57 protein-coding genes and 1 pseudogene (1 of these 58 cut by a window edge) are annotated in these 55,939 nt (G+C 62.2%); 39 read left to right on the top strand and 19 right to left on the bottom strand.

Annotated features, from left to right (window positions below; all coding sequences use genetic code 11):
* Nucleotides 1–575: the 3' portion of a PLP-dependent aminotransferase family protein gene (locus tag PSTU_RS0113115; protein ID WP_019341488.1), read on the top strand. It extends 835 nt beyond the left edge of the window; only the last 575 of its 1,410 coding nucleotides appear in the window; its start codon lies beyond the left edge, outside the window; its stop codon occupies nt 573–575.
* Nucleotides 576–770: 195 nt separating this feature from the next.
* On the top strand, nt 771–1,424 hold the full coding sequence (locus PSTU_RS0113110) for a 7-cyano-7-deazaguanine/7-aminomethyl-7-deazaguanine transporter (protein ID WP_019341487.1): 654 nt from the start codon (nt 771–773) through the stop codon (nt 1,422–1,424).
* A gap of 69 nt (nt 1,425–1,493) precedes the next feature.
* Here the strand turns inward: PSTU_RS0113110 and trkA are convergent, their stop codons facing one another.
* From trkA to def, 4 genes are all read right to left on the bottom strand, one after another.
* Nucleotides 1,494–2,867 carry a Trk system potassium transporter TrkA gene (gene trkA / locus PSTU_RS0113105; protein ID WP_019341486.1) on the bottom strand — a complete coding sequence of 458 codons (1,374 nt, stop codon included), beginning with the start codon at nt 2,865–2,867 and terminating at the stop codon, nt 1,494–1,496.
* 72 nt (nt 2,868–2,939) lie between these two features.
* Nucleotides 2,940–4,262: a 16S rRNA (cytosine(967)-C(5))-methyltransferase RsmB gene (gene rsmB, locus PSTU_RS0113100; protein ID WP_029404770.1), complete on the bottom strand. Its 1,323-nt coding sequence runs from the start codon at nt 4,260–4,262 to the stop codon at nt 2,940–2,942.
* 5 nt (nt 4,263–4,267) lie between these two features.
* A complete protein-coding gene (fmt, locus tag PSTU_RS0113095) occupies nt 4,268–5,197 on the bottom strand; it encodes a methionyl-tRNA formyltransferase (RefSeq protein ID WP_019341484.1) in 930 nt (309 codons plus the stop codon).
* Nucleotides 5,198–5,406: 209 nt separating this feature from the next.
* Nucleotides 5,407–5,913, bottom strand: coding sequence for a peptide deformylase (def, locus tag PSTU_RS0113090; RefSeq protein WP_019341483.1), 507 nt, complete (start codon nt 5,911–5,913; stop codon nt 5,407–5,409).
* A gap of 148 nt (nt 5,914–6,061) precedes the next feature.
* On the opposite strand from def, the gene PSTU_RS0113085 reads away from it, so the two are divergent.
* The 3 genes from PSTU_RS0113085 (at nt 6,062) to PSTU_RS0113075 (ending at nt 8,886) form a co-directional block, all read left to right on the top strand.
* Nucleotides 6,062–7,087, top strand: coding sequence for a LysM peptidoglycan-binding domain-containing protein (locus PSTU_RS0113085; protein ID WP_019341482.1), 1,026 nt, complete (start codon nt 6,062–6,064; stop codon nt 7,085–7,087).
* Nucleotides 7,088–7,173: 86 nt separating this feature from the next.
* On the top strand, nt 7,174–8,265 hold the full coding sequence (dprA, locus tag PSTU_RS0113080) for a DNA-processing protein DprA (RefSeq protein WP_019341481.1): 1,092 nt from the start codon (nt 7,174–7,176) through the stop codon (nt 8,263–8,265).
* A 63-nt stretch (nt 8,266–8,328) separates the two neighbouring features.
* Nucleotides 8,329–8,886, top strand: a complete 558-nt coding sequence (locus PSTU_RS0113075) for an L-threonylcarbamoyladenylate synthase (RefSeq protein WP_019341480.1) — start codon at nt 8,329–8,331, stop codon at nt 8,884–8,886.
* A 36-nt stretch (nt 8,887–8,922) separates the two neighbouring features.
* Here PSTU_RS0113075 and PSTU_RS0113070 read toward each other — a convergent pair whose 3' ends face one another.
* On the bottom strand, nt 8,923–9,900 hold the full coding sequence (locus PSTU_RS0113070) for a quinone oxidoreductase family protein (protein WP_019341479.1): 978 nt from the start codon (nt 9,898–9,900) through the stop codon (nt 8,923–8,925).
* 153 nt (nt 9,901–10,053) lie between these two features.
* On the opposite strand from PSTU_RS0113070, the gene hemF reads away from it, so the two are divergent.
* Nucleotides 10,054–10,971, top strand: a complete 918-nt coding sequence (gene hemF, locus PSTU_RS0113065; protein ID WP_019341478.1) for an oxygen-dependent coproporphyrinogen oxidase — start codon at nt 10,054–10,056, stop codon at nt 10,969–10,971.
* Nucleotides 10,972–11,051: 80 nt separating this feature from the next.
* Nucleotides 11,052–11,870 (top strand): shikimate dehydrogenase, encoded by an 819-nt coding sequence (gene aroE, locus PSTU_RS0113060; RefSeq protein WP_019341477.1) that lies wholly within the window; start codon nt 11,052–11,054, stop codon nt 11,868–11,870.
* 17 nt (nt 11,871–11,887) lie between these two features.
* Here the strand turns inward: aroE and PSTU_RS0113055 are convergent, their stop codons facing one another.
* Together PSTU_RS0113055 and PSTU_RS0113050 are read right to left on the bottom strand one after the other, a co-directional pair.
* Nucleotides 11,888–12,499 carry an NAD(P)-dependent oxidoreductase gene (locus tag PSTU_RS0113055; protein ID WP_019341476.1) on the bottom strand — a complete coding sequence of 204 codons (612 nt, stop codon included), beginning with the start codon at nt 12,497–12,499 and terminating at the stop codon, nt 11,888–11,890.
* Between the two features lie 15 nt (nt 12,500–12,514).
* Nucleotides 12,515–12,826 (bottom strand): glycine zipper domain-containing protein, encoded by a 312-nt coding sequence (locus tag PSTU_RS0113050; RefSeq protein WP_019341475.1) that lies wholly within the window; start codon nt 12,824–12,826, stop codon nt 12,515–12,517.
* A gap of 418 nt (nt 12,827–13,244) precedes the next feature.
* On the opposite strand from PSTU_RS0113050, the gene pbpG reads away from it, so the two are divergent.
* From pbpG to PSTU_RS0112950, 20 genes are all read left to right on the top strand, one after another.
* Nucleotides 13,245–14,189 (top strand): D-alanyl-D-alanine endopeptidase, encoded by a 945-nt coding sequence (gene pbpG, locus PSTU_RS0113045; protein ID WP_029404769.1) that lies wholly within the window; start codon nt 13,245–13,247, stop codon nt 14,187–14,189.
* Nucleotides 14,190–14,326: 137 nt separating this feature from the next.
* Nucleotides 14,327–14,707: a DUF2946 family protein gene (locus PSTU_RS0113040; protein WP_029404768.1), complete on the top strand. Its 381-nt coding sequence runs from the start codon at nt 14,327–14,329 to the stop codon at nt 14,705–14,707.
* Nucleotides 14,708–14,830: 123 nt separating this feature from the next.
* On the top strand, nt 14,831–16,867 hold the full coding sequence (locus PSTU_RS0113035) for a TonB-dependent receptor (protein WP_019341472.1): 2,037 nt from the start codon (nt 14,831–14,833) through the stop codon (nt 16,865–16,867).
* A gap of 1 nt (nt 16,868) precedes the next feature.
* Nucleotides 16,869–18,386, top strand: coding sequence for a PepSY domain-containing protein (locus PSTU_RS0113030; protein WP_019341471.1), 1,518 nt, complete (start codon nt 16,869–16,871; stop codon nt 18,384–18,386).
* A 136-nt stretch (nt 18,387–18,522) separates the two neighbouring features.
* On the top strand, nt 18,523–20,592 hold the full coding sequence (gene treS / locus PSTU_RS0113025) for a maltose alpha-D-glucosyltransferase (RefSeq protein WP_019341470.1): 2,070 nt from the start codon (nt 18,523–18,525) through the stop codon (nt 20,590–20,592).
* Nucleotides 20,593–20,696: 104 nt separating this feature from the next.
* Nucleotides 20,697–21,323 (top strand): DUF4157 domain-containing protein, encoded by a 627-nt coding sequence (locus PSTU_RS0113020; RefSeq protein WP_019341469.1) that lies wholly within the window; start codon nt 20,697–20,699, stop codon nt 21,321–21,323.
* A gap of 243 nt (nt 21,324–21,566) precedes the next feature.
* Nucleotides 21,567–22,565, top strand: a complete 999-nt coding sequence (locus tag PSTU_RS0113015; RefSeq protein WP_019341468.1) for an NAD(P)H-quinone oxidoreductase — start codon at nt 21,567–21,569, stop codon at nt 22,563–22,565.
* Between the two features lie 241 nt (nt 22,566–22,806).
* On the top strand, nt 22,807–24,114 hold the full coding sequence (locus PSTU_RS0113010) for a sensor domain-containing diguanylate cyclase (protein ID WP_019341467.1): 1,308 nt from the start codon (nt 22,807–22,809) through the stop codon (nt 24,112–24,114).
* Nucleotides 24,115–24,513: 399 nt separating this feature from the next.
* Nucleotides 24,514–24,708, top strand: a complete 195-nt coding sequence (locus PSTU_RS0113000; protein ID WP_019341465.1) for a DUF2934 domain-containing protein — start codon at nt 24,514–24,516, stop codon at nt 24,706–24,708.
* A 122-nt stretch (nt 24,709–24,830) separates the two neighbouring features.
* On the top strand, nt 24,831–26,870 hold the full coding sequence (locus PSTU_RS0112995) for an ATP-binding protein (RefSeq protein ID WP_019341464.1): 2,040 nt from the start codon (nt 24,831–24,833) through the stop codon (nt 26,868–26,870).
* Between the two features lie 233 nt (nt 26,871–27,103).
* A complete protein-coding gene (locus PSTU_RS21775; RefSeq protein WP_157999801.1) occupies nt 27,104–27,289 on the top strand; it encodes a hypothetical protein in 186 nt (61 codons plus the stop codon).
* Nucleotides 27,290–27,530: 241 nt separating this feature from the next.
* Entirely contained in the window at nt 27,531–28,091 is a 561-nt protein-coding gene (locus PSTU_RS21710; RefSeq protein ID WP_141566892.1) for a hypothetical protein, read from the top strand.
* Nucleotides 28,092–28,177: 86 nt separating this feature from the next.
* Nucleotides 28,178–28,660: a hypothetical protein gene (locus PSTU_RS0112985; protein WP_019341462.1), complete on the top strand. Its 483-nt coding sequence runs from the start codon at nt 28,178–28,180 to the stop codon at nt 28,658–28,660.
* A gap of 48 nt (nt 28,661–28,708) precedes the next feature.
* A complete protein-coding gene (locus PSTU_RS21370) occupies nt 28,709–28,990 on the top strand; it encodes a cytoplasmic protein (protein WP_237709868.1) in 282 nt (93 codons plus the stop codon).
* 103 nt (nt 28,991–29,093) lie between these two features.
* On the top strand, nt 29,094–29,864 hold the full coding sequence (locus PSTU_RS0112975; protein WP_019341460.1) for a hypothetical protein: 771 nt from the start codon (nt 29,094–29,096) through the stop codon (nt 29,862–29,864).
* Between the two features lie 580 nt (nt 29,865–30,444).
* Nucleotides 30,445–30,987 (top strand): HEPN domain-containing protein, encoded by a 543-nt coding sequence (locus tag PSTU_RS0112970; RefSeq protein WP_019341459.1) that lies wholly within the window; start codon nt 30,445–30,447, stop codon nt 30,985–30,987.
* 97 nt (nt 30,988–31,084) lie between these two features.
* Nucleotides 31,085–31,948 carry a hypothetical protein gene (locus PSTU_RS0112965; protein WP_019341458.1) on the top strand — a complete coding sequence of 288 codons (864 nt, stop codon included), beginning with the start codon at nt 31,085–31,087 and terminating at the stop codon, nt 31,946–31,948.
* 203 nt (nt 31,949–32,151) lie between these two features.
* Nucleotides 32,152–32,535 carry an ACT domain-containing protein gene (locus PSTU_RS0112960; protein ID WP_019341457.1) on the top strand — a complete coding sequence of 128 codons (384 nt, stop codon included), beginning with the start codon at nt 32,152–32,154 and terminating at the stop codon, nt 32,533–32,535.
* Between the two features lie 108 nt (nt 32,536–32,643).
* A complete protein-coding gene (locus PSTU_RS0112955; protein ID WP_080571210.1) occupies nt 32,644–33,210 on the top strand; it encodes a DUF1993 family protein in 567 nt (188 codons plus the stop codon).
* 39 nt (nt 33,211–33,249) lie between these two features.
* Entirely contained in the window at nt 33,250–33,567 is a 318-nt protein-coding gene (locus PSTU_RS0112950; protein ID WP_019341455.1) for an antibiotic biosynthesis monooxygenase family protein, read from the top strand.
* 8 nt (nt 33,568–33,575) lie between these two features.
* Here the strand turns inward: PSTU_RS0112950 and PSTU_RS20795 are convergent.
* From PSTU_RS20795 to PSTU_RS0112935, 3 genes and pseudogenes are all read right to left on the bottom strand, one after another.
* Nucleotides 33,576–34,375 (bottom strand): annotated as a pseudogene (locus PSTU_RS20795) (patatin-like phospholipase family protein).
* A 137-nt stretch (nt 34,376–34,512) separates the two neighbouring features.
* The gene (locus tag PSTU_RS0112940; protein ID WP_019341454.1) at nt 34,513–34,710 is read right to left on the bottom strand and encodes a helix-turn-helix transcriptional regulator; all 198 of its coding nucleotides are present in this window, start codon (nt 34,708–34,710) and stop codon (nt 34,513–34,515) included.
* Nucleotides 34,707–35,081, bottom strand: a complete 375-nt coding sequence (locus tag PSTU_RS0112935) for a hypothetical protein (protein ID WP_019341453.1) — start codon at nt 35,079–35,081, stop codon at nt 34,707–34,709. The genes PSTU_RS0112940 and PSTU_RS0112935 overlap by 4 nt, the downstream gene beginning before the upstream one ends.
* Before the next feature lie 149 nt (nt 35,082–35,230).
* On the opposite strand from PSTU_RS0112935, the gene pnuC reads away from it, so the two are divergent.
* Together pnuC and PSTU_RS0112925 are read left to right on the top strand one after the other, a co-directional pair.
* Nucleotides 35,231–35,794: a nicotinamide riboside transporter PnuC gene (gene pnuC / locus PSTU_RS0112930; RefSeq protein WP_019341452.1), complete on the top strand. Its 564-nt coding sequence runs from the start codon at nt 35,231–35,233 to the stop codon at nt 35,792–35,794.
* On the top strand, nt 35,791–36,315 hold the full coding sequence (locus tag PSTU_RS0112925) for an AAA family ATPase (RefSeq protein WP_019341451.1): 525 nt from the start codon (nt 35,791–35,793) through the stop codon (nt 36,313–36,315). Before pnuC ends, PSTU_RS0112925 begins: the two co-directional genes overlap by 4 nt.
* 131 nt (nt 36,316–36,446) lie before the next feature.
* Here the strand turns inward: PSTU_RS0112925 and PSTU_RS22175 are convergent, their stop codons facing one another.
* On the bottom strand, nt 36,447–38,264 hold the full coding sequence (locus PSTU_RS22175; protein ID WP_019341450.1) for a bifunctional metallophosphatase/5'-nucleotidase: 1,818 nt from the start codon (nt 38,262–38,264) through the stop codon (nt 36,447–36,449).
* 190 nt (nt 38,265–38,454) lie between these two features.
* On the opposite strand from PSTU_RS22175, the gene PSTU_RS0112915 reads away from it, so the two are divergent.
* Complete coding sequence (locus PSTU_RS0112915; RefSeq protein WP_029404767.1) at nt 38,455–38,946, top strand: hypothetical protein; 492 nt, start codon at nt 38,455–38,457, stop codon at nt 38,944–38,946.
* A 104-nt stretch (nt 38,947–39,050) separates the two neighbouring features.
* Here PSTU_RS0112915 and PSTU_RS0112910 read toward each other — a convergent pair whose 3' ends face one another.
* The 7 genes from PSTU_RS0112910 to trpB form a co-directional block, all read right to left on the bottom strand.
* Complete coding sequence (locus tag PSTU_RS0112910; RefSeq protein WP_019341448.1) at nt 39,051–39,842, bottom strand: hypothetical protein; 792 nt, start codon at nt 39,840–39,842, stop codon at nt 39,051–39,053.
* A 476-nt stretch (nt 39,843–40,318) separates the two neighbouring features.
* Nucleotides 40,319–41,161 (bottom strand): glutathione-dependent disulfide-bond oxidoreductase, encoded by an 843-nt coding sequence (gene yghU / locus PSTU_RS0112905; protein WP_019341447.1) that lies wholly within the window; start codon nt 41,159–41,161, stop codon nt 40,319–40,321.
* Nucleotides 41,162–41,356: 195 nt separating this feature from the next.
* Nucleotides 41,357–41,632, bottom strand: a complete 276-nt coding sequence (locus PSTU_RS0112900) for a helix-turn-helix transcriptional regulator (protein ID WP_029404766.1) — start codon at nt 41,630–41,632, stop codon at nt 41,357–41,359.
* A 5-nt stretch (nt 41,633–41,637) separates the two neighbouring features.
* Nucleotides 41,638–42,957, bottom strand: a complete 1,320-nt coding sequence (locus PSTU_RS0112895; protein WP_019341445.1) for a HipA domain-containing protein — start codon at nt 42,955–42,957, stop codon at nt 41,638–41,640.
* A gap of 173 nt (nt 42,958–43,130) precedes the next feature.
* Nucleotides 43,131–43,622 (bottom strand): GNAT family N-acetyltransferase, encoded by a 492-nt coding sequence (locus PSTU_RS0112890; RefSeq protein ID WP_019341444.1) that lies wholly within the window; start codon nt 43,620–43,622, stop codon nt 43,131–43,133.
* Nucleotides 43,623–43,785: 163 nt separating this feature from the next.
* Nucleotides 43,786–44,607, bottom strand: a complete 822-nt coding sequence (gene trpA / locus PSTU_RS0112885; protein WP_019341443.1) for a tryptophan synthase subunit alpha — start codon at nt 44,605–44,607, stop codon at nt 43,786–43,788.
* Nucleotides 44,604–45,815: a tryptophan synthase subunit beta gene (gene trpB / locus PSTU_RS0112880; protein ID WP_019341442.1), complete on the bottom strand. Its 1,212-nt coding sequence runs from the start codon at nt 45,813–45,815 to the stop codon at nt 44,604–44,606. The genes trpA and trpB overlap by 4 nt, the downstream gene beginning before the upstream one ends.
* A 198-nt stretch (nt 45,816–46,013) precedes the next feature.
* Between trpB and PSTU_RS0112875 the strand changes: the two genes are divergently transcribed.
* The 4 genes from PSTU_RS0112875 (at nt 46,014) to PSTU_RS0112855 (ending at nt 48,804) form a co-directional block, all read left to right on the top strand.
* Nucleotides 46,014–46,898: a LysR family transcriptional regulator gene (locus PSTU_RS0112875; protein WP_019341441.1), complete on the top strand. Its 885-nt coding sequence runs from the start codon at nt 46,014–46,016 to the stop codon at nt 46,896–46,898.
* Between the two features lie 317 nt (nt 46,899–47,215).
* On the top strand, nt 47,216–47,545 hold the full coding sequence (locus tag PSTU_RS0112870; protein WP_019341440.1) for a hypothetical protein: 330 nt from the start codon (nt 47,216–47,218) through the stop codon (nt 47,543–47,545).
* Nucleotides 47,546–47,683: 138 nt separating this feature from the next.
* Nucleotides 47,684–48,346 carry a NirD/YgiW/YdeI family stress tolerance protein gene (locus PSTU_RS0112865; protein ID WP_019341439.1) on the top strand — a complete coding sequence of 221 codons (663 nt, stop codon included), beginning with the start codon at nt 47,684–47,686 and terminating at the stop codon, nt 48,344–48,346.
* Between the two features lie 239 nt (nt 48,347–48,585).
* Complete coding sequence (locus PSTU_RS0112855) at nt 48,586–48,804, top strand: hypothetical protein (protein WP_019341437.1); 219 nt, start codon at nt 48,586–48,588, stop codon at nt 48,802–48,804.
* Nucleotides 48,805–48,858: 54 nt separating this feature from the next.
* Here the strand turns inward: PSTU_RS0112855 and galE are convergent, their stop codons facing one another.
* Nucleotides 48,859–49,926 (bottom strand): UDP-glucose 4-epimerase GalE, encoded by a 1,068-nt coding sequence (galE, locus tag PSTU_RS0112850; RefSeq protein WP_019341436.1) that lies wholly within the window; start codon nt 49,924–49,926, stop codon nt 48,859–48,861.
* Between the two features lie 411 nt (nt 49,927–50,337).
* Between galE and PSTU_RS0112845 the strand changes: the two genes are divergently transcribed.
* The 5 genes from PSTU_RS0112845 to PSTU_RS0112825 are packed head-to-tail and all read left to right on the top strand — an operon-like array spanning nt 50,338 to nt 55,933.
* Nucleotides 50,338–51,522, top strand: a complete 1,185-nt coding sequence (locus tag PSTU_RS0112845; protein WP_019341435.1) for a glycosyltransferase family 1 protein — start codon at nt 50,338–50,340, stop codon at nt 51,520–51,522.
* Entirely contained in the window at nt 51,510–52,751 is a 1,242-nt protein-coding gene (gene glf / locus PSTU_RS0112840; RefSeq protein ID WP_019341434.1) for a UDP-galactopyranose mutase, read from the top strand. The genes PSTU_RS0112845 and glf overlap by 13 nt, the downstream gene beginning before the upstream one ends.
* Before the next feature lie 13 nt (nt 52,752–52,764).
* Nucleotides 52,765–53,919 (top strand): beta-glucosidase, encoded by a 1,155-nt coding sequence (locus PSTU_RS0112835; RefSeq protein ID WP_019341433.1) that lies wholly within the window; start codon nt 52,765–52,767, stop codon nt 53,917–53,919.
* Entirely contained in the window at nt 53,916–55,721 is a 1,806-nt protein-coding gene (locus PSTU_RS0112830; protein WP_019341432.1) for an ABC transporter ATP-binding protein, read from the top strand. The genes PSTU_RS0112835 and PSTU_RS0112830 overlap by 4 nt, the downstream gene beginning before the upstream one ends.
* Nucleotides 55,718–55,933, top strand: coding sequence for a KTSC domain-containing protein (locus PSTU_RS0112825; protein ID WP_019341431.1), 216 nt, complete (start codon nt 55,718–55,720; stop codon nt 55,931–55,933). The genes PSTU_RS0112830 and PSTU_RS0112825 overlap by 4 nt, the downstream gene beginning before the upstream one ends.
* The last annotated feature ends 6 nt before the right edge of the window (nt 55,934–55,939 follow it).

Raw genomic sequence — 55,939 nt, 5'->3', positions numbered from 1 at the left:
CCTTGCTCGGTGCCGCTCGAGCAGCGCCGCCACTCAGCCACTATCTGCCGGAACTGTCGTTCTACTGCACCAGCCTGACCAAGTCCGTACTGACGGGCTTGCGCCTCGGCTACTTGGCGATGCCGCGGCGGTTGGCGTTGCGTACCGAGAGCATCTTCAGGGTGAACAGCTGGATGGCAGCGCCGCTGCTCGGTGAGATCGCGACGCGCTGGATCGAGCGAGGCCGTGCCAGCGAATTGGTAGGCCTGCAGCGCGAGCTGATTGCTGGCCGGCAGGCAGCGGTGACCGCCGAGCTGGGTGATTACCTGCGCGGCAGCCACCCGGCTTCGCTCAGCGCCTGGCTAAACGTGCCCGAACACTGGGAACTTGACGCCCTGCAGCACGAATTGCGCGCGTGCGGGATCGCACTGACCCTGCCTGATCCCTTCCTTCCGCCTGGTAGTCAGAGGCCAAGGGCGATGCGTCTGTGCATCGGCGCCGAGTGCAGCGATCAGCGCTTGCGTACGGGCCTGGCGAGCATACGAGACGTCTTTGAACAATACCCGGAGATTCACGCGTTTCGCGGTGCTCGCTAGCCAGTCGGATATCCATCGAAGGCCGTGAAGACGGCTGCGTCGGCTGATTGGCCTCGGCAGAGCGGCCAGCCGTCTAAGGCATTCCGACCGGGCATGCTATCCGCCAGGTTGAAATGCCACTAGAATGCGCGCCGCTCGGGCCATATCGGCACGGCAATGGGTTCCCTAACCCCATCACCTCAAAAAGGAAATGCCATGTTGCAGCTCCCTTCATCGGTCCGCCGAGCCACCCTGGCCGGTTTGATCGCGTTTCACATCCTCATCATCATCGCCAGCAATTATCTGGTGCAGCTGCCGATCACTCTGTTCGGCTGGCACACCACCTGGGGCGCGTTCAGTTTCCCGTTCATCTTTCTCGCCACTGACCTGACCGTGCGCTTGCTCGGCAAGGGCCCGGCGCGCCGGGTCATCGCCCAGGTAATGATCCCGGCGCTGCTCGCCTCCTACGTGGTCTCGGTGCTGTTTCACCAGGGCGTTTTTGGTGGGTTCGCGGCGCTGGGCGAGTTCAACCTGTTCGTGTTCCGCATTGCGGTCGCCAGCTTCCTCGCCTATGCATTCGGCCAGATCGTCGATATCCAGGTGTTCGACCGGCTGCGGCGCATGCGCCAGTGGTGGATCGCGCCGAGTGCGTCCACGATTTTCGGCAACCTGCTGGACACCTTTCTGTTCTTCTCGATCGCCTTCTGGCACAGCGACGATCCCTTCATGGCGGCGAACTGGGTGGAAATCGCCAGCGTCGATTATGTGATCAAACTGATCATCAGCCTGGTGCTGTTCGTGCCGCTATACGGCATGTTGCTGAATGCGATTGTGCGGCTCTTGCCCGGCCAGCGGACGGCGACGGCTTAAGGCATCCCGGCATGCTACCGCTCGGCCTGCGAGTACAGGCCGAGCGGTCAGCGCATCAGCGTTTGCCCGTTAGAAGAAGGTAAGCCCCGCCTGGAACAGGCGTTCCACATCGCGGATATGCTTCTTGTCGACGAGAAACAGAATCACGTGATCGCCTGACTCGATCACCGTGTTGTCATGCGCAATCAACACCTCTTCGTCACGGATCACTGCGCCGATGCTAGTGCCGGGCGGCAAGGCAATCTTGCTAATGGCGCGGCCAACCACCTTGCTCGAACGCGAGTCACCGTGGGCGATCACCTCGATGGCTTCGGCCGCTCCACGGCGCAAGGAATGAGCGCTGACGATATCGCCGCGGCGCACGTGGGTCAGCAAGGTGCCGATCGTGGCCAGCTGCGGACTGATGGCAATGTCGATCTCGCCGCCCTGGACCAGATCGACATAGGCCGGGTTGTTGATGATGCACATCACCTTGCGCGCACCGAGACGCTTGGCCAGCAGCGAGGACATGATGTTGGCCTCGTCATCGTTGGTCAGCGCCAGGAAGACGTCCGCATCGTTGATATTCTCTTCCACCAGCAGGTCGCGATCAGAGGCGCTGCCCTGAAGGATGATGGTGCTGTCCAGCGTGTCGGAAAGGTAGCGGCAGCGCGCCGGGCTCATCTCGATGATCTTCACCTGGTAGCGGCTCTCGATGGCTTCGGCGAGGCGCTCGCCGATGTGCCCGCCGCCCGCGATGACGATGCGTTTGTAGTTATCATCCAGCCGACGCATCTCGCTCATTACTGCGCGGATATGCCCACGGGCGGCGATGAAGAACACCTCATCGTCCGCTTCGATGACCGTATCGCCCTGGGGCAGGATGGCCTGATTGCGCCGGAAGATCGCCGCCACACGCGTGTCGACATTGGGCATGTGTTTGCGGATCTGGCGCAACTCCTGGCCCACCAGCGGCCCGCCATAGTACGCGCGCACTGCGACCAGCTGGGCCTTGCCGCCGGCGAAGTCGATCACCTGCAGCGAGCCGGGGTGTTCGATCAGGCGCTTGATGTAGTTGGTGACCACCTGTTCGGGGCTGATCAATACGTCGACCGGAATCGCTTCGTTGCTGAACAGGCCCGAGCGAGTGAGATACACCGACTCGCGAACCCGGGCGATCTTGGTCGGCGTATGAAACAGCGTGTAGGCGACCTGACAGGCGACCATGTTGGTTTCATCGCTGTTGGTTACCGCGACCAGCATGTCGGCGTCATCGGCACCTGCCTGGCGCAGTACCGTCGGGAATGAGCCGCGACCCACCACGGTGCGAATGTCCAGCCGATCGCCTAGATCGCGCAGGCGATCGGCGTCAGTGTCGACCACCGTGATGTCGTTGGCTTCACTGGCGAGATTTTCGGCAAGCGTACCGCCCACCTGCCCTGCGCCGAGAATGATGATCTTCACGCGATCGCTCCTGAAAGGCGGCTGGTAACCGCCACAGCATGGGGTAGCCGAGACGTTGGCGTCTGGCCCACCTTAGGATTGTCGGCCATTGGGTTGGGCCGCGACTTTTATCAATTTGGCGTAGTAGAAGCCGTCGTGGCCATCGCTCTGGGGCAACAGCTGGCGCCCGTGTGGCTGCTCGAGGCCGAAACCCTTGGGCAGGTCCAGCTCCCGCGCGCCCGATGTGCGTGAGAGGAAGGCTTCGATCACCTCACGGTTTTCGGTTGGCAGCACCGAACAGGTTGCGTAGAGCAGAATCCCGCCGACGGCCAGGGTCGGCCACAGCGCGTCGAGCATTTCGCCCTGCAGCGCGGCCAGTGGCGCGATGTCGTCGGCCTGGCGCGCCAGTTTGATGTCCGGATGTCGGCGGATCACACCGGTGGCTGAGCACGGCGCGTCGAGCAGGATCCGCTGGAAGAGTTGGCCGTCCCACCAGGCGTCGGTGGCTCGCGCGTCGGCTGCCACCAGCTTGGCGTCGAGCTGCAAGCGAGCGAGGTTTTCCCGGACGCGCTGCAAACGTTTCGGCTCCAGATCCAAGGCGATGACCTCAGCCAGCGCAGGTTCGCGTTCGAGGATGTGGCAGGTCTTGCCGCCGGGGGCGCAGCAGGCGTCCAACACCCGTTGACCGGGGGCGAGGTCGAGCAGTCCCGCAGCGAGTTGTGCCGCTTCGTCCTGCACGCTGATGCGCCCGTCGGCAAAACCGGGTAGCTGCGTCACATTGCAGGCTGCAGCCAGCCGAATGCCATCTTCGCTGTGGCTGCAGGGGAGGGCTTCGATGCCGGCTTCCCGCAACTCCGCAAGATAGGCATCGCGCTCGACCTGGCGATGATTGACCCGCAGCATCATCGGCGGATGCAGGTTGTTCGCCGCGCAGATCGCTTCCCAGTGCTCTGGCCAATGGGCCTTGAGCGACTTCTGCAGCCAGCGCGGATGGGCAACACGAATCACCGGGTCGCGTTCCAGTTCGGCGAACAGCGCTTCACCGTCCCGCTGGGCGTTGCGCAGCACCGCGTTGAGCAGGCCTTTTGCCCAAGGCTTTTTCAGCTTCTCCGCGCAGCCAACGGTTTCGCCAATGGCGGCGTGCGGTGGAATGCGGGTGTAGAACAACTGGTACAGGCCGACCAGCAGCAAGGCTTCGACATCGCGGTCGGCGGCCTTGAAGGGCTTCTGCAGCAAGCGCTCGGCAAGGCCTGACAGACGCGGCTGCCAGCGGGCAGTGCCGAACGCCAGTTCCTGGGTCAGGCCGCGATCACGCGCATCCACCTTGGCCAGTACGTCGGGCAGGCTGCTGTTCAGCGAGGCCTTGCCGGACAGCACCACGGCCAGTGCGCGCGCTGCGGCGAGGCGTGGATTCATCGACATTATTCGAACGCCTTGCCGACGGCGAACTGTTCGCGGCGGCTATTGAACAGGTCGCTGACGGCCAGCGCCTTGCCGCCCGGGAGTTGCAGGCGCGTGAGCGTCAGCGAACCCTCGCCACAGGCAACCACCAGGCCGTCCTTGCTTGCTTCGATGATCTGGCCCGGCGCGCCCTGACCTGAGGATAATTGCGAGGCGTGAATTTTCACCGGCGCACCGTCGAGGCTGCTGTGGCAGATCGGCCAGGGATGGAACGCCCGAACCAGGCGCTCAAGCTCAACTGCGGGTCGCTGCCAGTCGAGGCGCGCTTCGTCCTTGTTCAGCTTGTGTGCATAGGTAGCCAGGCTGTCGTCCTGGATTTCGCCTTTCAATGTGCCGGCTTCCAGCGCCGCTGCCGCGTCGATCACGGCACGCGAGCCGAGCTCAGCCAGCCGATCATGTAGGGCGCCGCCGGTATCCTGCGCGGTGATTGGTGTGCGGACCTTGAGCAGCATCGGTCCGGTGTCCAGCCCCGCTTCCATCTGCATGACGGTCACGCCGGATTCGGCATCGCCCGCTTCGATCGCGCGCTGAATCGGCGCGGCGCCCCGCCAACGTGGCAGCAACGAGGCGTGGCTGTTGATACAGCCCAGGCGCGGCATGTCCAGCACGGCCTGCGGCAGGATCAAGCCATACGCGACTACGATCATCAGGTCCGCCTGCAAGCCCGCCAGTTCCGCCTGCGCAGCGGGGTCGCGGAGGGTCTGTGGTTGATAAACCGGAATCTCATGCTGCAGCGCGAGCTGCTTGACGGGGCTGGGCATCAGTTTCTGACCCCGGCCCGCCGGGCGATCCGGCTGCGTATACACCGCCACGACCTGACGCTTGGCGTCGAGCAGGGCTTGTAGATGCTGAGCGGCGAATTCCGGCGTGCCGGCGAAAACGATGCGCATAGAAGGACTCTTCAATGAAAAAGGCTTGCTGCAGGCTGCATGAAAACTACTGCGCTCGGTCATGCTGCGTTAAAAACAGCCTCAAAATGCTCATTTACAACTCGTAAACTGCGCTTTTTCGCCTGTTTTGCGGGGACGCCTAGTCCTTGCCTGACCTTCGCTCGCTACGTTTTCAAGCAGCCTGCGCTGCAAGCCTCTGAGGTGATAGATCAAGCCTGCTGACGGTGAAGCTTTTCCAGCTTCTTCTTGATCCGGTCGCGCTTGAGATTGGATAGATAGTCGACGAACAGCTTTCCGTTGAGGTGATCGCATTCGTGCTGGATACAGACGGCGAGCAACCCTTCGGCGATCAGCTCGTAGGGCTGGCCATCGCGGTCCAGCGCCTTGATCTTGACCTTCTGCGGCCGGTCGACGTTCTCATAGAATCCCGGAACCGACAGGCAACCTTCCTGGTACTGCTCCATCTCGTCGGTGAGAAACTCGAACTCGGGATTGATGAAGACTCGCGGCTCGGTCTTGTCTTCGGACAGGTCCATCACCACCACGCGCTTGTGCACATTGACCTGCGTCGCGGCCAGGCCGATGCCAGGGGCGTCGTACATGGTCTCGAACATATCGTCGATCAGCTGACGTATGCCGTCATCGACCTCCTCCACCGGTTTAGCGATGGTGCGCAGGCGCGGATCGGGAAATTCTAGGATGTTCAGGATTGCCATATGCGTTTGTGATGCACTTATGGAATAAAGTCAAAAGCCGCTGCTAAGATGCCGAGCAGCTTGTAAACGGCTTAACGCCGCTTTCCACAAGGGTTTCTGCGGCGCTAGGGCGCTTTACGTGAAAGCACATCATAAAGGGATTCACCACATGAGGAAATCACTACTCGCCCTGCTGCTGGTGGCGGTTGGCGGCATGGCGCACGCCGCTGTACAGCTCAAGGATGACCATCCGGAGCAGTACACCGTAGTGAAAGGCGACACACTCTGGGACATATCCGGTCGCTTCCTCAGCGAACCCTGGAAGTGGCCGGAACTCTGGCACGCCAACCCGCAAGTCGAAAACCCACACCTGATCTACCCTGGCGACAGCCTTAGCCTGGTGTACATCGACGGCCAACCGCGCATCATGCTCAACCGTGGCGCGTCGCGCGGGACGATCAAGCTCTCCCCCACCGTTCGCACCACGCCCATGGCCGAGGCGATCAGCACCATCCCGCTGGAAGCCATCAACAGCTTTTTGCTGAGCAACCGCATCGTCGACAGCGCCGCCGAATTCGAGGCCGCGCCCTATATCGTTGCCGGCAATGCCGAGCGCGTGATCAGTGGCTCTGGCGACCGCGTCTACGGCCGCGGCGATTTCCAGGACGACATCGCTGTCTACGGCATCTTCCGTCAGGGCAAGACCTATGTGGACCCTGAGACCGAGGAGTTTCTGGGCATCAATGCCGACGACGTAGGCACCGCCGAGCTGCTCGACATGGAGGGCGACATCGCCACCATGATGCTCACGCGTGTCACCCAGGAAGCGCGCATCGGCGACCGCCTGTTCCCCAGCGAAGAGCGTGCAGTGAATTCGACCTTCATGCCGAGTGAGCCGGAAGGCGAAGTCAACGGCGTGATCCTCGACGTGCCGCGTGGCGTGACGCAGATCGGCCAGTTCGATGTGGTGACCCTGAACCGGGGCGCGCGTGACGGACTTAAAGTGGGCAATGTGCTGGCCGTGTACAAGACCGGCGAAACCGTGCGCGACCGGGTTACCGGCGAAAACGTCAAGATTCCGGACGAGCGTTCGGGCCTGCTGATGGTCTTCCGCACCTACGACAAGCTCAGCTACGGCCTGGTCCTGCAGGCGACTCGCTCGCTGTCGGTGATGGATAAGGTCCGCAACCCCTGATACCCCAAGCCCCGCATCGCGGGGCTTGTCATTTCTAGCTGAACAGCACCGCATGGATGCGCTGCGACGAGACAAGGACTGTTCGTATGCCCTCGATTTCCCCTGCCGAACTGGAAGCGCGCCTGCGCCTGCACCTGTTGCCGGAGCTCGGTCCGCGTCGCCTGCACAGATTGCTTACGGCCTTTCCCGATGCGTCTTCTGCGCTCAGTGCGCCTGCCGCGGCATGGCGCTCGCTGGGTTTGCCGGCCAGTTGCGCCGAAGCCAGGCGCAGCCCGGTCATACGTGAGCGAGCCGCAGCCAGCCTCAACTGGCTGGAAGCACCGGGGCATCACCTGCTGATGTGGGATGACCCGGCGTATCCCGGGTTACTGGAGGAGCTGCCGGACGCCCCGCCGTTATTGTTCATCGAGGGTGATCCAAGCCTACTGGAGCGACCGCAGCTGGCCATGGTCGGCAGTCGACGTGCCTCCCGGCCGGGACTGGATAATGCTACGGCCTTTGCGCGCAGCCTGGCACGCGGTGGTTTCGTGATTACCAGCGGGCTGGCGTTGGGTATCGATGGTGCCGCGCATCAGGGTGCACTGGACGTCGGCGGCAAGACCATCGCGGTGCTGGGTACCGGGCTCAAGCAGCTGTATCCGCGTCGCCATCTGGGGTTGGCCGCGAGAATCGTCGAGGGCGGTGGTGCAGTGGTATCCGAACTGCCGCTCGATTGCCCACCGCAGGCCGCCAACTTCCCTCGCCGCAATCGAATCATCAGTGGCTTGTCATTGGGTGTGCTGGTAGTCGAGGCGAGCCCTTCGAGCGGCTCGCTGATCACCGCCCGCCTGGCTGCCGAACAGGGCCGAGAGGTCTACGCAATTCCTGGCTCGATCCACCATCCCGGCGCCCGTGGCTGCCACCAGCTGATCCGCCAGGGCGCGGCGCTGGTGGAAAGTGTCGAGGACGTATTGCAGGCCTTGCGTGGCTGGCAGCAATCGCCGGTCACAGCCGAAGCGCAACGATCCGAGCCAACCCACCCGCTGATCGCCCAGCTGCATGCCGCGCCTATGAGCAGCGAGGCGCTGGCCGACGCCGTCGATCAGCCTCTGTCACACATCCTCGCCGAACTCACCGAGCTGGAAATCGAGGGGCTGGTCGCTTGCGAGAATGGCCGCTGGACCGCCTGCGCGGGTTGAGGGCTGCTGTGCTGCTATTAGCGCTTGGGTACACTTCGCCGATCAGTCTCAGCGGAGGTGGCAATGGTCGGCAATTGGCGAGTGCAACAGGCGGCGCGGGTGGTCAGACGTGGCGGAGTGATCGCTTATCCGACCGAGGCGGTGTGGGGGCTGGGCTGTGATCCCTGGGACAGCGATGCGGTCCACCGACTCCTCGCCTTGAAAGAGCGTCCGGTGGAGAAAGGACTGATCCTGGTTGCCGATTGCATCGAACAGTTCGATTTTCTGCTGGATGATCTGCCTGAACGCTGGCTGGATCGCTTGGTTGGCAGCTGGCCGGGGCCGAACACCTGGCTGGTCCCGCATCGTAATCGTTTGCCGGACTGGATCACCGGCGAGCACCACAGCGTGGCGCTTCGTGTGACCGACCACCCGCTGGTGGCTAGGCTATGCGCCCTGACCGGCCCATTGGTCTCCACATCGGCCAACCCGGCCGGCCGACCTTCGGCGCGCTCGCGTCTACGCGTCGAGCAGTACTTTCCAGGTGAGCTCGACGGCGTACTTGGCGGCAGCCTGGGCGGACGTAAAAACCCCTCCACCATTCGCGATATATGCAACGGCGAAGTCATCCGCGCATCCTGACGCCAGCGGGCGTCAGGGTGCCATACGCCTGTCAGCTCAGGGCAGGAGGATGGTCGAGCCGGTCGTCTTGCCTGCGGCGAGCTGGCGCTGCGCCTCGGCTGCGTCGGCGAGTGGGTAGCGCTGGCCAATCTCGACCTTGATCTTGCCGCTGGCGATCATCTCGAACAGCTCGGCAGCCATGTCTCGCAGGCGCTCGGCCGAGGTGGCGTAGCCGGCCAGAGTCGGGCGCGTGACATACAGCGAGCCCTTCTGGGCCAGTACACCGAGGTTGACCCCCGTCACCGCGCCGGAGGCATTGCCGAAGCTGACCAGCAGGCCACGCGGGGCGACACAATCGAGCGAGACGTCCCAGCTGCTCTTGCCCACCGAGTCGTAGACCACCGGACATTTCTGGCCATCGGTCAGCTCCAGCACACGCTGAACGACGTCTTCCTGCGTGCGGTCGATGGTTGCCCAGGCGCCCAGCGACTTGGCGCGCTCAGCCTTTTCCTTTGAGCCGACCACGCCGATCAGTTTGGCACCGATGGCCTTGGCCCACTGGCAAGCAATCGATCCGACACCGCCCGCCGCCGCATGGAACAGGATGGTTTCTCCGGCTTTCAGCTCGTAGGTTTGGCGCAGCAGGTATTGCGTCGTCAGGCCCTTGAGCATCACCGAGGCCGCCTGTTCGAAGCTCACGCTTTCGGGCAGCTTGACCAGATGCCGCGCCGGCAGCGTGTGGTGTTCGCCGTATGCGCCCAATGGCCCGGTGGCATAAGCCACGCGATCGCCCACGGCGAAATCATCTACGCCCTCACCCAGCGCTTCGACGACACCAGCACCTTCGGTGCCCAGGCCCGACGGCAAGCTCGGCGGCGAGTAAAGCCCACTGCGGAAGTAAGTGTCGATGAAGTTAAGGCCGATCGCATGATTGCGCACGCGAACCTCACCGGCACCTGGTGCCGTGACCGGGACGTCGACCTGTTCGAGGACTTCAGGGCCACCGTGCTGACTGAACTGGATGCGCTGCGACATATCGACTCCTGGCAAAAAACAAAGGAGCCTATCCAACGCTTCCCGGACGCGTCCGTCAATTGGCCCGGTGATATGCTTGCCGGCCTTCTGTTCTAGCGCTGCAGCTTCCGCCCATGCCCGGCGGCGGCGCAGCCCACTTGCCAAGGTGAATTCGTGAACGAGCGTACCGAAGCCGTCAAAGCCTACCTGCTCGATCTGCAGGACCGTATCTGCGCCATCCTCGAAGCCGAGGACGGTGGCGCGCGCTTCGTCGAGGATGCCTGGACGCGCCCTGCAGGCGGCGGTGGCCGGACCCGGGTCATCGAGAACGGCGCGCTGATCGAAAAGGGCGGCGTCAACTTCTCCCACGTACACGGCAGCGGCCTGCCCCCTTCGGCCAGCGCGCACCGTCCGGAACTGGCCGGCCGCGGCTTCGAGGCCCTCGGCGTGTCGTTGGTGATCCATCCAGAGAATCCCTACGTGCCGACTTCCCACGCCAATGTGCGCTTCTTTATCGCCGAGAAGGAAGGCGAAGAGCCGGTCTGGTGGTTCGGCGGTGGATTCGACCTGACGCCCTACTACGGCAATGAAGAGGACTGCGTGCACTGGCACCGCGTGGCCCGGGATGCCTGCGCGCCGTTCGGTGCCGATGTCTACCCGCGCTACAAGGAATGGTGCGACCGCTATTTTCATATCAAGCACCGCAACGAGCCGCGCGGTGTCGGTGGGCTGTTCTTCGATGATCTGAACGACTGGGATTTCGACACCAGCTTTGCCTTCATGCGGGCGGTGGGCGATGCCTACATCGAGGCTTACCTGCCCATCGTCCAGCGCCGCAAGGCGATACCGTTCGGCGAACGCGAGCGCGCCTTCCAGGAGCTGCGCCGCGGGCGCTATGTGGAATACAACTTGGTGTACGACCGCGGCACCCTGTTCGGCCTGCAATCGGGTGGCCGCACCGAGTCGATCCTCATGTCGTTGCCGCCGCTGGTGCGCTGGGGTTACGACAAGCATCCCGAACCCGGCTCGCCGGAGGCGCGCCTGACCGAGTATTTCCTGCAGGATCGAGACTGGCTGGGCGAGCAGCGCTGACACGGCGTTCTCACACGCTGCGTCTGCGTGACGCTCACGCGTGATGGGTGCAGAACATATTGGAAGCGGAGTAATTGTTGATGGACCGCTACGGCGTCTTTGGTAATCCCATCGGGCACAGCAAGTCGCCCCAGATCCACCGGCTGTTTGCCGAACAGACCGGGCAAGTTCTCAGCTATGAACCCTTGCTGGCGCCGCTGGATGACTTTCCTGGCTTTGCCAAAGCCTTTTTCGAGACGGGCCTGGGCGCCAACGTCACCGTGCCGTTCAAGGAACAGGCCTACCGCCTGGCCGACAGGCTAAGCGAGCGCGCCCAGCGGGCCGGCGCGGTGAATACCCTGATAAAGCTCGCAGACGGCAGCTTGCTGGGTGACAACACCGACGGTATCGGTCTGGTCCGCGATCTGCTGGATAACGCCGGCGTCGCCTTGCAAGGCAAGCGAATCCTGCTGTTGGGCGCCGGGGGGGCGGTGCGCGGTGTGCTCGAGCCGCTACTGGCGCAGCGCCCGGCCGCGCTGGTCATTGCCAACCGCACGCTGGCCAAGGCCGAACAGCTGGCGGGCGAATTTGCCGAGCTGGGGCCGGTGAGTGCCAGCGCCTTTGAGCAGCTGCAAGGCCCGTTCGATGTGATCATCAACGGCACGTCGGCGAGCCTCGGCGGTGAATTGCCGCCGTTGGGCGATGACCTGATCGAGCCTGGCCTCACCTTCTGCTACGACATGATGTACGCCGCTCAGGCCACTCCGTTCTGTCAGTGGGCGGCTGAACGAGAGGCGCTCAATCGCGACGGGCTCGGTATGCTGGTCGAGCAGGCGGCAGCGGCCTTTGAGCTCTGGCGAGGGGTGCGACCGGAATCTGCACCGGTGCTGGCGGCGCTACGTCTTCAGCTTGCAGGTTGATCGCCTAGCCAGCGAAGTCAGAGGCGGAAGTGAATCTGCTCGTGCAGGTGCTGCGGTGCCTCCAGCTCATCGACGATCCCCGCCGCGATACGCCGTAACTGCACGCGGCGATCGCCGGGGTCGAGATCGTCGATCACGCTGAAATCCTCGATCGACAGATCATCGCCACCGGCTTCGGCATCCACCAGGGTCCACTTCAACGGATTCGCAGCAATGCGCTGCAGCGCGGCGACGACGCCTGGGTCGTCGCGCTTGGCGGACAGGTCTGCGACCAGCACCAGACGCTCGACGCCGACCTTTGGCAAGCCGGACAGCAGCGCATCCACGGCCTGGTAAAGCTCATGCGGTTGCCCTGCAGCGGCCCCGCCCGAAGCGGTTGCCAGCGCGGGGCTGTCATACAGACAGATCACCGCATCCATCCCGGCCACGCTCTGGGAAACGCTGAGCGCATCGAACAGGTCGCCAGTCTTGGCCCGCAACCCCGGCCGAACGGTCATCGAGTTGAGATCGTCGACCAAGGTCACGGCTTCGTGCTGGCGGGTCAGTAGCTCGCACAGCAGCGCATTGCCGAGGCTCGAATGCGCGCCATACAGGGCAAATTTTAACCGCGGCGTTTCAGCGTTGAGCATGACGGTGTGACCGGCTCAGCGTCGGGTGACGAGATAGCCAATCAGCGCGACCGCGCCGGCAGCCAATGCAACCGTGCTCAGCGGATGTTCCCGTGCGCAGTCCTTGGCCATGCGCCCGGCATCGCGGCCGCGGCGGGACAGGTCATGGCAATGCTCGTCCCAGCGGTTATCGTTCCACAGCGTTTCGGCGCGCGAGCGCAGCGCATTGAAACGACTGCGGGACCCGCGTGATGCGTCGTCCTTGAGGTCATCGAGCGCAGCCATGAGGTTGTGGATTTCGCGCTCGATTTCGTCGCGGGTGGTAGGCGTGCGGCTGAAGCGGGACATAAGTGTTCTCCCTTGAAATGTACGGTTTGGACTCTGCGAAGCGCTGAAGGTGCGTTCGGCCGTGCCCAACCAAAACACCAACTGCTATGAGGGGGACATGCCGATGGCAGCCGGGTTCCGCTGGTCGGTTCGGCTGTGGCGAGAAGCCGCACGGCCGATAACGGTATGGGTGGTGAGCCCGAACCTTGGCGGCAGCGCTGCGCATCTTGTTCTACGCTTTGAGCTGGGTCCGTTGCGTTGCACGGTCCCGGTAACGAAACGAGCGAAACGGCTGGGTAGCTGCGCCTGGCCGATACGCTGGAAGCGCCGAAATATAAGGGCTGGAAGCCATGTGCAGGCTCGCCTTTTCCGTATAATGCGCGCCGCGTCCGTCTGCTTCGGCGCGCCTTTTTTCACTGCCAATTCATCGGTGTTCCTCTTGAAACTTCGTCATTCCCTTCTCGGTCTGCTGCTCGCCTGCACCAGCGTCATGTCGTCCCCCGTTTCCCTCGCCGCACCCAAAGCCCCTGCTCAGCAGGTACTGGCGTCCGGCAGCGCGCTGCTGGTCGACCTGAAGACCAACGAAATCCTCTATTCCAGCAATCCAGACGTGGTCGTGCCGATTGCCTCGGTGACCAAGCTGATGACCGCGATGGTGGCGCTGGACGCCAAGCTGCCGCTCGACCAGCGCCTGTCGGTCACCATCCGCGACGCACGTGAAATGCAGGGCGTCTACTCGCGCGTGCGCATCGGCAGCGAAGTCAGCCGCCGGGAAATGCTGCTGATGACCCTGATGTCGTCGGAGAACCGCGCTGCCGCGAGTCTGGCGCACCACTATCCGGGCGGCTACGGCGCCTTCATCCAGGCCATGAACGCCAAAGCCAAGGCGCTGGGAATGACCCACACACGCTATGTCGAGCCGACCGGCTTGTCCGAGCATAATGTCTCCAGCGCCAATGACCTGGTCAAACTGCTCAAGGCCAGTCAGGCCTACCCGCTGATCGAACAGTTCAGTACCACCCGTGAAAAGACCGTGGCCTTTCACAAGCCCAACTACACCCTGGGCTTCCGCAATACCAACGGCCTGGTGCGCAAGCCTGACTGGAGCATCCAGCTGACCAAGACCGGTTTCACCAACGCCGCCGGCCATTGCCTGGTGATGCGCACGGTGATGAACAAGCGCCCGGTGGCTTTCGTGGTGCTCGACGCCTTCGGCAAGTACACCCACATGGCCGATGCCAACCGCCTGAAGAATTGGATGGAAACCGGCAAGGTCACGCCCGTCGCGCCGGCCGCGCTGGCCTACAAGCAACAGAAGATGGCCGAACGCCGCCTGGCGGGCCAACCGGCCGACGCCGCCAGTACCCTGGCCGGCGGGCGCTGATCGGTGGCCTGCTCGGGCGTGCCGTCTGCGGCACGCCCTTGGCGTTCGGCGCCTGCCGGTTTTTGTTGATCGGGCGCAATCCGCACGGTGATGATGATGCTTATCATCATCACGTCTTCCGCTCCCTCCGGTTCCCCATGACCCGCCGCTGTTTCCCTGCCTGGCTGGCCACCCTTGCTCTGCTGACGCACCTGCTGGCGATGTCCGTCGCGGGCCTGCCGGCGGATGTGCAGCGGGTCGATGGCAACCCGAACCCCACGCATCACGCTGAGGAACACACCGCGCATGCCGATGCGGCGCCGGCGCGCCACGCAGGGCACGAAGGTGTCGGCCATGGCGGCGCGCTGCAATGCTGCTGCGCCGGTTTCAGTGGCCTTGCTGCACTGCCCTTCGACCCGCCACGCCTGCCTGATCGGCTGGTACGCCGGGTCGGCCTGTTGCCTGAACGACCGTTCGCCGTGCCGTTGCCACGGGACCAGTGGCCGGCCCTCAATCCTCGCGCCTCTCCACTCGCCTGACGCCGCCCGGCGTCCCTCCTCCTTGTTTTGCCCCGAACCGTTGCCGCGCCACCGATAGCGCGCGGCACGCCTGCCGACGGCCGCGCGCTGCCCGGCACTGCTCAGCAAAAGGATTCACGCGAGATGTTTCACCTATCTTCACCGCGCCCGTCACTGCCGCCGCTGGTGCTGGCGGCCAGCCTTTTCGTTCATGTACCGATCACCTGTGCCGAGCCCGCCGCATCGGCGCTGTCGCTTGGCACCACCACGGTCACCGCCGGCACGGGCGGATCGCTGCAGACCAGCAGCGTCATCAGCTCGGTCGATCTGCTTGGCGCGGACGTGCTCGAGCAGCAACCCGTGCTCTACAGCTGGGAACTGTTCCGGCGTGCGCCGGGCGTGATGCTGACCGAGTTCGGCCAGGGCACCACGTCCGGCAAGCTGTCGTTTCGTGGCTTCAACGGCGAGGGCGAGGTCAACGCCGTCAAGCTGTTGATCGATGGCATCCCCAGCAACAGCAACGACGGCAACATGCCGTATCTGGACATGCTGTTCCCCCTGGAGATCGACGGTATCGAAGTGGTGCGGGGCACCAATGACCCGCGCTATGGCTTCTACAACATCGCCGGCAACGTGACCGTCCACTCGCGCATCGGTGGTGATTACGGCAAGGCGCGCCTGCGCTACGGCAGCCACGACACGAAGGAGCTGCAGCTGGCCAAGGGCATCGAAGGTGCCAACTGGACGCAGAACTACTTCATCGGCCAGCAGCGCAGCGACGGCTACCGCGAGCATGCCGCAAGTGAGCGCGCCAGTCTGTCCGGCAAGTGGTTCTACACGCCGGATGAAGGAAACTGGCGGCTTGGCGTGATCGCTCGACACTACGAAGCCGAGGCCGACGAGCCGGGTTACCTCTCGCGGGAAGACGCTCGACACGCACCAAGCCAGTCCTACGCGCTGTCGGCCAGTGACCGGGGTGAGCGGCGGATGAACCAGCTCAGCCTGCACCTCGACAGCGAGCTCTCGACCGAGCTGTCATGGGCCTCCAAGGTCTGGCTCAACACCCTGGACGACGACCGCTGGGTGCGTTTCTCGCAATCGGCACCACAGCAGCGCCGCACCACCGAGGAGAAGCACTACGGCGCGCGCACGTCACTGACCTACCGCCCGCAGGTGTCCTGGCTGTACGACCTGGCGCTGGAAGGCGGACTCGACACCGAGCAGCAACGTAATCACAGCGAGCGCTACACCACGGTCGAACGCGCTGCGGTCGCCCAGACGCGCGACCAGCGGTTCGACTACGACAGCTACGGCGCATACGTACAGGCCGTTATCCAGCCGGTCGAGTCGCTGAAGATCATCCCCGGCGTGCGTGTCGATCGCATCCACGGCGACTTCACCGACGAGCTGACTGGCGCCGACTACGCCATCAACGACTACGGCAGCATCGAGCAACCCAAGCTCAGCCTCGTCTATACGCCGGTCGACGCGCTCAGCCTCTACGGCAACTGGGGTCGCACCTTTCAGATCGGCACCGGCGCCGCCGCCTACAAGGTGCCGCCGCGCACCAGCGACCTCGCGCCCTCGATCAACGATGGCTGGGAGACCGGCATCAAGTTCAGCCCGGCGCACTGGCTCGACGGTCGCATTGCCTACTGGGAGCAGGTCGCCTCCGATGAAGTGCGGCGTCGGCTCAACGACCCGAGCGGCGAGTCCGAGAATCTCGGCAAGACCCGACGTTGGGGCTACGACGCCCAGCTCAATCTCTACCCGAGCGATCATCTCAGCCTGTGGTTGAGCCACTCCTGGCAATTCTCCGACATCGAGGCGCCCGACCCGAGCCTGCCGAACAGCAAGGGCAAGGAGATCGATCATGTGCCGCAACGGCTGTATTCGGCGGGCGCGACCTATCAGGCGACTGCGGCGCTGGAGCTGAGCAGCTGGCTCAACGGGCAGACCGACTACTACCTGGAGCGCGAGAACACCCAGGGCACCTACGGCGGTTACCTGTTGCTCAACCTGGGCGCCAGCTACGCGCTCAGCGAGCAGCTGACCCTCGACCTGCAGCTGAAGAACCTGACCGACCGCTACTACGAGTACGTCTGGTACGACGGCGCGCAGAGCTTGCACGCGCCGGGCGACGGTCGTGCGCTGCATGCCGCCGCGACGCTGGAGTTCTGAGATGAAGCGCTACCTCTACCTTTGGCACCGCTGGCTTGGCATCGGCCTTGGCGTCTTCGTCGTGCTCTGGATCCTCAGCGGCATGGTCATGCTGTTCGTCGGCTACCCCAAGCTGACGCCGGCCGAGCACTTGTCCCGCCTGGCACCGCTGGCAGCCGACTGCTGCGTCGGCCCGGCGCAGGCCCTGCGCGCGGGCGATCCGAGTCGCTCCCCGCTGAGCCTGCAACTGACCAGCGCCGGCGGCTCGCCACGCTACCTGCTCGATTACGGCGATGGCCCGCTGCTGGCCATCGATGCCAGCAATGGCCAGCGCATCGAGCGGATCGGCCCGGCCGAGGCACTGGCCAGCGCCTACCGGTTTGCCGATACGCCGGTGCGCTTCATCGATCGCGTCGAGGAGGACGCCTGGACCCGCAACGGTGCGCTGAACCGTGACCGTCCGCTGTACCGCGTGCAGAGCGCCGACGCCGAGGATCGCCTCCTCTACGTCTCCAGCCAGACCGGGCTGGTGGTGCGCGACGCCACCGCGCACGAGCGCGCCTGGAATCGCCTCGGTGCCTGGCTGCACTGGCTCTACCCGCTGCGCGAGCTGATGCCCAAGGCGGCGTGGGCCGTCGCGCTGATCTACGGCGCATTGCTGGCGGCGTTGCTGACCGTGCTGGGCCTGGTGATCGGCCTGATGCGTTGGCGCTTGCGAAGCGTTTACCGCGACGGCTCGCACTCGCCCTACCCGCCAGGCGCCGGTCGCCTGCACCACAGTGGCGGACTGGCGGTGGGCCTGGTACTGCTGGTCTGGCTGGTTAGCGGGGCACTGTCCATGGAGCCCTGGGGACTGTTTCAGAGCCGCTCGGCAGTGGTCGCCAGCGAGCTGCAGGGCGCGTCCCTGCACACGGCCGCCCTGGGTGACGACCTCGCCGCCGACCTCGGGCGGCTGCAGCGCGCCGGTCTCGCGCCGGTCGAGCTGCACTGGCGGATGCTCGCCGGGCAGGTGGTGCTCAGCGGCGTCGATGCTCACGGCGAGAGCCGCGTCCTGGCGGGTGACGGCGATGCGTCAGCACAAGAGATCCTGGCGCCGGCCGTGCTCGAAGCGGCGGTGCGCCGCGCGTGGCCCGGGGAACGCTTGGCATTCGATTGGCTGCAGCACGAGGACTTCCACTACTACCGGCGTGCCGAACCCAGCCTCTACAGCCAGCTGCCGCGCCGCCTGCCGGTGGTCAGGGTGCGCTTCGACGACCCGGCGGCGACCTGGCTTCACATCGACCCCTACAGTGGTGCGGTGATCGAGCAGCTCGACACGCGTCGACGGGCCGTGCGCTGGATGTTCAAGCTGCTGCACAGCTGGGACTGGCCGCCGCTGCTGGGTCACGCGGTCTGGCGCGACGGCCTGCTGCTGGTCTTCAGTGCCGGTGCCTTGCTGATCGCCGGCAGTGGCGTGTGCCTGGGCTGGCGCCGGCTCAGGTGGCAGCGGACGCGCTCGGCAAGCCGGGCCGCCCGGCTGCGCAAGGCTCGAACGGCCTGAGCCGCTGCGTAGCGCCGATCAGCGGCGGGCCGACGGACCGGGATTGTGCCGCATGGGCAATTCGATGCAACGATGCCGGTGCGTTCGACTCAAACGACTACCTTTCCCTTCAGCGCACCGGGAACCTGACGTCGTTATGAGCACACCAGACAACGCCTACATCGAATGGCTGGAAAGCCAGTCCATGCTGCATGCGGCCCGCGAGCGGGCCCGCCATTATTCCGGCCAGGCGCGGCTCTGGCAGCGGCCCTATGCGCAGGCGCGGCCGCGCGATGCCAGTGCCATCTCCTCGGTATGGTTTACCGCCTACCCGGCCGCGATCATCACGCCCGAAGGCGGTTCGGTGCTTCAGGCGCTGGGCGATGATCGTCTCTGGAGTGCGCTGTCCGAGCTTGGCGTACAAGGCATCCACAACGGCCCGATGAAGCGTTCGGGCGGTTTGCGTGGGCGCGAGTACACGCCGACCATCGACGGCAACTTCGACCGCATCAGCTTCGATATCGACCCCAACCTCGGCACCGAAGCGGAGATGCAGCAGCTCAGCCGCATGGCTGCGGCGCACAACGCCATCGTCATCGACGACATCGTCCCGGCGCACACTGGCAAGGGCGCGGATTTTCGCCTCGCCGAGATGGCCTATGGCGACTATCCGGGCCTCTACCACATGGTGGAGATCAACGAGGAAGACTGGCCGTTGCTGCCGGACGTGCCCAAAGGCCGAGACGCCATCAACCTGCCTCCTCCGGTGGTCGATCAGCTCAAGGAAAAGCACTACATCGTCGGCCAGCTGCAGCGGGTGATCTTCTTCGAGCCGGGCATCAAGGACACCGACTGGAGCGTGACCAATGTGGTGACCGGGGTCGACGGCAAGCGCCGGCGCTGGGTCTATCTGCATTACTTCAAGGAGGGCCAGCCGTCGCTGAACTGGCTGGACCCGACCTTTGCCGCGCAGCAATTGATCATTGGCGATGCCCTGCACGCCATCGATGTCTCCGGCGCGCGGGTGTTGCGCCTGGATGCCAACGGCTTCCTCGGTGTCGAACGCCGCGCCGAAGGCACCGCCTGGTCCGAGAGCCATCCCCTGTCGGTGACCGGCAACCAGCTGATTGCCGGCACCATTCGCAAGGCGGGCGGGTTCAGCTTTCAGGAATTGAACCTGACCATCGACGACATCGCTTCGATGTCCCACGGCGGTGCCGACCTGTCCTATGACTTCATCACCCGCCCGGCCTACCACCACGCGCTGGCCACCGGCGATACCGAATTCCTGCGGCTGATGCTGCGCGAGGTGCACGCGTTCGGTATCGACCCGGCGTCGTTGATTCATGCCATGCAGAACCACGACGAGCTGACCCTGGAGCTGGTGCACTTCTGGACGCTGCACGCCTACGACCATTACCACTACCACGGCCAGACCCTATCGGGCGGCATCCTGCGCGAGCACATCCGTGAAGAGATGTACGAGCGCCTGACCGGCGAGCACGCGCCCTACAACCTCAAGTTCGTCACCAACGGCGTGTCCTGCACCACGGTCAGCGTGATTACCGCGGCGCTGGGTATCCGTGACCTGAGTACCATCACCGCAGCCGATATCGAACAGATTCAGCGCCTGCATATCCTGCTGGTGATGTTCAACGCCATGCAGCCCGGTGTGTTCGCCCTCTCCGGCTGGGACCTGGTCGGCGCGCTGCCGCTGGAGGCCGAGCAGGTCGAGCATCTGATGGCCGAAGGCGACACCCGCTGGCTGCACCGTGGCGGCTACGACCTGGCCGACATCGCGCCCGAGATGGACACCACCAGCGAAGGCTTGCCCAAGGCGCGCTCGCTGTATGGCAGCCTGGTCGAGCAGCTGCAGAACGGCGGCTCCTTTGCCTGCCAGCTCAAGCGCATCCTCAGCGTACGTCGCGCCTACGACATTGCGGCGAGCAAGCAGATCCTGATCCCGGATGTGCAGGCGCCGGGGTTGCTGGTCATGGTCCACGAGCTGCCGGCCGGGAAAGGCGTGCAGATCACCGCGCTCAACTTCAGCGCCGAGACCATCAGCGAAACGGTCACCCTGCCCGGCATCGCACCCGGCCCGGTGGTCGACATCATTCACGAAAGCATCGAGGGTGACCTGACCGAAAACGGCGAAATGACCTTCAACCTCGACCCGTACGAAGGGCTCGCCCTGCGCGTTGTCAGCGCCGCGTCCCCTGTGATCTGACGACGACGGTCGCGTGGCGCTTCGCCACGCCGTCCGGCGCAGCTATAGTGCGCGCCGGACGGCACCCCCCGGTGCCGCCAGCCTTCGATCCGAGAACCCACCGCGTGCCCGCATCCGTCCTGCGACTGTTCCGCCGAGTCTTGCTCGGCGCTGCCTGTCTTTGCGCCACCGCCGCGTCTGCCCAGACGGCTTGCCCGCCGGGCGAGCAGCCCGCCTGCCTTGGCGGTTGCGTCTGTCTGCCCGTATCGCCGCGCGACACCGAAGCGTTCTATGAGCAGGTGCAATGGCTGGCCGCTGCCGGCCTGGAAACCTGGATCCGCCATTCGCGCGACCAGCTGGCCTTGCAGCAAAGCCATGCGATTCCGCTGCACATCCGCTCACAGCTCGAACCCTATTTTCCGCTCGCCGTGCTGGAAACGGCGCGCTACCGCGTCGGCGATGACGTCGTGCTCAATGCGGCCAACACGCTGCTGCAAAACCCGGATGTCAGCGCCGTGACGCTGATCGACATCATCGTGTTTCGCAACGAGGCGGACGCACTGGACAACCTCGCGCTCTGGGCTCATGAGCTGACGCACGTGCAGCAGTACCTCGACTGGGGCGTCGGCGAATTTGCCCGGCGCTACACCCTCGATCATCGCAGCGTAGAACGCCCCGCCTATGCGCTGCAGATAAGGATCGAGCGCGGGCAAGAGCCCGCAACCGCCTCCGGCCCGCTCCTGCTCCGATAGCCAGGCGGAGCACCACTGCGCCGGGAACACAGGATGGCGCCGGGTGCCCAATGTCGGTATCGAGCCGGCTGGTCAGCCTCCTGACCATTGCTGGCAAGCCCATACAACCGGGTCGACGGTGGCCTCAGCGAGGCGCGCACGCGCCATTGTGTGTCTGCCGAGGTTGGCGCCACGCTCGACCGGCACTACTGTGGGCCCACCCGACAACCTGGCCGTCAGGCCCTCGAAAGGAAGACCAAGTTCATGAGTCAGGAAAACATGCGCCATGTCGATCACCGCCCCGGTGGCGGAGCTGAATGTCTGCGGCTGGTCGAAGGCCCCATTCCCGAGCCGGGCCCGGCGGACGTGCTGGTGCGCGTAGCCTATGCCGGCATCAACCGGCCGGACGTGTTCCAGCGCTCCGGCAGCTACCCGCCTCCGCCGGATGCCTCGCCATTGCTGGGCCTAGAGATCTCAGGCGAGATCGTCGCGGTCGGCCGCGACGTGCAGGAGTGGAAGGTCGGCGATCAGGTGTGTGCGCTGACGCCGGGCGGTGGCTATGCCGAATACTGCGTAGCGCCGGCCGAACACTGTCTGCCGGTGCCCAAAGGGCTCTCGCTGCTCGAGGCCGCTGCGCTGCCGGAAACCTACTTCACGGTGTGGAGCAACGTGTTCCAGCGCGGGCGCTTGCAGGCCGGCGAGGCGTTTCTCGTGCATGGTGGCTCTAGCGGCATCGGCCTGACCGCCATTCAGCTGGCCAAGCAGTTCGGCGCCAAGGTCTTCACCACCCTTGGCAGCCAGGAAAAGGCCGAGGCCTGCCAGCGCGCCGGAGCGGACCGGGTGATCAACTACCACGAGGAGGACTATGTCGAGGTCATCGCCGAGGCAACGGAAGGCAACGGAGTCGACGTCATCCTCGACATGGTGGGCGGCGACTACATCGCACGAAACATCAAGTCGCTCGCTATCGAAGGCCGCCTGGTGCAGATCGCCTTTCTCAAGGGCAGCCGTGTCGAGCTCGACACCTCGGCCATCATGCGCAAACGCCTGACGTTCACCGGCTCGACCCTGCGTCCGCGCAGCCGTGCGGACAAGGCCGGCATCGCCCGGGAATTGCGCGAGCAGGTCTGGCCGCTGCTGGAACAGGGCCGCTGCCACCCGGTGATCCACGCCACCTTCCCTCTGTCTGAGGTCGCCGACGCGCACCGGCTGATGGAAAGCAGCCAGCACATCGGCAAGATCATGCTCGAAGTGGCGCGCTGATCCGCGCATCGATGTAAGCGACCGGCCCAGGTCCCGCTTCAACTGCTGGGATTTGTCGCCGGTCCGATCCACGAAACGCCGCGCACCCGCATTCCAGAGCGCACCGGACGCCCGCCTTTGCGTCGCGCTTATTTCGATAAAGCCTAAAAACTGGCTGAAATTTGATCAATCCCGGCCGCGGACTGCCGATAACCCCGGATCGTCCGGGCGATTGCGCCCACTTTCCAGAGGTACAGCGGCCATGTCGCTCGCAACATCCCTGCCCGATCCCGCGCTGACCCAGGCGCTGCTCGACGCCATCCAGGAATTCATCGTCATGAAGGACGGCGAAAACCGCTGGCTGATCGTCAACCGGATCGTCCTCGAAGCCTATGGCTTGGGGGGTGTGGACTATGTCGGCAAGAACGACAACGACCTGATCGCCTACAGCCCGCAGTTCGCCGAGGCCTTCGCCTACAACATCCGCACCGACGAACAGGCGTGGGCGAAGGGCTCGGCGCTGATGGTCGAGAAATCCTTCATGGGCCCCGACGGCCGGATCAACACCTGGGAAGTGATCAAGACGCCCTACTTCGATGCCGCGGGTCGGCGTGAGCGGCTGGTCATCGTCAGCCGCAACATCACCGAGCGCATGGAAGCGCAGAAGGCGATGTATGAAAGCGAGCGCAAATACCGGCTGATCGCCGAGAACATGAGCGACGTCATCGGCGTGTTCGATGTCGACGGCTCGCTCAAGTACGTCTCCTCGTCGCTCGAACCCGTGCTGGGCTACCGCGCGGCGACTGCCGATGCCGAGTCGGTGATGCGCATCGTGCATGTGGATGACCAGCCGGCGATGCGGCGCGCTTTTCTCTCACTGGTCGAGAGGCAAGCCGCACAGCAAAAAGTCGAGGGGCGCCTGCTGACGGCCGCTGGGCGTTACCTGTGGTTCGAGGTGGGCTTTTCCACCGTGCTGGCCGCCGATGGCCAGACGCTCGAAGGCGTGGTATTCGCCTGCCGCGACATCACCGCACGCAAGGATCACGACCAGTTGATGCGGCTGATGGCCGATCAGGACCCGCTGACCGGCGTGCACAACCGGCGGTTTCTGCTCGATCAGCTGCAGCAGCGGCTGGCTCCGAGCGAGCCCGCCGGCCGCGGCTTCGCCGTGGTCTACCTGGATCTGGATCGCTTCAAGAGCATCAACGACTCGCTCGGCCACGACATCGGCGACGAGCTGCTCTGCCAGGTGGTCGAGCGCCTGCGACAGGGCTTGCGGGGGAACGATCTGCTGGCGCGCATCGGCGGCGACGAATTCGTGGTCGTGCTCGACGACGTCGATCAGGCTCAGGCGCGACAGATCGCCGAGCGCCTGTGCGCAACGCTGCGCGAGGGCTGGCAGTTGTCCTGCGGCAGCCTGCGGACCACCTCCTCGATGGGCGTCGCGCTGTATCCACGCGACGGCGATTCGGCCCATACCCTGCTGCGCCGCGCAGACGAAGCGCTCTACGCGGCCAAACGCGCCGGGCGTTCACAGGTCAAGTTCATCTGCGAGGTGGCGGTCAGTTAGGCCGTAGCGAGCGCCGCGGCCGACGCAGCGTTGCCGTATGCCCTGCCCGTCTTGCTGCTATGAATGGCAAATCGAGCACCTTGGCCGCGCAACACGCCGACGGCGAGATGGAGAAGCATGATCGCCATGCCGAGCAGCCTCCAGCCGTAGGACAGATGAGTCTCGCCTACTCTTCGTGACCTTGCGCAGCGTATGCCACACCCATGCCCATTCGTTCGGCTCCTAAAGCGCACAGGCTTAACCCCCGTCCACCAAGACCGTAGCCTCTGCGCTGGCGCTTTCGTCGGCTGGCAGGAACCATCCCCCGCTCCCCCACCTCTGCTTACTACAAGGTGTGCAAATACCGATCACGCCGAGGCGCCAGGTAACCGCGTCTCGGCCAGCCGGGAGGGTAAACCGATGGCAGACGAACAACGTATCCGCGAACGCGCCCACCAGATCTGGGAAGCCAAGGGCCGTCCCGAGGGACGGGACGCCGAGCACTGGGCCCAGGCCCGCGACGAGGTGGAGTTCTACAAGGAAGGCGACGCCACCGCCGGCAGCATTGAAAGCAGCGTCTCGATTCCCATGCCCAAGCGCGACGACCAGCGCTAGCGAACCCGATCCGCGGGGCGCGGCTCACCGTTAGCCGCCCCCGTAGCGGCTTATCCAGCCGCAGCTCGTCATTGCCAAGGACCGATCGGCACCACCCTTCTCAACTTGGTTGCCTTCATTCGATGCAAACACTCGATTTCAAAGCCATTTTTCAAGCGGCGCCCAGCGTGCTTCTGATTCTGTCGCCGGACCCGTCCTTCACCATTCTGGCGGCGAGCGATGCGCAGCTGCGCGCGACATACATGCGCCGCGAGGACATCGGCCGGCCGGTATTCGAGGTGTTTCGCAAGAATCCGGATGATCCGCAGGAGTTCGGCACAGCGGTGCTGCGCGCCTCGCTGGAGCGTGTGTTGCAGACCCGCGCAGCCGACCGCATGGCGATCACCAAGTACGACATTCCCCGGCCCGCATCCGAGGGCGGCGGCTTCGAGCTGCGCTATTGGCGCCCGCTTAACGTGCCCGTGCTGGACGACCATGGCGCGCTGCACTGCATCATCCATCAGGTCGAAGACGTTACCGAAGAGGTGCTGAGCCAGGCGCGCGGCACGCTCAGTCACTCCAACGAGCGCTTTCGCGCGGCCCTGCTCGCATCCGGCACAGGCACCTTCAACTGGTACCTCGACGATGGCAGCCTGCAGCTCGACAGCGCCCTGGAACAGGCCTTCGGGCTGGGCCTGGGGCAGCGGCTCGACAGCCTGGAGCGTCTTGTCGAACGGGTTCATCCGCAGGATCGCACCCGCGTGCGCGAAACCTTCCAGCGCTACGCCGTCGCTGAGGAAGAGGCCGTGGAGTTTCGCCTGGTCGATACCTCGCCGCCACGATGGCTGGCCTGCAAGGCCAAGGCATTTCGTGATGCGAACGGCCACCTCTCTTACGTCGCCGGCGCCTGCACCGACATCACCGCCCGCAAGCTGGCCGAAGAAGCGCTGCGTGTCAGCGAAACCCGGCTACGCCAGCTCAACGATGAACTCGAGGCGCGCGTGGCCTCTGAAGTGGCCGAGCGCAGCCGCGCCGAAGAAGCGCTTCGCCAATCACAGAAAATGGAGGCCGTCGGCCAGCTCACCGGCGGCATCGCCCACGATTTCAACAACCTGCTGACCGGCATCGTCGGCAGCCTCGACCTCATGCAGCGCCGCCACGCGCGCGGTGAAATGGACGTTGACCGCTACATCAACGCGGCGGTCACCTCGGCCCAGCGTGCCGCGGCGCTGACCCAGCGGCTACTGGCGTTTTCGCGCAGGCAAACGCTGCATCTCAAACCGGTCGATGTGAATCAGCTGGTGGCCTCGCTGGAGGACCTGCTGCACCGCACCACGGGCGAGAACATCACCCTCGAAACCAAGCTCAGCGCCGGCCTGCTGCCTGCCTGCATGGATGCTAACCAGCTCGAAAGCGCAGTGATCAACCTGGTCATCAACGCCCGCGACGCCATGCCCCACGGCGGCAAAATCACCGTCTCGACCGCCTCCTTCGTCATGGGCGGCCGGCCCGACCCGGCCAAGCGCGGCCTCACCGAGGGCGAATACATCCTGCTCACCGTCTCCGACACCGGCACCGGCATGACGCCGGAAGTCATGGCGCGCGCCTTCGAGCCCTTCTTCACCACCAAGCCCATCGGCCAGGGCACCGGCCTCGGGTTGTCGATGGTCTACGGCTTCATCAAACAGGCCAAAGGCTACGTGCAGATCGAGTCCGAACCCGGCCGCGGCAGCCGCGTCTGCCTCTACCTGCCCGTCCACCACGGCGAAGCCGTCACCCCGCTACCCGAAAACGAGCCGGTACCCAACGGCGCTGGCGAAACCATACTTGTGGTCGAAGACGAGCCCGTGGTGCGCTCCCTCGTCGTCGAAGTGCTCAACGACCTCGGCTACGAAACCATCGAAGCCGGCGACGCCACCGAAGCCCTGCCCAGCCTCGAAGACGGCCAGCGCATCGACCTGCTCATCACCGACGTCGGCCTGCCCGGCATGAACGGCCGGCAACTGGCTGACGTCGCCCGCCAACATCGCCCCAGCCTCAAGGTCCTGTTCGCCACCGGCTACGCCGAAAGCGCAACGGCCAAGGACTTTCTCGGCCGTGACATGGCCGTCATCACCAAACCATTCGCCATCGAAACCTTCGCCAGCAAGGTGCGCGAAATGCTCGGCGCGCAGGCGGGTTAAGCCCGGCCTCGCCTCGCGCCAGGAGCAAGCGAAGCCGCAATCGGCTGACCCTACAAAAAGTACTGATTTAGCCTATCGCCCGCTTTACCGCGCCCCATGGGCTGAGTAACGTGGCGGACGCGACAGACCGCGTGCACCAGTTCACACCGCTCACACCGGCTTAAGCCAAGCCGCACCCACGCCCACACCAAGGACAGGTTCAGATGGCCCGCTTTTTCCCCCGTTCCCTCGCAATGCCCCTTCGACATGTCCGGCGACCGTCCCTGTCCGGCATCGCCTACGCTTCCGGCGTCAGCTCAGAAGGGCGCGGCGAACGCTACGGCAGCCAAGACAGCGTCAAGATCGTCAGCGTGCGCCTCAGCCAACGCCTGGCGTTCGGGGTCGTGCTGATTCCGGGATGGACGAGGGGTGTTGAGTGAGTAAAAAACTAGCTGGCCATCCTTACGTAGTTCAAGTCGCAACGCCCGTTAGGCGGAGCATGCTGGGGCCCGTATCCATGGGGTATAAACTTCCGAACAGGCGCTGCTATGGCTGTAAGGTTCGAACTAGAGCGGGTTAGGTAGGTTCGTCTGGAATGTTATACACCAGTCCCGTCGGGCGTCTTATACACCATTTGGTGTCTAATCATAGTTATGTACTCATCTGACACTGGAGTAGCCTTTGAAAATCTATTACGTCGACGCTGAAAATCTCGGCCTCAGTATGTTGGATGAGCTAACTATCTCCATCCTCGATAGAGTTTTCGTATTCACAAACTCAGAAAGTCTAAAATCTGCATGCAGTAACGCGCTATTAACCTGCGTAAGCGGTTATCCGACGGGGCAAAATCAGGCAGACTTCTACATAATTGCTCATCTATCAAACGTTTTATCGCATCTCTCAAAGGCTGAGAAAAAAGCAATAGAGTTCAATCTTTGCTCTAAAGATCAAAATCTTTGGAAGGCGTTTGAGTTTCAATGCTCACTTGCAGGCGTAAAATCTAGCGCACCGCATATCGCCATAGAAGCCGAGCCAAATAACGTTGTAGTAGCAATTGACACATCCATTGAGGCAAAAATTCTCAAGCTAATGTCTCAACCCATCACGTCAATTGAAATACAACATAAACTCAAAGTTCCGCAGTCCGAGTTTACTACATCATTCAATCAGCTTATAAAAACTGGAAAAATCAAGCGCCAGGAAAACTCAAAGAAACATTGGCTACGAGTTAAGAGCACATAACAACTGGTTCAAACCGTTCGCTTCGCTCACTGGGACAGGCTAAAGCCCGCCCCTTAACCAAACGTTAACCATCGAAAGAGACGCCAATGGATACCATGACCATAGAACCGATGACCGTGCTGTATGCAACGCGGGAGCTTTCAATCCCAGAGGTCGGCATCTACGGAGAAAAGTACTGCGCAGAAATCATGGAGGAGGTAGAGAAGTACGGCTTGCGTGTCGCCGGGCCTTGGGTTTTCGTCTCGTACAACCTCCCAAAGAATGGGAAGGATCGCTATAGCGTCGAGTTTTGCCTTCCAATCGCCAGCGGGGAAGCTTATGCCGGAGGGAAATTCTCCATCAAATCGCTAAGGCGCTTCTCTTGCGCCTTTGTTGAGTACAAAGGAAAACTGCGGCAGCTTTTTACAAAGGGGTATCAGCCGTTGGTTCGTGAAATTGTCGCCGCGAAGATGAATTTCACTGGTGAAAGCCGAGAGGTCTATCACGTTTGGATCGGGCCGAATTCCCCGGAAAATCGAATTGAAATCCAATTTGGTGTTGCTGATGAGTTATGCACAATAGATGGCTAACCCGTAATTCCAGCGGACTGCCTTCGGCAGCCGCTGAACTCCAACGTTATGCATAAACCCAACGAAGTTATGCCAAATATATTTGACTCAACGGATATAAAAGAAGCCCACAAGCATTCCATTCGGCATCGTGGCGAGCTCAGAGATAGCGAGGCCTGCGGCTGCTTTTATTGTCTTGAAATCTTCGACTACAAAAATATCGAAGAGTGGATCGATGATGGTGATACGGCTTTGTGCCCCGGCTGCGGAATTGATTCGGTAATCGGGTCTGCTTCTGGCTTTCAAATTAGCCGCGAATTTCTTTCTGCCATGAAGAAACATTGGTTCTAACTATGGCGCAAAGCATAACAATTGGTTCAAATCGCTCGCTTCGCTCGCTGGGACGGGCTAAAGCCCGCCCCTTAACCAAACGTTAGGTATTTAGAGGAAGACCGTGAAGGATCTCGTTAAAAACCCGATAGGAATTGTAGCCCTCTTCATATCCTTGATTTATGGATTTGCCAATCTTCTTTTGGGCGTAACAGCAACAGCGCTCACATCAGAAGAACGGCAGCCAATAATCATATTTATTGTTCTTTTCCCTGTCGTGGTGCTAGGGGTTTTTTACCTACTTGTATCTAGGCATCATGGAAAGCTATATGCACCAGGAGATTACAAAGATGACAAATCTTTTCTCCGGACATTGTCACAAGAAGAGCGTGAGGAAAAACTGAATAAGGAAATAGAGGAAGCACTCCCCACCAGCGAACAGTCAGAAAAAATACCTCCTTCGGCTACCACTCAAGGCGTACAAAAACCGATTCGCGTCAATTCCGAATATCGCCAAGAAATCCAATTTGTCGAATCAATGGTAATTTCACGCTTTGAAAGTGAACTCAATCAGAGAGCACAGCGAGATATTGGCATAGGTGACACCGGCGTATACTTCGACGCCCTCTTCGCTAGCGAAAAATCGATAACCTGCCTTGAAGTTAAAATGGTCCGCAGCGCAGTATTTGGAAACTCCATAATCGATAAGGTGCTTTACGGTGCAGTTGTTGCCGATAAATATTTAGATGCCAAATTTAAGCTTATCGTCGCACTAGTTTATTCCTTTGAAAAAGAGGAACTCTTAAGAATAGAAAACTATTGGAGAAAAAGAATTGAGAAATGCCCTGCCTCGGTTGAAGTAAGATTCATTGCGCGCAGTGAGCTAAACACCTAACTAGTGGTTCAAGCCGTTCGCTACGCTCACTCGGGACCGGCTAAAGCCGGCCCCTTAACCAAACGTTAGGCGTTTTCCCAAAACTGAGATTACCTTATGCCTTATGAAGGCCTTTACTATTTACCGCATAAGATATCCTGCTCAGAAAATGCAGAGGTGGAGTTCAGGTTAGCTTTTAGCAGCAGAGAATCTGACGAACATAAAGGTATTGTTTACTTTTTTCTATCGGAGAAACCGATCCCTAGAGTATTGGGTGAGTCTCGGATTTTATATATCGGAAAATCCAATGCATCCTTGCGCTCGCGATACTTTCGATACTCTAAAAAACTTTTTACAAATAGAAGCGGTAAATTTTATAGCCACATAATAGAAAAATACGGCGCGATATCGTTTGGGTATTTTTTATCGAGCGACCCCAAAGCAGACGAGCGCAAATATTTTAGAGAGTATCTCGATAAACACTTAGAATATCCCCCAAAGTCAAAAGTCGGCTAAAACCACCTAACAACTGGTTCAAACCGTTCGCTTCGCTCACTGGGACGGGCTAAAGCCCCCCTTAACCAAAAGTTAGAGATCTTTCATGTCCCGTGCGTACCAAAGTTTTGAATATGGCATCAAAGACGCCGAAGAATTGCTTACTCATTTTGACGCCATCAACGCCAACCCTCCGCCGCCGAACGCTGAGGTTCTGAAGCGAGCCGGTCTGGTCATGGCCTTAACCGCATGGGAAACCTACGTCGAAGATAGGCTTCTAGAGGAAATGAATAAAAAGCTTGGCGTGGTCGCCGGAAGCTATGTCGGTAATTTTGTCTTAAAGAAATTGCACACCGACCTAAAGCAGTTCCACAACCCAAGCTCGGACAAAACGAAACGCATATTTCAAGAATACCTTGGCCTTGATGTAACCGAAGGATGGTCTTGGGCAAACTATGAGCCTGAGAAGGCAAGAAGCACCTTAAATAGTTGGATAGGTAAGCGCGGAGATGCCGTGCATCGATCAAAGCCCATTAATAACGGTGCTCCAGTAGCGCATCTAATCAAGCGCGACGAATTGGAAAAAGTGATTCGCTTCATCAAAGACCTTGTACGAGCCACTGATGCGTATGTCGATAATACTCTCTAAGATGGCGTTCAACCTCGCTCCCTTCGGTCGCTGGACTCGCCAAAGCTGCGCTTCGGCTCGCCGGTTAGCTCTACATTAGAGATCATAGGATAACTTTGTGGCTTATCAAGCAACTGTAATTCCTGTAATGATCGCCTCTCCTGGCGATGTATTTGAAGAACGTGAAGTGGTTCGGGAGGTTGTTCACACCTGGAATTACATCAACTCCCTAAAGAACGGCGTTGTGTTGATACCGGCCGGCTGGGAAACGCATTCGTCACCGGAGCTTGGCTCCAGAGCGCAAGAACTGATAAACAGCCGCGTATTAAAAGATTGTGACTTGTTGATTGGCGTTTTTTGGACACGCCTTGGAACCCCAACTGGATCGGCGGAAAGCGGCACCGTTGAAGAGATCGAAAATCATGTTAAAGCGGGCAAGCCTGCGATGATCTACTTTTCGTCAAAACCTGTTGCTCTTCAAAGCATCGACTTAGCGCAATACCAAGCGCTTCAAAGTTTCAAGATAAAATGTAGAGACTTAGGTTTGGTTGAAGAATTTGAAAACACAATTGATTTCAAAGAAAAGTTTAGCCGTCAGCTGCAACTATGCCTTCATAACAATCCATATATGCAAGGCCTGGTCGGACAAGCCAATAATGATGATGACAACAATCCATTTTTGGCCGCATATATAAATGCAAGGGATTCTAGGTTATCTCAAGAGGCGAGCGTTTTGCTTAAAGAAGCTTCAAAGGATGAGCGAGGCACTATCCTTAAAATTTCCGTAATCGGTGGGCGCTTTATTCAGGCAGGCAGCGCGTCGTTTGGTGGCCAGGGTGGAAGAGAGAGCGCCCGGTGGGAAAGCGCACTAAATGAATTGGTGGAGCGCAATTTAGTCGTAGCTCGTGGATACAAGGGCGATGTATTTGAGCTTACTCATGACGGTTGGGCTCTTGCCGACTCTATCCCCGATGATCTCTAACAGTCCGGTCCAGCGGACAGTCCGCCAGCCTCGCCGTCGGCCTGCTGCTGAACTTTGTCGTTATAAGTTTTCGGACATTGGAGCACGATCAAACAAAAAACATTGCCCTACGGAAAAAAGGGACAGATTTATTGTCCGCTGAACATTCTGAGCTCAGCGTCGCCGCTTCGCGCCAAATCTCTTTATTCATGAGGTGACATTGCATGACTCAATCCTTCTCCGTACTCCCGCAAAGTTTCGCGATCGCACGGTTAGAGCCTGGTGCTGACCTGCCGAACGCGGTGTTGGCGTCGCCAGGTTTTATGTCGATAACCCGGACGGATGATGAACTGTCGATCGTCTGCGCGGAGGGTGTCGCGGCCGGATTGCCCCGAGTGGACAGCGGTTGGCGCGCGATCAAGGTGCAGGGGCCGTTCGCCTTTGATCAAACTGGAATTCTGGCGTCCTTTCTTGACCCGCTCGCGGTCGCTGGCGTCGGCATTTTCGCGGTGAGCACGTTCGATACGGACTACATCCTGGTCAAATCGATGAACCTCGGTAATGCCGTGCAGGCCCTGAAAGACGCGGGTCACCGCCTCTTGGGCTGATCACCGCATCAGGGAAGGCGAACCCTTATTTACCTTTCAGTCGGTTAGCTTCATAACAGCCTGTCACTTTTTTCGACGTCGCCTCCCAATCCCACAAGGTACTAACCGATGCAGCTAACGACACTTCTCGTCCCAACTTACACACAGATGCTCAAGACGCTCGCCGGCTGGCTGAGGAAAGCGCAGGCGCAGCTGCCGGAAACCGAAGCACAAGCCCTGTTATCGGCGCGGCTGGCGCCTGACATGTATCCGCTGTCGACTCAGGTTCGCTTTGCCTGCGTGCAGGCGCGAGAGGCCATGTGCCGGTTGCAGGGAGAGGCGTTCCCGCTGGCAATCAATGAGCTACTTGATGAGGGGCGTCAGGCTGTCAAAAGCCCCGGATCGCTCGCTGAGGCTTATGCCCGCATCGATGAAACGGTCACCTTACTCAGCCGACTCGCAGCCGATGCGCTCGATGTAGCGGGGGATAAGCCCATCGCCCATGAACTCCCGAATGGGATGGTTCTGGATCTGACCGCAGACCAATACGCCCGCGACTGGACGCTGGCTCAGTTCTATTTCCACGTCATGACGGCTTACTCGATCTTGCGAAAGGAAGGCATCAACCTCGGCAAGGCGGATTACGTGGCGCACATGCTGCCCCATGTGCGTCCGGAAACGATTCCAAAGGGTTAACGAAACAATGCTGACTGAACGCCACGCTCCGAGACGGCCATGAGCCAGATTGCCCAGACACCTGAACCGCCATACTACGCCGTGATCTTCACCTCGCTTCGGGCCGAGGGCGATCAGGGCTACAGCGCGATGGCGGCGCGGATGCTGGAGTTGGCGGCGATGCAGCCGGGCTTTCTTGGCGTTGAGTCAGCCCGCAATGGTGCAGGGATTACCGTTTCGTACTGGGCGAGCCTGGAGGCCATCCGGCTCTGGAAGGGGCAAGCTGAGCACCTGGAAGCGCAACGGCTTGGCCGCGAGCGCTGGTACTCGACCTTCAAGGTCCGCATTGCCAAGGTCGAGCGCGACTACGGCGTTTAAGCGAGAGCCTAGGCTTGCGCCGTACGCTCGATGCCTAGAAAAGCCATGAGTTGAGCCTTCTTCGCCATAGCATCGCGGTAACCCAGTTCGATCAGCTCGCTGCAGTAGCCGGGTTCGAACAACAGATAGCTCAACAGCCCACCGCCGCTTTCACGCGTGCCGCCAGGGCCGCGCAGGAACAGCCTCAGGGCCGCAGGCATTTCCTTTCGGTGGCGGGTGGCGATCGTGTCCAGCGGCTCGCTGGGCGAAATTACCAGCACCTCGACAGGCGTGAGGCCGTAGGCGCGCTTGCGGTGTTCGACGGGCACCAGCTGGCCCAGCGTGTCGAGGCGTTTGAGACTCGTACCCGAATGCCGTCACGGCGACAGCGCGCAGTTGCCGATGGCGCATGGCAGCGGCAATGCCGGAAAAATCCAGCTCGCTCGAGCAGTTCCGCCAGCGGTGAACTGTCGAGCAGCGCAACGGGCACCTGCTTGCCGATACCAAACACGTTGTGGCCCAGGAAACGGCTGGCTTGGCGCAACACGCCCGGCCAGTCGCTGCGGTACACCTGGTCAGTGTGGAAGCTTCGCCATACCGCACACAGTCGCCGCACCGCCTCGTGAAAGTGCAGGGCGCCGCACGCCAGGCTGACGGCATTGATCGCGCCCGCCGAGGTGCCAACGATGACCGGGAAGGGGTTGGCCGAGGAGTCTGGCAGCAGATCGGCGATTGCCGACAGCACGCCCACCTGATACGCCGCTCGCGCACCACCGCCTGAGAGGATGAGCCCCGTGGTGGCTGGGTGGGTTGAAGTGTCGGCGGTCATTGTTGGTTCCGGTTCTGGATGTTCGGCTTGCCGGCGCGGTTTCTTACTGGGACGGGATGCTCGACGTTCATGGTTCGCATTGCTAAGGTCGGAAGCCGCCCGAGTCAACAGGGTGCCCGCCAGACGGCAGGGCACGATCACGTATCCGGCCCTTCGAACAACTCCTCGATACGCGCTTCGAACAGCCGCGCAATCTTGAAGGCCAGCGGCAGGCTCGGGTCGTAGCGGCCGGTTTCGATGGCGTTAACGGTTTGCCGCGAGACGCCCAACTTCGCGCCCAGGTCGGCCTGCGACCAGCCGCGCTCGGTGCGCCGCTCGCGCACGTGGTTGATCACCGGTAGCGCCTCCAGGCGAAGAAGGCACCGATCGCCCACAGCGGGCCCATCAGGCACCAGACCATGAACATGGACAGGCGTGGAAAGCCTGCGGTTTCCAGAAAGCCGTAGCTGAACGTGATCAATGCCGTGCCGACGAAACCGACGGCCAGGCCCTCCAGATGGACCTTCCTTGCCAGCTCGTCGAGATGCCGGATTTGGCAGACAACCACCGTGGCCACCGCAATCATCGGCAATACCGGCAGCAGCGCCGAAAGGGTGCGCAGGGCGCCCTCTGGAACTTCGGTGAGCAGGTAGGAACTGGCCACCACGGCTGCCATATAGGCAGCCATCGCCAGCCAGAAGTGAACAAGAAAACGATTACGAGCCATGGCGAGTTGCCCCTGAATGGAAAGTGAGCTTTACAGTAGGGGCCGACACCCATGGAGTCAAGTTAGCTTTACATGGGTGTCTGATCACGCCGCATCCGTGGCAGCGGTGTGCCGTATCATGCGAGCCCCTTTCGTAGCTATCGGCTGCCATGACCACCCTAGAAATCATTGCCTCCGCACTCGGTGTGCTTTCCGTCTGGCTCACCGTGCGGCAGAACCCGCTGTGCTGGCCCATTGGGTTGGTGATGGTGTCGCTGTATGCCTGGTTCTTTTTCGAGGTGCGGTTGTATTCGCAGGTGCTGCTCAACGGGGTGTTCGCCGCCATGCAGCTGTATGGCTGGTGGCAGTGGACGCGCGGAAGCAACGGTGAGGGAGGGCGGCCGGTGGTAGGCGCGACGGCGAGCGAGGTCGGCGTTGGGCTCGTTGTGGCGGTGCTGGGGAGTGGCGGGTTGGGTTTGCTGATGGCGACGGTTACCGAAGCGGCCTACCCCTGGCCGGATGCGACGCTGACGGCGTTTAGCCTGCTCGCTCAACTGTGGATGGCGCTCAAGCGTTGGCAGTGCTGGGTGTTGTGGATCCTGGTGGACACGCTCTACGTGGGCTTCTTCGTTTTTCAGGAGTACTGGCTCACCGCCGGGCTGTACGGGTTGTTCACGCTGCTGGCGGTGATGGGCCTGCGCGAGTGGCGGCAGGCGAGGGGAGCGGTGCGATGAAGGTGCTGGTGCTTACCGGAGCCGAATCGACCGGCAAGAGCTGGCTGGCCGCGCGCCTGCAACAGCGCTTTGGCGGACGGGTGGTGGGCGAGTACGTTCGGCATTTCATCGACAGCGAACAGCGTGACACCTGCCTCGCCGATATTCCGGCCATCGCCCGTGGCCAACTGGCCTGGGAAGACGCCGCGCGAGACCAGCGACCGGAGCTACTGATCCTCGATACCCACCTGCTGAGCAACATGCTCTGGAGCCGGGCGCTGTTCAATGATTGCCCAGCGTGGCTGGAGGATGAACTGTTGGCGCGCCGCTACGACCAGCACCTCCTGCTCTCGCCGGAAGGGGCTGAATGGCACGCAGACGGCCAGCGTTGCCAACCGGAAGCCGCTGAGCGCTTGGGCTTTCATGACGCCTGCCGGGGCTGGCTCGAGCGGCATCAGCAGCCCTTCGTGGAGATTGCCGGTGATTGGGCCAACCGCGAGGCTCAGGCCATCGCACAGGTTCGGGCCTTGCTGGAGCCATAGGGCTTCAGCGGCTCGAAAAGCATTCAGCAGCTCAACCAGGTTGCCTGTGCAATCCGAAAGTCCGGTGAGCAATTAGCCCACCCGGCCGTTACTACAACACAGGCGCTCTACTGGTAAAGGCGCTCTACTGGTCAGTCCAGCCGCTGAATCCGCCCTTCAACCGTCGCGGTAAATGGTTGCGGCAATGCTTCGATGTAATTGACCAGCGCATCCAGGTCCACCGCGCCGACGACACGGTTCTTGCCTTCGGTGAGGATGGTGAAGTTATCGCCGCCGCCCGCCAGGAACGAGTTGACCGTGACCCGATAGACTGCCGCCGGGTTGATGAGCGCGCCAGTGGCATCGCGCATTTCGATCACGCGGCTGCCTTCGGGGCGGCTCGTCGACCAGCTGTACCAGATGCCGGAGGGCTTGAGTAGGCGCGTGTAGCTCTGGCCGATCCACTGCTGTTCGAGCAGTGTCTTGATCTGTGCGCCGGTCAGGTCCATGGACACCAGGTCGTTGGCGAATGGCTGGATGGCGAACAGCGCGCCCCATGCGACCTCGCCGCTCGCCAGATCAGCACGGATGCCGCCCGGGTTCATGAAGCTGATCTGCGCGTCGGTCGCCACACGCTGGGCATCGGCAATCAGATTGCCCAGCGCCGATTCGCCGGCCGGCGTTTCGCTGCGGGTGATGTCGCCCTGGGCCACACCTACTACGCGCGCTACCAGCGGTTCGACGCGGGCATCGGCTCGTGCCACCAGCGCGGCCACGTTCGGGTCCGGCGAAAGACCGGCGCCCTGGTCGGCCCAGGTGGTGATTACAGCGGCGGATTTCTCCACGATGTCGCGGCTGCGGCGGCTGACCACCAGCTCGATATCGGCATAGGCGGTGCCGGCCGAGAATGCCTGGGTCACCAGGATCGGTTTGCCGTTGGCGTTGGGCACCATGGCGTTGGTGAAGCCGTGGGCGTGCCCGGAGATGACTACATCCACTTCATCATCCAGGCGCTCGATGATGTCGACCACCGGGCCGGTAACCGTATCGGCTTGCGGATTGGTCGGGCCGTCATAGCTCACCTGCCGTCCGCCCTGATGCAGCGCGACGACGATGGCGCGCACGCCGTGTCGGCGCAGATCGGCCACGGACCGGTTGATGGCGTCCGCCTCGTCGACGAAGCGCAGGCCAGCCACACCGCTTGGCGAGACGATGGACGGCGTTTCCTTGAGCGCCGCGCCGATCACGCCGATGCGCACGCCGTTGCTGAAGTAGATGGAGTAGGGCGGCAACAGGGATTCGCCAGTGCTCTGGTCGATGACGTTGCTCGACACCATGGGAAAGCGCGCGCCTTGCCAGGAATCTTCAAGAAACGGGCCGTTGCGATGATTGCCACCAGTGAGCAGGCGCATTAGCTCGGAGCGGCCGTCGTCGAACTCATGATTGCCCAGCGTACCGATCAGGTTGCAGCGCTGTTGAGCGAAGGGTTGCACGCTGCGGGGCATTCGCAGCTGGCGGCTGAATGCGCGGCAATGCGCGTTGGCCAGCAGATTGAAAAAGCTGACCGAGGGCTCGTCCTGCAACAGCGCGGAGTTGGGCGGCGAGGCGCCAACCTGATCGCCGTCGTGCACGATAAGCGTGTTGTCGTCGCTGGCAGCCTTGAGATAAGCGGCCAGCACCGCCGCACCACCGGCTGGGCGTCCGGCCACGCTGCGTGGCGACAGCTGGCCATGGAAGTCGTTGATGCTGAGCAGATTGAAGGTCACCACCGGCTCGACCCGCCAGTCCGGCGCGCGCCAGCTGCGGCGTTCGCTGGCCTGCTGCCGAAGCTTGATTCCCTCCAGACGTTCTTCACGGTAGTCCCGCTCGATAGAACCGTGCTCGGCCTGCCCTTGCGTTTGTGCCAGCGTCGGGGCGGTGATGCCGGCCAGGCTGGCGGCGAACAACCAATCCAGGATGCGCGTGCGCATTGTTGTTTCCTCGGTGCGGTGGGGTGCGACCGAAACTAAAAAGCGCAGGTGGCAGGTTGATGACTGCATCTTGGCGTTTTCGCGAGAGGCGACGTGCGGTTGGCTCGGGTGGTGCCACGAGCTGCAGATGATGAGGAACGGCTGGAGGCCAATCCCGGTCGCACATAAGGAGCAATCGGGAGCCATGCACATGAGTACATCGAGCAATGTTTTGTGGGGCGCCTTGGCGCTTGGCCTGGTGACGGGTATGCGCAGCATGCTGGCGCCGACGATAGTCAGCCGCGCTTTGGCTGCGCGGGACGATATCGACAAAGCCGGCGAGCCGGCGCGCACGCTGGCTGCAGACCGCACGCGGCAATTTCTGATGCCGCTGGCTGCAGGCGAACTACTGGGCGACAAGATGACCTTCGCACCGGACCGGACCATCCTGCCTTCGATGGCGTTTCGTGCGTTGTCCGGCGGGGTGACCGCTGCGGCACTGGCCAGCGCTCGGCAACAGCCGATAGGGCTGCCGATGCTGATTGGCGCGAGCGCAGCATTGGTCGCGTCGAAGGTCGGGTTGAGTCTGCGTAAACCGCATCAGGCCAGACCGTTGACCAACGCCGCTCTCGGCCTTGCAGAAGATTGCCTGGCGCTGGCGATCGGCAATGCTGGCCTGCAGCGTGCACTGGGCGAGCGCTGACGGACAGCGCATCGCTCAAGCCAATCCATCAAACCAATCGAACAAAACACGGGCCGCGCCATGCGGCCCATGATCGCTCAGCGGCTAATGGCTAGCGTTCGGCTTTAGCGCTTGATCACGCAAATGCGGTCAGTGCAGGTGCCTGCATAAGTAGCATCCAGGCCTTGCGTCGCGTCCCGAGTGCCGACGGTCTCGCCGGCCAGGCCGCCGCCAGTCGGCGAGGTGGTACCGGCATTTTCCGGGTAGCCGGTGCCGGCGCGTTTGGCTGCGGTGCCGACATCGTAACGGCCGGTGTCGCCGGAGCCGGTGTGGGTCGCCGCCGTATGAGCTGCAGCTGTCGTGCCCGTTGTGCCGGTGACCGGCGCGCCTGCATCGCGATGGGTGCCGGTCAGATGCCCGGTCGTCCCGGCAGCATGGCTGGAACCAACAAAATGCTTGTCCAGGTGGCTGTCGCCGCCGGTTGCGCCGGCATAGGGGCTGGTGGGTCCGGCATAACCTGGGGTTGAGCCGACACCGCTGTCGTCGATATTGAGCGCGCCGTTGTATTCCAGGGCGTCGCGTGCGCGGATCAGTTGATCCTCGTCGTACACATCCACCGCGAGCACCAGTGAGCCTCGGCGCACGGCTTCCGGGTAGGCCGCGGCGTGGCGACGGTGCTCTTCGTGCGGCTCATGGCCGAACAACGATTTGAAGAAGTGCGCGACCTTGGACTCGTGGTGCTCACGGTCGACAGCTACGCCATCGGTTGAGTAGGGCGCGTCGTAGGCATGAATGTTTGCGCTGTCGGCACCGACGGAGTGGATTTGCTCCTGAGGGATGCCCCGCGCCATCAGGTCGCCCTGGGTACGATTGGCATCGGTCAGCGTCGCGAACGCTGCGACAAGTGTGTGTTTCATGGTTCACCTCGCGTTGTGTTGCACAACTGGGTTATCCGAGCACTGCGCTTATCCCGGGGCTGATGAGTACAGCTGCCGTAACGCTGGAAGCCCATCTGCTCCTCAGAGCAGCGCTCATGAATATTGGGTCTGGCGGGCCGGCCATAGTTCAGAAAATAAGTGGCAGCAGGTCGGAGCGCTTCGGTTGGCAGGGCAGCTGGAATGGGGAGTCGCCAGCGCGCGTTTTGTGAGCGTGGGTCGCTGTAGCAGGCTTCCGTAGGGGCGGTCTTGACCGCGAATGATGCGACGCCGATGCACGGTTTACGTGCCTTAAACGGGGCCCACGTGTGATGAGCCTGATGTGGGCGTTGAGCTTGCAAGCTTCGCGGTCAAGACCGCTCCCACGTGCCTGTGTGGTTTGCGGGTGAGGACGTTGTCCGCGGCTCCCGGTGAAAACCGACGGGCCGAACGCGACTGGGCGTCCGGCCCGTTGCCGATCAATCCAGATCCGCTGCGCTGTGACGTTCAGGCGCCTGGTCGGATTCGTCGCCCCAGGTGCGGTTGACCTTGCGTCCACGGATCACGCCTGGTCGCTCGGCCACCTCAGCGGCCCAGCGCTGCACATGCTTGTAATCCTGTACGGAGAGGAATTCACCGGCATCGTACAGCTCACCGAGGGCCAGTACGCCGTACCACGGCCAGATCGCCATATCGGCGATGCTGTAATCATCGCCGGCGACGAAACGGTGGTCGGCCAGCTGGCGGTCCAGCACGTCGAGTTGGCGCTTGACCTCCATCGCGTAACGATTGATCGGGTACTCGTACTTCTCCGGCGCGTAGGCGTAGAAATGCCCGAAACCGCCGCCGAGGAAGGGTGCCGAGCCCATCTGCCAGAACAGCCAGTTCAGGGTCTCGGTGCGGGCGCGGGTTTCCGTCGGCAGAAAGGCGCCGAACTTTTCGGCCAGGTACACCAGAATCGAACCGGACTCGAACACCCGCAGCGGTTGGCCTTCGACACTATGGTCGGCCAGTGCGGGAATTTTGGAGTTCGGGTTGATCTCGACGAAGCCGCTGCCGAACTGGTCGCCGTCGCCGATGTTGATCAGCCATGCGTCGTATTCCGCGCCGCTGTGGCCGAGCGCCAGCAGCTCTTCAAGCATAATGCTGGCCTTCACCCCGTTGGGTGTGGCCAGGGAATAGAGCTGCAGCGGATGCTTGCCGACCGGCAGCGGCTTCTCTTCCCGTGCACCGGCGGTAGGCGCGTTGATATTGGCGAACTTGCCGCCTGAGGGCGCGTCGTGGGTCCAGACTCTCGGCGGTACGTAAGGGCTATCAGACATGAACAATCTCCTCGCGTGGGTTCTGGGGATGTGCAGGGCATCCTACGCGCTCAGACGGCGTGGTCGAATCGAGCCGGTTGATATTGGTCATCGATGAGCGATGGTTTGTTCGGCCCCGTGGCGCTTGTCGCTAGGTCCTGGCGCGGGATGTCGCCTTGCGTATGACCAGCAGGCTCAGCTGCGTTGCGGCGTTCTCTATGCGTCAGGTGGGCTGCTGATCATCGCCACCGATATCCGCATGCCGAAGACCTTGAACACCGATTCCAGTGTTTTGAGCGTGGGGTTGCCGTCGCCATACTCCAGATGATTGAGGGCGCGCATGGAAATCTTGCACATCTTGGCGAAGCGGGCCTGGTTCAGCCCGGTGACTTCGACGCGCAGTCGCTTGATGGCCTCGTGCATGCTCAGCTTGCCGTCGCCAACCTGCTGGCAGATCGAGCGAATCAACAGGTCGCGTTCTTCAATGGTCAGTGTCTTCACAGCAACCCCCAGCGTTTCAGGTTGGGCTCCAGTTGCAGCACCGGCAGGCGTCCGGTTGCCTGCCTGATCGCAGGTGGAATCGAGGTCAACAGATCAGGCAGGGCGAGGAAGTCCCGTGCAGCCTGGCGTAGCCGCTCATAGAGGTCTTCGGGCTCGGTGAAGGGCTTCAATTGTTCGCAGACGTCTCGCCACTGCGGTTCCCCCAACCGCTCCTCGCGCCATTTGGTGACGCGGCTGATGCCTTCGGGGTCGAGCACCATCGGGGCCAGATCGTAGATGGGCGCCAAGGCCAGCCGACCACCGCTACGGGTGATCGAGGTGTTTCTGCCGTGGTTGTCCGAGTTGCCGAGGATGCGGTTGAGCAGGTCACGACGGACGTACTCGAATACCAAGTCAGGGATCTGCGCTTGCTGGCCGGCATCCCTCCACAGCTGCGCGAGCCTTTCGATGACGGCCTCATGCAGCATGTGTGAGCCGGGCCGGGTGTTGTTGCACAACGAATAGACGGATTCCAGCGCGACGCGCCCGACTCTGCCACCCTGTATCCGTCGATCGAAGCGCGGCATCCACAGGCTGGGCTTTTCGGCTTCTTCGAGCATTAGCCCGTCTGCTGGAATGGTGTCCATCCCTAGCTGGCGGATGGCCTGGTAGTAGTGGTATTCGGTGCGCAGGATGTCGCGGTCTCGCTCGGCGGCTTGGTTGCGCGCGAACTTCACCAGCCAGTGACGGTGTGCCTGCTCATCGGCCAGGGTGGCATCGGCATGCAGACCGCCCTCAGCATCTTCGGTCATCAGTAGCTTGGGGGCTTCGCCGCCCGCACCGGTGGCGCCGCCGATGGCTGCGCCCTGTTCGTAGGCGTACTCGAGGAAATCGTTGGTGCGCTCGATGACATCGGTGCGGTTGAAGGCGACGCGGCTGTCTGCGCTGATATGGCTGACGGCTTCCTTTACGCGCAGATGGCCAATGGGCGCGGGCGCGCAGCGTTCGAGCAGAAACAGGTTGATGTCCATACCGGCCGGGCGCTCATGGCCGAAGCGGCGTTCAAGCGACTTTCGCGCTGCGCCAGAGGGAATGATGTCGTAGACGAAGGCGGGAAAACCGGCGGTGTACTGGCTGTTCCAGCCCAGCCGGTGGCAGACGCTGACCGATGCCTCGAACGGCGAATCGATCAGATCCAGGTGATCGACCAGGTAATCCTGCACATAGCCGCTTACGCAGCGGTGCCCGTCTAGCTGTTCCGGATTGGCGAATTGCATGACCAGCGCATCGTGCCAGTTGTCATCGACGAAGGCCTGGATTGTCAGCGAGTGAGGCATGGTGACCTGTAATGTTGCAGAAGATTGCAAATAACCCTAGACGCATTGCGATTATTCTGCAATAAAAAGCAAATTAGATTGTATTGGTTGCGCTGAATTTGCACTGAAATGCAAATTAACGCGACGGCACATTCATGAAATTTCGATACGGCGGTCCCGTTCGCACCTCACACCTAGGCGCTCTCATTAGCGCTCGATCGACGCATATGAATCAGCGCCACCCGGTTGCCTTGTTGATCGATACGTTCCTCGATGGCAAACGGCTCGAACCCCAGTTTGGGGTAGAGCAACAGGCCGGCAGTGTTCTGATTGAAGCAGGAGACCGTCACTTCGCGGGCCTGATACTGGCTGACCGCAAGGCTGATCATCTGCTCCATCAGGTATCGAGCAGCGCCTCGTCCGCGCGCAGCCGGAGCGACTACGACATTGCCTATCGAACAGCGTCCTCTCATTTCCCAGCGGTAGAAATTGGCGAATGCCACAACCTTGCCGCCCAGCTCAACCACGGTTGCATCTGCGCGCTCGGCAATTGCCTGGCGTAGCTGCGTATGGGTGAGTGGAAACTGAGCTTTCGGGAAAAAGAAGAACAGCTCCTGCGCATCCTGAGCGAAACCGCACACTGCTTGAAGATCCAGTTCGGTGGCTGGGCGGTGCGTCATGGGCATAGGTGAGCCTTCCTCGGGCGATCTCGATGTGAAGGGCGAACGGGGCGAGCCCGTTCTCTTGCGCTATTGAGCCTGATTGATCGTCCGGCACAATCGGTGGCCGATACGAAAAAGCCGCTGCGTGTGTAGACGAGGCAGCGGCTTCGGTGCAACTGGCTGAACGTCAGCCGCGTGCGCCGCGTATTCCGGCACTGATCTCGCGACACAGCCCAAGCACACCCTCGACGGCTTGCTCGGAGGTTTCGGCACTGGCGATCTTGTCGATCAATGCCGAGCCGACCACCACGCCTTCGCTCAGGCGTGCAATCGCAGCGGCCTGGTCCGGTGTGCGGATGCCAAAGCCGACGCATACCGGCAGATCGGTGTGGCGCTTCAACCGCGCTACGGCCTCTTCGACGTGCTCCAGCGTCGCGGAACCGGCGCCGGTCACGCCGGCCACCGAGACGTAATAGACGAAGCCCGAGCTGCCGTTGAGCACGGTGGGCAGGCGCTGGTCGTCGGTGGTCGGGGTGGTCAGGCGGATAAAGTCGATGCCCACGGCCTGGGCCGGGTCGCAGAGGTCTTCGTTATGCTCAGGCGGCAGGTCGACCACGATCAGCCCATCAACGCCGGCTTCCACCGCCTCAGCGAGGAAGCGCTCGACGCCCATTTTGTGGATGGGGTTGAAGTAGCCCATCAGCACCAGCGGCGTGGTTTGGTTGTCCTGGCGGAAGTCGCGAACCATCTGCAGCGTCTTGGCCAGATCCTGCTTGGCGGCCAGGGCGCGGATATTGGCCAGCTGGATCGCCGGGCCGTCGGCCATCGGGTCGGTGAAGGGCATGCCCAGCTCAATCACATCGGCGCCAGCGGCGGGCAGACCCTTGAGGATCTGCAGTGAGGTGGCGTAGTCCGGATCGCCAGCAGTGATGAAGGTCACCAGGGCCGCACGGTTTTCCTTTTTTAGCTGGTCGAAGCGGGTATGCAGGCGGGAGTTCACCGAGCTCATATATGTTCTTCCTGTTCGTCGTAGTGGTGCATGACGGTCTGCATGTCCTTGTCGCCGCGGCCGGAGAGGTTGACCACCATCAGATGATCTTTCGGCAGGGTTGGCGCACGTTTGAAAACTTCGGCCAGTGCGTGGGCGCTCTCCAGCGCGGGGATGATGCCTTCCAGACGGCAGCACTTGTGGAAGGCGGCGAGCGCTTCTTTATCGGTGATCGAGGTGTACTCGACACGGCCGATGTCGTGCAGCCAGGCGTGCTCGGGGCCAATGCCTGGGTAGTCGAGGCCGGCGGAAATAGAGTGGGCGTCGATGATCTGACCGTCGTCGTCCTGCAGCAGGAAGGTGCGGTTGCCGTGCAGCACGCCCGGCACGCCGCCGTTGAGGCTGGCGGCATGCTTGCCGGATTCGATGCCATGGCCGGCTGCTTCGACGCCGATAATGGCTACGCTCTGGTCATCGAGGAAGGGGTGGAACAGGCCCATGGCGTTGGAGCCGCCGCCGATACAGGCGACCAGCGTATCGGGCAGGCGGCCTTCCTGAGCCATCATCTGGTCGCGGGTTTCCTTGCCGATCACCGCCTGGAAGTCGCGGACCATGGCCGGGTAGGGGTGCGGGCCGGCGACGGTGCCGATCAGGTAGAAGGTGTCGTGGATGTTGGTCACCCAGTCGCGCAGGGCTTCGTTCATCGCGTCCTTCAGCGTGCCGGTGCCGGCGGTGACCGGGATCACCGTGGCGCCGAGCAGCTTCATGCGGAAGACGTTGGCCTGCTGGCGCTCGATGTCGGTGGTGCCCATGTAGATCACGCACTGCATGCCGAAGCGCGCGGCGACGGTGGCGGTGGCCACGCCGTGCATGCCGGCGCCGGTCTCGGCGATAATGCGCTGCTTGCCCATGCGCCGCGCCAGCAGGATCTGGCCGATGCAATTGTTGATCTTGTGCGCGCCGGTGTGGTTCAGCTCTTCGCGCTTGAGGTAGATCTTCGCGCCGCCGCAATGCTCGGTCAGGCGCTCGGCGAAATACAGCGGGGAAGGGCGGCCGACATAATCGCGCTGGAAGTAGGCCAGCTCTTTGGCAAATTCCGGATCTTGCTTGGCTTTTTCGTATTCGGCGGCCAGCTCATGGATGAGTGGCATCAGGGTTTCGGCGACGTACTGACCGCCGAAGTGGCCGAACAGGCCCTTGGCGTCAGGGCCGTTGCGCAATGAGGTCATGTCGGGCTCCAGTTGTGATTCAAAGCGGCAGCATCTTGGACGGGAGCGGTCTCGACCGCGAAGCTGTCAGTCGAATTCGCGCTTAAGACCGCTCCCACAACGTGCCTGGTCGGCACGTCTGCGATGGCCAAAGGTTACGGCTCCCGGCGCTCAGAGAAAAGCGATAAGATCGCCGCAATATGTCAGGAAATATCACGTATGAGCCAGAGCCTTCCCCCTCTCAATGCGCTGCGTGCTTTCGAAGCGGCGGCACGCCTGCAGAGTGTAAGCCAAGCGGCAGTGGAGCTCAGCGTGACCCACGGGGCCGTCAGCCGGCAGATCCGCCTGCTCGAAGACGACCTTGGCGTGGCGCTGTTTAGCAAGGATGGCCGCGGCGTAAAACTCACCGATGCGGGCCTGCGCTTGCGTGATGCGGCGGGTGAGGCGTTCGCGCGGCTACGCGACACCTGCGCCGAGCTGCGCCAGCAGACCGTCGATGCGCCGTTTGTGCTCGGCTGCCCGGGCAGCCTGCTGGCGCGTTGGTTCATCCCGCGGCTCGACCGACTCAACCGCGAGCTGCCCGATCTGCGCTTGCAGTTGTCCGCCAGCGAGGGCGAACTGGACCCGCGGCGCCCGGGGCTGGACGCCACTCTGTTGTACGCCGAGCCGCCGTGGCCGGCTGATATGCAAGTTTTCGAGCTGGCCACCGAGTGCATTGGGCCGGTGCTCAGCCCGCATCATCCGAACTGCGCCGCGCTGCGCCAGGCACCGCCGTCGGTGTTGTTCAGCGAAGCGCTGTTGTTTACCTCCTCTCGACCGCAGGCGTGGCCAGCCTGGGCTCAGGGTAATGGGCTTGATTCCAGCATGTTGCGCATGGGGCAGGGCTTCGAGCATCTCTACTTTTTGCTGGAAGCGGCGCTGGCCGGGCTGGGGGTTGCCATCGCACCGCAGCAGCTTGTGGCCGATGACCTGCGCCAGGGCCGCTTGCTGGCGCCCTGGGGATTCGTCGAAACCCGGGCGCGGCTGTCGCTGTGGGTGCCGTCACGGCGCACGGATCGACGCGCTGAGCGATTGGCGGACTGGTTGCGCCAGCAGCTGGCTTGATGGAGCCCAGCCTAGGTGCGACGTGAAAGATCGAGCCGTTGTTGGCTTCGATGACCCCTGGCCGGAACGCTAGCGCGGCGCGGCACTCGTATCGGTTCGTCTCGTAAGATTTCGTAACATCTTCTGGGGTGTGCTCGGGGATTTTTCTGCAGCCCGCACCAGAAGCGCAATCCACGTTTCGCCTGATTCGTATCGGTAAGGCACTCGACGGCTGATTCCTCGATTTTCATGAACTCGTAAGCGGCCCGGGCGCTCGGTATTTATGTGAGCGCCATCCTCTGGTGCTGACTTCCAATCAATCGCAGAGGAGAAGCACGATGACTAACAAACTTCACACAATGCTCGGTGGCATCGCACTCGCAACGGCCATGGCGGCCAGTGCTCCGGCTTTCGCAGAGATAGGTGATTTCGACGTTTGGGATAAAGACAACACCGGCGTGGTCACGATGGGCGAATGGGACACCGGTTTTGATAACGATGGGCTGTTTACCAGTTGGGACAGTGACAAAGACGGCATGCTCGACAATAACGAGTACGGCGAAGGGCTGTTCAACTCGTATGACGCCGACGATAGCGGCGACTGGAACGAAGATGAGTACAACACCTTCCGTGACGACGCTGGCGATGGTGGCTGGCTGGACGTTTGACGTAGCCGCTTTGCCATGAAAAGGCCACTAATGTACTGGCGGTCTTTCCATGGTGCGGGCTGCTCGCCTAGCAGTATCTCGTGAGCGTTGGAGTTAGGTCTGTCGCTCTACAAAGAATCTATCGCAAGAGAGGTTTCCATGAGCACGATTACGAAAACCCTGATTGCAACCGCTATCGCCGGATTCGCGACTGCTCCACTTGCAGCGGAATCGGGCAATGCCCCTAGCCCTTACCAGAAGCACGATGGAACCTGGATCAGCCTGAACGGCACCGTAGAATCGGTGAAGCCCGATTCCTTCATGCTGGACTACGGCAAGGGCAGCATCATCGTCGAGATGGACGACTGGGACTGGTACTCCGAAGGCACCGCCTTGAAAGCCGGGGACAAGGTCACGGTCTATGGTGATGTGGATGACGACATATTCGAAGTGACGTCGATAGAAGCCAACAGTGTTTACGTCGAGGGCCTGAACAGCTTCTTCTTTGCCAGCGCCAACGATGAAGAAACGCCATGGCGGACCGCAACCTTTGTGCCCTCTGCCGAAACCACGATTCAGGGCACCGTGCAGTCGGTCAAGGATCGAGAACTCACCCTCGATACGGGTGACGGCTCGCTGATCATCAATACCCTCACCATGTCCTATAACCCTTTGGACAAGGACGGTTTCCAGCAGGTCGAGAAGGGCGACCGCATCAGTGTCATGGGACAAATGGACCCTGCCTTCTTTGGCAATCGTGAGTTCAACGCGAAGTCGATCATCACGATTTCCGATGACAGCCAGCAACAGCAGAACAGCTAGTTCGAGACCTACGCGCGCGTCATCTCCTGTTTCGCCCGTTTCGCTTCTGCGAAGCGGGTTTTTTTTGAAAGCGTTAAAGCGCGGTAGGTGGAGAATTCCCCGCCGTTGCCGATGAATGGCTGCGCCATTCGTCTGGCGCCACTAAGTCGACTCCATCTTTGCCGATACAGTTCAGACACCCACTCAGCAGCCATCTTGCCTGTTCGTGAGGCTGCCTGTAGTCGTTAGGGAGAACAACGATGGTCTATAAAAAACGAGCCAGTTTTGTCCTCTTCGTGCTGCTCGCGACCGGCGCAGAACAACTATCAGCCAAGCCCAACCCTGCGGTCGATGCCTCGCTCAAGGCCGGTCGGCCCTTCGTCGAAGGTGAGCTGCTGGTGCAGTTCAAGACAGGTTCCTCCGTGGCAGCCAGAGCCGCCGCAGAATCGTCGGCTCGATGTGTCGAAAGTTCGCGCTGAATTGAACTGCAGCGCGCCCTAAGCCAGACCTCGCTGCACCCGAACGGCGGGTGCTCAGCTGGCCATGGCCGTTGCGATGTTTGCAGCGGATTTCGCGGGAGCCGCCACGCCGTCGGCGTAGCCCTTCGGATTGCGGCTCTGCCAGCGCCAGGCGTCGGTCAGCATGGCCGGCAGGTCATGCTCCGCTTCCCAGCCCAGATCATCGCGGGCTTTACTCGGGTCAGACCAGCATTGCGCGACATCCCCCGGACGTCGCGCCTTGAACACATGCGGTAGAGGCCGACCGATCACCTCTTCGAATGCGGTGATCATCTGCCGTACCGAATAACCGCGACCGGTGCCGAGGTTCCACGTGGAAACACCGTGGACGAGATTAAGCCGCTCCAGTGCTTTCAGATGCCCCCTGGCCAGATCGACCACGTGGATGTAATCCCTAACGCCCGTACCATCCGGGGTCGGATAGTCGGCGCCGTAGACGTTCAGCTGCTTTCGACGGCCGACCGCCACCTGAAGCATGTAGGGCAGCAGGTTGTTGGGGATGCCGTTGGGGTCTTCGCCGATCAGCCCGGACTCATGTGCGCCGATCGGGTTGAAGTAGCGCAGCAGGGCGATCGACCAGCGCGGGTCGGACTCGGCCAGCCCCTTGAGCACGTTCTCAGCCATCAGCTTGGATTGGCCGTAGGGATTGGTCGGCAGGCCGGTCGGGCAGTTTTCGTTGATCGGCATCTTTGGCGAATCGCCGTACACCGTCGCCGATGAGCTGAACACCAGCTTGAAGATGCCCGCCTCAGCCATTGCCTGGCACAGCGCAATGCTGCCGCTGACGTTGGTTTCGTAGTAGCGCAGCGGCTCGCGGACACTCTCACCGACGGCCTTGAGCCCGGCGAAGTGCAGCACCGCCGTGACGGGGTACGAAGCGAACAGCGCCTTGAGCAGCGAGCGGTTACGCACGTCACCCTTGACGAATTGGGCCTTGCGGGCGGTGAGGGCTTCCACCCGGTCCAGCGCCGTCTTCGAGCTGTTGCAGAGGTTATCCAGCACCAGCACGTCCTGGCCCGCCAGGAGCAGCTCCAGCACCGCGTGAGACCCGATGTAACCCGCTCCTCCCGTTACCAGAATCATGTGTCAACCTCGTATACGAACATTCGACGCACACGGAGATACGCCGCTGACCGTATGAGCGCGGCCGCTGCAAGGATCTCCAGGGTTGGGTCGGCGAGTCGGGCGGTAACTGACTGCAGGGAGCACACAGCACCGAAGCCGGGGTGAAACAGGCGTCCTGTGATAGGGACGGGGGAAGGTGTGAGCAAGTTCCAACGAAACGGCAGCCGGCCGATGACCGACCTTCAAACTCAGGTATAGGGAACCTTGGCTTGTCCGACGCCGTCCATAGCCGGCGGACAGGGCGTGCGGGTTGGGAATTTTTCTGTTCCCGGATGCGCCATCCGAGTGTGCTTTTGCGCGGACCGCGCAGGCCTATGCGATGCGGCAGAAGGGACTCTGGAGGGCATTGCCACCCTTTACGAGGTTTCCATGAGCTGGGCCGGCCCCTACCAATACGAGATTGGCAAATCCCCCGATAAACAAGCGACGCCACCTGAGGTCATCTTCGATGAGCAGGTGCCGACGCTGCTGTGTCTTTCACATCTTCGCTGGAGCTTTGTCTATCAGCGCCCCCAACACCTGATGTCTCGGTTTGCACGGGATTTCAACGTGCTGTTCGTCGAGGAGCCGATTCCCACCGAGGACGCCCAGCCGTGGCTGGAAGTGCGTCCCGAGGAAAATGGCGTCCAGGTGTTGGTGCCGCGTCTGCCACAGGGCTGTGAGGGTGATACGGCCTTGCGCATCCAGCGCGACCTGCTCGACGGTTATCTCGGCAAGCTCGGCGTCAACGAGCTGATGCTCTGGTATTACACGCCGATGGCGCTGGGCTATGCCGGCCACCTGAAGCCCAAGCTGACGGTGTACGACTGCATGGACGAGCTGTCCGCATTTCGCGGCGCGCCACCCGAGCTGGTCGAACGCGAGCGCGAATTGCTCGAATGCGCCGACCTGGTCTTCACCGGCGGCTACAGCATCTGGGAAGCCAAGCGTGAGCTGCACGACAACGCCTTCGCCTTTCCCAGCAGCGTCGACGTGGCGCACTTCGCCGAGGCGCGGCGGACCCAGGCTGATCCTGATGATCAGGCCGAGATTCCGCATCCACGCCTGGGCTTCTACGGCGTCATCGACGAGCGTTTCGATCTCCAGCTGGTCACCGAGGTCGCCAAGCAGCGCCCCGACTGGCAGTTCGTGCTGATCGGCCCTGTGGTCAAGATCGACCCCGCCGACCTGCCGCAGCGCGACAACCTCCACTACCTGGGCGGCAAGACCTATGACGAGCTGCCCAGATACCTGTCTGGCTGGGACGTCGCCATCATGCCCTCCGCGATGAACGAATCGACCCGTTTCATCAGTCCGACCAAGACCCCGGAATATTTGGCCGGGGGCTGCCCGGTGGTGTCCACGCCGATCAAGGACGTGGTGCGCACCTATGGTGATACCGAGATCGTCCATATCGCCGATGGCCCCGAGGCGTTCATCGCGGCGGTGGAAAAGGCGCTGGCCGATGGCGAAGACCGCGACCGTTTGTTGAAGACCGCCGACGACATCCTCGGCGACATGTCCTGGGACCATACCTGGGCGCTGATGAAGGAGAAGATGCAATGCGCAATGTGAGCCTGCGAGACAGCAATCCCGATCACGCAGGCGGCGGCGCCAGCGAGGGCGCCTCCAGCGGCCGACGGGGATTCGACTACCTGATCGTCGGTGCCGGGTTCGCCGGCAGCGTGCTGGCCGAGCGCCTGGCAGCGGGGCTGAACAAGCGTGTGCTGGTGGTCGACCGGCGCCCGCACATCGGCGGCAATGCCTACGATCATTACGACGAAGCCGGCGTGCTGATCCACCGCTATGGCCCGCACATCTTCCACACCAATGCCCAGCGCATCGTTGATTACCTCTCGCGATTCACCGAGTGGCGCCCGTACGAGCATCGCGTGCTGGCGCAGGTGGACGGGCAGCAAGTGCCGATCCCGATCAACATGACCACGCTGAACAAGCTCTACGGCCTGAACATGACCACCGAGCAGGAGGCGGCGGATTTCCTCGCCAGCCGCGCCGAGCCGGTGGAAGACATCCAGACCAGCGAGGACGTGGTGATCAACGGCATCGGCCGCGAGCTGTACCAGAAGTTCTTCCGCGGCTACACCCGCAAGCAATGGGGGCTGGACCCCTCGCAGCTGGACAAGTCGGTGACCTCGCGCATCCCCACGCGCACCAACACCGATGATCGCTACTTCACCGACAGCTTCCAGCAGATGCCCAAATACGGCTACACCACGATGTTCGAGAAGATGCTGGCGCATCCGAACATCAAGGTGATGATCAACACGGACTACCGGGAAATCCGTGACGAGATCCAGCATGACCATCTGATCTTCTGCGGGCCGATCGACGAATACTTCGACTACCGCTTCGGCAAGCTGCCGTACCGCTCGCTGAAGTTCGAGCACAAGCAGCTCGAGCAGGAGCAGTTCCAGGCGGTCGGCACGGTCAACTACCCGAGCGAGGACGTGCCCTACACGCGCATCAGCGAGTACAAGCACCTCACCGGTCAAGTACACCCGAAGACCAGCATCACCTACGAATACCCCTCGGCCGAGGGCGATCCCTATTATCCGATTCCGCGACCGGAGAACGCCGAGCTGTACAAGCGTTACCAGAAGCTTGCGGACGAGACGCCGGGCGTCACCTTCGTCGGACGGTTGGGTACGTACAAGTACTACAACATGGATCAGGTAGTCGGACAGGCGCTGGCGCTGTACAAGCGCATCGAGGAAGCCGAACGCGGTCCCGAGCCAGCCGCATCCGCCGAGCACAGCCAAGTGCTGGCTGAACCAGCCCCCTGAGACGAGGCCGAAGATGCATCAGCCCACGCTGTTCAAGAGTTTCTTCATGGGTGGTTTCGAGTGCTCGAGTCATCGCCGCAGCGACGGTCGGCGGCTCGATCTGCTCGCCGCCACCGGGCATGATCGCTGGGCCGCGCATGATTACGCCGTGCTCCATCGGCATGGCCTGCGTAGCGTGCGCGACGGGTTGCGCTGGCATCTGATCGAGCGTGCGCCGGGCCAGTACGACTGGTCGAGCTTTCTGCCGATGCTGCAGGCCGCCCAGCGCCAGGGCACCCAGGTGATCTGGGACCTGTGCCACTACGGCTGGCCGGACGACATCGACATCTGGCGCCCGCAGTTCGTCGAGCGCTTCGCCCGTTACGCGGCGGCGGCGTCGCAGCTGATCAAGGATGAAACCGATGCCGTGCCCTTCTACGCACCGCTCAATGAAATCTCCTTCTGGGCCTGGGCCGGTGGCGACCAGGCCTATTTCAACCCGATGGCCCGCGAGCGCGGTTTCGAACTCAAGCATCAGCTGGTGCGCGCCACCATCGCCGCGATGCAGGCGATCCGTGAGGTCGAGCCGCGGGCGCGCTTCGTGCAGGTCGATCCGGCCATTCATGTGGTTTCGCCCAACGACCGGCCCGGGCCGCAGCGCGACGCCGAACGCTTCCGCCAGTCGCAGTTCGAGGCCTGGGACATGCTCTGCGGCGAGGCCTGGCCTGGCCTGGGCGGCGCGCCGGAATACCTCGACGTGCTGGGCGTCAACTACTACTCCGATAACCAGTGGTACCACGGCGATGGCCGCACCATCGAGCGAGATAATCCAGACTATCGGCCTTTCAAGGGCATCCTCAACGAGATCTGGCAGCGCTACAAGCGTCCCCTGGTGATCGCCGAAACCGGTGCCGAGGGTGACGTGCGCGGCGACTGGCTGCGCTACGTCAGCGAACAGGCGGGGCTGGCCATGCAGCGCGGGGTGCCGATCGAAGGGATCTGCCTGTATCCAGTGCTGGATTACCCCGGCTGGACCGACGAGCGCCATTGCCCGGTTGGCCTGCTGGGCTTCCCCGATGACAACGGCAACCGCCGCGTGCACGAAGGCCTCGCCGACGAACTGCGTCTGCAGCAACTGCGATTCAGCCAATTCAACAGCCACTTGCCGCTGGCCGAAGCCCTGCCATGAACGCGCCGGCGCAGGCTCCCCAGGCGAAACCGCAAGCGGTGCCGCTTCCGAGCCGGCCGGTGGCCTTTCTCTGGCACTACATCTGCGCCCGGCCCTGGCACTTCGGCGGCCTGCTGGCGCTGATCGTCGGCGCTGCCGGTTGCGCCGTGGCGGTGCAGTACGGCATGAAGTTGCTGGTGGATGCCATGGCCCAGGGTAGCTCGGACCGTGGCAGCGCCAACGTCTGGTTCCCGCTGGGGCTGTTCATCGGCCTGATCGTCATCGAGAACATCTTCTGGCGTCTCGGCGGCTGGCTCGGCTGCCGCACGGTGGTGGCCAGCGTGGTGGATCTGCGGGTCGACCTGTTCAAGCACCTGACCGGCCATCCGATGCGCTACTTCACCGAGCATTTCGCCGGCTCTCTGGGTAATCGCATTTCCGCGGTGGGCCAGGCGGCCGGCGCCATTTATGGCGGCCTGGCGTGGAAAATCGTGCCGCCCATCGTCGATTTTCTCGGTGCGGTGGTGGTGCTGCTCACCGTCGATGTGCGCATGGCGGTGGCGCTGATCCTGTTCGTCGCCATCGTCGCTGCGTTGATCACCGGTTTCGGCATTCGCGGCCGCGCCAAGCATCAGCGCTTCGCCGCGCAGTCGGCGCGGGTTGGCGGCGAGCTGGTGGATGCCGTCTCCAACGTCTGGACCATCAAGGCCTTCTCCGCACGCGACCGCGAGGCCGAGCGGCTGGCGCAGGAGATTGGCTACGAAGCGCGCGCGCAACGGCGTAGCTGGATGTATCTGGAAAAGGCGCGGGTGATGCACGACATCTGCCTGTCGCTGATGGCCGGCGGCATGCTGATCTGGGCGATCGATCTGTGGATTGCCGGCTCGGTGACTGCCGGCGACGTGGTGCTGGTCAGCGCGCTGACCTTCCGCATCCTGCATGGCTCGCGCGACCTGGCGCTGGCGCTGGTGGACACCACGCAGCAGATCGGCGCCATCGACGACACCCTGCGCATCATTGTTCAGCCACACGGCCTGACCGACAGCGACGCGCAGCTGTTGCTCGCCGAGGGCGATATCACCTTCAAGGATGTGAGCTTCAGCTATCCCGACCGCGAGACCGTGTTCGAGCATCTCGACCTGCATATTCCGGCCGGGCAGAAAGTCGGCGTGGTGGGTTCGTCCGGGGCGGGTAAGTCGACGCTGATCAACCTGATCCAGCGCCTGGATGACGTGCAGGATGGGCGCATCCTCATCGACGGCCAGGAGATCCGCAGCGTCAGCCAGGACAGCCTGCGCGAGAAGATCGCGGTGGTGCCGCAGGAAACCGCGCTGTTCAACCGCAGCATTCGCGAGAACATCCGCTACGGTCGTCCCGGTGCGACTGACGATGAGGTAGTTGAAGCCGCGCGCAGCGCGTTCTGCGACAGTTTCATCCGCGAGCTGCCGCAGGGTTACGACACTCTGGTCGGTGAGCGCGGGGTGATGCTTTCTGGAGGCCAGCGTCAACGCCTGGGGATCGCTCGGGCATTCTTGAAGGACGCACCGATCCTTATCCTCGATGAGGCCACGTCGGCGCTGGACACTCACTCCGAAGCGGAAATTCAGGCGGCGCTCAACAATCTGGTCTATCACCGGACCGTTGTCGCCGTGGCACATCGCCTTTCAACGCTGTCGAGCTTCGACCGGATCATCGTGTTGCGCGACGGTAAGATCGTCGAAGACGGCCCGCCGCATGAGCTGCGCAACCGTGGCGGCGCGTTCGACGCGCTGTGGCGCATGCAGGCCGAGGGCTTCAAGCAGCAACCCGGACCGACGGTATGAAAAGGGTCGCGGTGACCTCGCGCAGCCTCCGGGAGCTGGGTTACGACCCCGATGAGCAAGCTCTGGAGGTGCTGTTTCACAACGGCTCGCTGTACCGCTACGAGCAAGTGCCCGCCGAGGTGGTGCAGGCGCTGCTTGAGGCCGATTCGCTGGGGCGGTATTTCAATCAGGTATTCAAACCCCAGCATTACCGCTACCGGCGCATCGAATAACCCGCC

It is taken from the genome of Stutzerimonas stutzeri SDM-LAC (genome assembly GCF_000235745.1).
Taxonomy (GTDB): Bacteria; Pseudomonadota; Gammaproteobacteria; order Pseudomonadales; family Pseudomonadaceae; genus Stutzerimonas; species Stutzerimonas stutzeri_H.
The sequence above is the reverse complement of the archived record's forward strand: the minus strand, read 5'-3'. Positions and strand labels throughout refer to the sequence as shown.

Coding starts and splice junctions, on each gene's coding strand:
- PSTU_RS0112935 (WP_019341453.1), bottom strand. CDS start 35,081: ATGGCTCGTAATCGTTTTCTTGTTCACTTCTGGCTGGCGATGGCTGCC.
- PSTU_RS0112825 (WP_019341431.1), top strand. CDS start 55,718: ATGAAAAGGGTCGCGGTGACCTCGCGCAGCCTCCGGGAGCTGGGTTAC.
- PSTU_RS0113010 (WP_019341467.1), top strand. CDS start 22,807: ATGTCGCTCGCAACATCCCTGCCCGATCCCGCGCTGACCCAGGCGCTG.
- pnuC (WP_019341452.1), top strand. CDS start 35,231: ATGACCACCCTAGAAATCATTGCCTCCGCACTCGGTGTGCTTTCCGTC.
- PSTU_RS0113050 (WP_019341475.1), bottom strand. CDS start 12,826: ATGTCCCGCTTCAGCCGCACGCCTACCACCCGCGACGAAATCGAGCGC.
- PSTU_RS0112870 (WP_019341440.1), top strand. CDS start 47,216: ATGACTAACAAACTTCACACAATGCTCGGTGGCATCGCACTCGCAACG.
- trpA (WP_019341443.1), bottom strand. CDS start 44,607: ATGAGCTCGGTGAACTCCCGCCTGCATACCCGCTTCGACCAGCTAAAA.
- PSTU_RS0113040 (WP_029404768.1), top strand. CDS start 14,327: ATGACCCGCCGCTGTTTCCCTGCCTGGCTGGCCACCCTTGCTCTGCTG.
- glf (WP_019341434.1), top strand. CDS start 51,510: ATGCGCAATGTGAGCCTGCGAGACAGCAATCCCGATCACGCAGGCGGC.
- PSTU_RS0112910 (WP_019341448.1), bottom strand. CDS start 39,842: ATGAAACACACACTTGTCGCAGCGTTCGCGACGCTGACCGATGCCAAT.
- PSTU_RS0112925 (WP_019341451.1), top strand. CDS start 35,791: ATGAAGGTGCTGGTGCTTACCGGAGCCGAATCGACCGGCAAGAGCTGG.
- PSTU_RS0113110 (WP_019341487.1), top strand. CDS start 771: ATGTTGCAGCTCCCTTCATCGGTCCGCCGAGCCACCCTGGCCGGTTTG.
- trpB (WP_019341442.1), bottom strand. CDS start 45,815: ATGACCTCATTGCGCAACGGCCCTGACGCCAAGGGCCTGTTCGGCCAC.
- PSTU_RS0112995 (WP_019341464.1), top strand. CDS start 24,831: ATGCAAACACTCGATTTCAAAGCCATTTTTCAAGCGGCGCCCAGCGTG.
- PSTU_RS0112985 (WP_019341462.1), top strand. CDS start 28,178: ATGGATACCATGACCATAGAACCGATGACCGTGCTGTATGCAACGCGG.
- PSTU_RS0113070 (WP_019341479.1), bottom strand. CDS start 9,900: ATGTCGCAGCGCATCCAGTTCAGTCAGCACGGTGGCCCTGAAGTCCTC.
- aroE (WP_019341477.1), top strand. CDS start 11,052: ATGGACCGCTACGGCGTCTTTGGTAATCCCATCGGGCACAGCAAGTCG.
- PSTU_RS0112895 (WP_019341445.1), bottom strand. CDS start 42,957: ATGCCTCACTCGCTGACAATCCAGGCCTTCGTCGATGACAACTGGCAC.
- PSTU_RS0112875 (WP_019341441.1), top strand. CDS start 46,014: ATGAGCCAGAGCCTTCCCCCTCTCAATGCGCTGCGTGCTTTCGAAGCG.
- PSTU_RS0113075 (WP_019341480.1), top strand. CDS start 8,329: ATGGTCGGCAATTGGCGAGTGCAACAGGCGGCGCGGGTGGTCAGACGT.
- PSTU_RS0113030 (WP_019341471.1), top strand. CDS start 16,869: ATGAAGCGCTACCTCTACCTTTGGCACCGCTGGCTTGGCATCGGCCTT.
- PSTU_RS0112855 (WP_019341437.1), top strand. CDS start 48,586: ATGGTCTATAAAAAACGAGCCAGTTTTGTCCTCTTCGTGCTGCTCGCG.
- PSTU_RS21370 (WP_237709868.1), top strand. CDS start 28,709: ATGCATAAACCCAACGAAGTTATGCCAAATATATTTGACTCAACGGAT.
- PSTU_RS0112970 (WP_019341459.1), top strand. CDS start 30,445: ATGTCCCGTGCGTACCAAAGTTTTGAATATGGCATCAAAGACGCCGAA.
- fmt (WP_019341484.1), bottom strand. CDS start 5,197: ATGCGCATCGTTTTCGCCGGCACGCCGGAATTCGCCGCTCAGCATCTA.
- PSTU_RS0112835 (WP_019341433.1), top strand. CDS start 52,765: ATGCATCAGCCCACGCTGTTCAAGAGTTTCTTCATGGGTGGTTTCGAG.
- PSTU_RS0112890 (WP_019341444.1), bottom strand. CDS start 43,622: ATGCCCATGACGCACCGCCCAGCCACCGAACTGGATCTTCAAGCAGTG.
- PSTU_RS0112865 (WP_019341439.1), top strand. CDS start 47,684: ATGAGCACGATTACGAAAACCCTGATTGCAACCGCTATCGCCGGATTC.
- PSTU_RS0113055 (WP_019341476.1), bottom strand. CDS start 12,499: ATGCTCAACGCTGAAACGCCGCGGTTAAAATTTGCCCTGTATGGCGCG.
- PSTU_RS22175 (WP_019341450.1), bottom strand. CDS start 38,264: ATGCGCACGCGCATCCTGGATTGGTTGTTCGCCGCCAGCCTGGCCGGC.
- PSTU_RS0113035 (WP_019341472.1), top strand. CDS start 14,831: ATGTTTCACCTATCTTCACCGCGCCCGTCACTGCCGCCGCTGGTGCTG.
- yghU (WP_019341447.1), bottom strand. CDS start 41,161: ATGTCTGATAGCCCTTACGTACCGCCGAGAGTCTGGACCCACGACGCG.
- PSTU_RS0113015 (WP_019341468.1), top strand. CDS start 21,567: ATGAGTCAGGAAAACATGCGCCATGTCGATCACCGCCCCGGTGGCGGA.
- def (WP_019341483.1), bottom strand. CDS start 5,913: ATGGCAATCCTGAACATCCTAGAATTTCCCGATCCGCGCCTGCGCACC.
- rsmB (WP_029404770.1), bottom strand. CDS start 4,262: ATGAATCCACGCCTCGCCGCAGCGCGCGCACTGGCCGTGGTGCTGTCC.
- PSTU_RS0112955 (WP_080571210.1), top strand. CDS start 32,644: ATGCAGCTAACGACACTTCTCGTCCCAACTTACACACAGATGCTCAAG.
- PSTU_RS0112950 (WP_019341455.1), top strand. CDS start 33,250: ATGAGCCAGATTGCCCAGACACCTGAACCGCCATACTACGCCGTGATC.
- PSTU_RS0113085 (WP_019341482.1), top strand. CDS start 6,062: ATGAGGAAATCACTACTCGCCCTGCTGCTGGTGGCGGTTGGCGGCATG.
- PSTU_RS21775 (WP_157999801.1), top strand. CDS start 27,104: ATGCCCCTTCGACATGTCCGGCGACCGTCCCTGTCCGGCATCGCCTAC.
- PSTU_RS0112845 (WP_019341435.1), top strand. CDS start 50,338: ATGAGCTGGGCCGGCCCCTACCAATACGAGATTGGCAAATCCCCCGAT.
- galE (WP_019341436.1), bottom strand. CDS start 49,926: ATGATTCTGGTAACGGGAGGAGCGGGTTACATCGGGTCTCACGCGGTG.
- PSTU_RS0112960 (WP_019341457.1), top strand. CDS start 32,152: ATGACTCAATCCTTCTCCGTACTCCCGCAAAGTTTCGCGATCGCACGG.
- PSTU_RS0112830 (WP_019341432.1), top strand. CDS start 53,916: ATGAACGCGCCGGCGCAGGCTCCCCAGGCGAAACCGCAAGCGGTGCCG.
- dprA (WP_019341481.1), top strand. CDS start 7,174: ATGCCCTCGATTTCCCCTGCCGAACTGGAAGCGCGCCTGCGCCTGCAC.
- PSTU_RS0113000 (WP_019341465.1), top strand. CDS start 24,514: ATGGCAGACGAACAACGTATCCGCGAACGCGCCCACCAGATCTGGGAA.
- PSTU_RS0112915 (WP_029404767.1), top strand. CDS start 38,455: ATGAGTACATCGAGCAATGTTTTGTGGGGCGCCTTGGCGCTTGGCCTG.
- treS (WP_019341470.1), top strand. CDS start 18,523: ATGAGCACACCAGACAACGCCTACATCGAATGGCTGGAAAGCCAGTCC.